The sequence below is a fragment of the Glutamicibacter sp. BW78 genome (genome assembly GCF_002332245.1).
Taxonomy (GTDB): Bacteria; Actinomycetota; Actinomycetes; order Actinomycetales; family Micrococcaceae; genus Arthrobacter_H; species Arthrobacter_H rhombi_A.
Window position 1 is genome coordinate 278,736 of sequence record NZ_NRGU01000032.1, and the last position, 46,042, is coordinate 324,777.

Below are 46,042 nucleotides of genomic sequence, written 5' to 3' on the forward strand. Positions count from 1 at the left end.
CGTGGCCTGATTCGCTGCCACGGTAGGTCTTGACCTTCCCGCGGTGCACGATCATCAGGGAGCGGTCCTCGTCCCCGGGGGAGTAGAGCAGCTCACCCCGACGGTACTTCCGCTGCCGCGCCCGGGAGGCAATCTCATGCTGTTCGTCGGGATCCAGGTGCGCGAAGATGGGGACCAGCGCCACACACTGGTCCCGATGGTCGTGACCTGTAGGTGTCGTGGTCACTAGGGGGCCACCGACCCTTGCCTTGTCATCGTGTACCGGCTCCTTCAACGAATTAGTCTGCGACGGCGTGATCGGCTGTCGGCGCTGTTGGACCCAGTCTAGGTCTCTTGAGGCGCAGAGGCAGATGCACCCGCCTGGTTCGTGGAGCCACTGCCGGGAGCAGCTAGCTGACCTTCGTGGAGAGCACCGGGTAGCCCAGCTTGGTGATCAGATCGGCGATCTTTTCGACATTGGTCTTCATGCTGTCGTACTCGACGTTGACCTTGTTCTCGGTGAAATCCACCACTGCCGAGACGATTCCGTCCTTCTCTGCCAGGCTGCTTTCAATGTCCTGGATGCACGCGGGGGTGGTGAAGGGTTGGGTACGGAAAGATGCGGTGTACATGATGGCTGCCTCCTGAAGAATGGTTCCCTCCGTGGGTCCTCCTATTCCACCCTGGATCGGCTGGGACCGCCTTGATATGTGTCAAGGCGGTCCATGGCGACCAGCCGGGGCCACCGCCATCGGGCCGTCACCGGACGGTGTGGGTGCCGGCCACGTTCTCCGGGGACAGCTCCACGCGGCGGAGCAACTGGGCGTTCAGTGCCACGATGATCGTGGACAGGGACATCAGGACGGCGCCGACCGCGGGGGAGAGGACGAACCCGATGGGTGCCAGGACACCGGCTGCCAGAGGCACGGCGATGATGTTGTAGCCTCCTGCCCACCAGAGGTTCTGCAGCATCTTGCGGTAGCTGGCCCGGGAGAGGACCAGCAGGGACACCACCGAGCGTGGGTCGTTGCCGGCCAGAACCACGCCGGCGGATTCCACCGCAATGTCGGTACCGGCCCCGATCGCGATGCCCACCTCGGCACGGGCCAGTGCCGGGGCGTCGTTGACGCCGTCGCCGACCATGGCCACGCTGAGACCGCGCTGCTGCAGTTCGGTGACCTTGGCGTCCTTGTCCCTCGGCAGGACCTCGGCGAACACCTCGTCGATGCCCAGATCCCGGGCCACGGCATCGGCCACCTGCTGGGCGTCACCGGTGATCAGGGCGACCTTCACGCCGCGTGAGCGCAGCGCCTCGACCGCCTCGCGTGACTCCTGCCGTACCCGGTCTTCCAGGGCGATGGCGCCGATGATTTCTCCGCCGCGGACCACGTGCAGGACGGAGGCTCCCCGGTCGATCCATCCGGCAACGTCCTCACGGAGCTGGCCGGTGGGTTCCAGATCCAGCTCGCGCAGCATGTTCGGCCCACCGACCTGCACCTCGACGCCGTCGACCTCTGCCTTCACCCCGCGTCCGGCAGCCGACTGGAAGCTGGTCGCTGTCAGCGGTGGTTGGTTTCCGGGCCCCTCCTCCTGGGAAGCTGCGGTGATGGCGCGGGCCACGGGATGCTCGGATTCGGACTCCGCCGCGGCAGCCCACCGGAGCAGTTCATCCGCTGAGACGTCCCCGGTGGTTGCGGTGCCGGTGACGGCATGGGCGCCCTCGGTGAGGGTGCCGGTCTTGTCGAAGAGGACGACGTCGACGGTGCGCATCTTCTCCAACGCCAGCCGGTTCTTGATCAACACCCCTGCCGTGGCGGCCCGCTCGGTGGAGATGGCGATGACCAGCGGGATCGCCAAGCCCAGGGCATGCGGGCAGGCAATGACCAGGACGGTGACGGTGCGGGTGACCGCATCGGAGGGTTGCCCGATGGCCACCCAGACGAGCGCGGTGATGATCGCGGCCCCCAGTGCGAACCAGAACAGCAACGCCGCCGCACGGTCAGCCAGGGCCTGGGCGCGGGAGCTGGACTCCTGGGCCTCCGCAACCATCCGTTGGATCCCCGAGAGGGTCGTATCCTCGCCGAGGGCCTCGACGCGCAGGCGCACGGAATTATCGGTGGCGACCGTTCCGGCAACGACGGTCTCACCCGATCCGCGGCTCACGGTGCGTGATTCGCCGGTGATCATCGACTCGTCGAAGCCGGCGCTGCCGTCGGTGATGACGCCGTCGGCCGGCACCCGGGCACCGGAGCGCACCAGGACGATATCCCCGACCGTCAGCTCCGAGATGGACACCATGACGGGGTCCCCGCCGTCCTCGGGAATCCGCTCCGCCTCGTCGGGGAGCAGTTCGGCCAGGGCATCCAGGGCCGAGGAGGCCGAGCCCAGGGCGCGCATCTCCATCCAGTGCCCCAACAGCATCACGACCACCAGCAGGGCCAATTCCCACCAGAAGTCGAGGCTGAAGCCGCCGATGCCCAGGAAAGTGATCCAGGAGGCCAGGAAGGCCACCGTGATGGCCATCGCGATCAGCAGCATCATGCCCGGTTGGCGTGAGCGGATTTCCTGGACGCCGCCCTTCAGGAACGGGGCACCACCGTAGAAGTAGATGAACGTCCCCAAGACCGGGGCGACCCACTGCGAGAGCGGAAACTCGGGGACCTGGTAACCCAGTAGCGACGCGACCAGCGGGCTGAGCCAGACCACCGGGATGGACAACACGAGGGTGACCCAGAAAGGCGTCCGGAACATGCCGGGGCCATGCCCGGCATGGCCCTCGTGACCCCCATGGTCTCCGTGCCCGGCGTGGTCCTGGTGTTCCTCGTGCGGTTCGGTCATGGTTCCACCACTACCTTTCCTGCCAGATGACAGCTTCGACGGCGGCCACTGCGTTCTGCGCATCAGCCAGACTAAAGCGTGCGCGAACGTGCGGGTCGACGAGTCCGTATTTGATCACGTCGGTGATCTTCTCCAGCGCCTCGGGGGTCCGTTGTATTCCCGCTCCACCGAGCTCCTGGGTTTCGGGTCCGCCGTCGTCGTTGACAACCAGTGCCGTGGACATCTGCATTCCTCCTGTTGGCTCATGAAAATTGATGGACCGTGTTCAGGCGCCGACCGCGCGTACCCGCGATCGGCGCCTCCCTGGCGTTGCTGCCGTGCCTAGGCGTCCACGACTTCGGAGGCCCCGCGCTTGGCCGGGGTGCGCAGCGACTTCGACATCGACGTGGCCCCTGGGGCGTTGCGCATCAAGCGCATCGCGTTGAGGATGACCACCAGCACGGACCCCTCGTGGACGAGCATGCCGAGGGACATGGTGACCCCGCCGGCGAAGACGCCGGCCACCAGCAGCACCACGGTGATCAGCGAGATCGCTATGTTCTGCTTCATCACGTTCACCGTCCGCTTGGCCAGACTGATGGATTCGGGCAGCTTGAGCAGGTTGTCACCCATCAGGGCGATATCCGCCGTCTCCACGGCCACCGCCGAACCGGCGGCGCCCATGGCCACGCCGATGTCGGCGATCGCCAAGGCCGGGGCGTCATTCACCCCGTCACCGACCATGGCCACCGTATGCCCCTCGCGCTGCAGCTTCGCCACCGCGTCGAGCTTGTCCTCGGGCAGCATGGACGCATGGATCTCGTCGATGCCGGTGGCCTGGCCGATGGATTCGGCCACCAACCGCGTGTCACCGGTGAGCATGACGACCTTCTTCACGCCGGCCGCATGCAACCGGGCAACCATCTCGGCGGAGTCCTCGCGGATCTGGTCGGCGACGGCGACGATACCGATCACCCGGCCATCGACGGCGACGATCATCGGGGTCTTGCCCGCCGCGGCGAGTTGCTCGGCCGCATCGGAGGATCCGGCGTCGTTGGTGATGCCGTATTGCTCCAGCAACGCCGGGTTGCCGATCAGTACCCGCTGGCCGTCCACGTCGGACACGATGCCCTTGCCAGGGACCGGCGTCACCTCTCCGGGGATGCCCTCGGGGCCCACGCCTTCGTCGCGGGCGGAATCCATGATGGTGCGGGCCAGCGGGTGCTCGGAACCGGCCTCGGCGGCAGCGGCCCACCGCAGCACCTCGGTGCGATCCAGCCCCGGATCCAGGACGACGACGTCGGTCAGCTGCGGACGACCCTCGGTGAGGGTACCGGTCTTGTCCACGGCAACCGCCGAGATCTTCGCGGAGGTCTCCAGATATTCGCCACCCTTGATGAGGATGCCGTTGCGGGCGGCGCGGCCGATGCCGGCGACGATCGCGACGGGGATGGAGATGACCAGGGCGCCGGGGCAGCCGATGACCAAAAGGGTCAGGGCCAGGACCACGTCGCCGCTGATGAGGCCTGCCACCAGGGCCAGGACCATGACGCCGGGGGTGTACCAGGAGGAGAAGCGGTCCATGAAGGCCTGGGTCTTGGCCTTGGCGTCCTGGGCCTCCTCCACGCGGTGGATGATGCGGGCCAGGGTGGTGTCCGCGCCGATGCCCGTGGCCAGAACCTGCAGGAATCCGCCGCGGGAGACGGTTCCGGCGAAGACATGATCCGATGTGGTCTTCTCCACCGGGAGCGATTCCCCGGTGATGGAGGCTTCGTCGATGGCACCGGTACCCGAGACGACCTGGCCGTCCACGGGGATCTTCGCGCCGTTCTTCACCAGCACGATCTCGCCCATCCGGACCTGGTGGGCGGGAACCTCCTGCTGTTCACCATCGCGCAACACGATGGCGACGTCGGGGGCGACGGCGACCAGTTCGGCCAGCGCCGAACGGGTCTTGTTCATGGTGGCCGCCTCGAGGGCGTGGCCGATGGCGAACAGGAAGGTGACGGCGGCGGCTTCCCAGAAGTTGCCGATGATGACGGCGCCGATCGCGGCGATCGAGACGAGCAGGTCGATGCCGATGAGCTTGGCGGTCAGCGCCCGGACGCCCTTGATGACGATGTTGTAGCCGGCCACCACTGCGGCGGCGAGCATGAAGGTGTCTGCCAGGGTGAAGACCTCTGCGGTGCTGGTGGCATGTTCACCGGCGTCGATCCACCATTGCGGGCTCACCGCACGATTCCACATTCCGGCGCCGAGGTACTGCAGGGCGAAGGACATGAGGATGAGGATGCCGGAGGCGACCGGGATGGACCAGCTACCGTGAAGCCATTTCTGGAACCTGTTCACCGTGGCACAACCTTTCTGCTCGAGGGGGAGTCTGGCTAGAAGGCCGAGGGGGCGGCCTGGTAGCCGGCCTTGGCGATCACGGCGACGATGTCGTCGACGCTGGTCTTGCTCTCATCGTGGTCAACCTCGATGCGGGCTGAGGCGAAGTGGACCTTCACGTTCTCCACGCCGGTGAGCTTGCCGACCTGCTTTTCGATCTTGCTGACGCAGGAGGGGCAGGAGAAGCCCTCTGCGCGGAGGAGGGTGTGGGTGGTGGTTCCGGCGGTGGTCATTTTGGTGACTCCCTTCGTCTGTGATGCGCTGGCGATCTGCCAGTGCCCGGCGCCGGTGGGGGGCGCCGAAGTCTGTGTTGATGCTTTGAGACTATCCAGCGACGGTTCGCGGTTCCTTGACGTGGGTCAATTCCGCTAAGTGGGCTTGTGAACGGGCACTTACCGTCCGCAGTCCGCAGACGTCGAGGCTGTCAACGCTGTCCAAATGGTTGGTGCTCTTGAAGAGGCCACCCCGACAGACGTGCCGGTGACGGCTGTGTTCATCAAGGCAGTACGCCAGCGATCAGAAGCGAATAGAACACCCCGGCTTGATTTAGTCGGACCGCTGTTGTGAACGTTGGGCGTTCAACTGCTGTGTCGGCAGGAGAGGCTTACCCCAACGTTCCTTATACTGCCCAAAACCGACGATGTCGGCTCCGTACTCCTTCAATACGGTTCCGATTCGACTGGTCTGGACGGGAACTTTCTGGGAGTGGCGGTCCTGCAAAATGCTGCCGATGACAGAATGCAGCTCCTGTGATCCAGCAGCGATTCTTGTTGGGGTGCGACCGTTGGCGGCGCATGTTCGCCCTCCTTCGAAATGGAAGTCTGGATGCGAGTAGAAAACCGAGGTCTCGATCCATGGACTGTCTTCTAGCTTCGACATGAAGAAATCGCGAAGCCGCATGGCCTGTTTTCGAACTTGGCGGCACGGGGCGTCAGGCTGTGGATGAGTCCGCACGGTCAGGAGAGTTCTCGCGCTGCTGTCTGGCACGATTTGCACGGCGAAGTGATCTTGGAGGTCGGATTCATCAACCAGATGCTGGAAGTGGGGGCTCACCGCGCTGGGGTGCTTATCGGCAAAAACGAGGCCTTTCCAGCGCTTGTTCTCGATGATCAGGACGAATGAGTCGGTGACAAGAACATGGTCGATTTGTGCCGCAAAGTGTTCGGTCTTGCTAGTCGCCGACGGGTCAAAGACCACGTTGGTTGCAAGGAATCCGCTGACGGACAGGGACCGGCAAATACTGACGATGGCATTTCGGGAAGCCAGGTCCCATTTCATGCCTTTTCGGAAGAACTCTCGCGCGTCATCCAGCTGTCGCTTCAGAAGTTCGTTGCTGGATTCGCTCTCGGTGATCTTGGCGTTGTGAAGCTCATTCAGCCGCATCACATCGTTCTCGTGGCTTGAGGCAAGTGACCGTTCTAGCCGATCGCGCTCAGCCGCAGACTGCTTCCGCGTTGTCTGAAGGGACTGACCCAGACGATCCCGCTCGTTCGCATGGACGAGATGTTCCTGGGTCCGTTGCGCCATGGCACTCGCCAAGTCCCGTTTATGCCGCCGAGCAGTTAAAATGAATAGGCCGACTAAGACAATGACGGCTAGGACGAGGAACCAGATCAACGTTGACAGCATGGGAACAGTACAACACGAGGACACCCACGGTTTGGCCGCTACTCCGTTCGCAGCGCGAGCCGCAGATACGGATTTAGAAGCGTCCCCCTTGAACCAGTTTCGTAACTGACCCCCGTGAGCCGTTCGAACTCCGGGGAGAGTCGGATCAACACGAAGTGGGTATCCTCACACGCCGAATTCAGTGCGGGCGTAGCGGTGTTCGGGACGCCCGGTGTTGCCATACTGCAAATGGATCTCGACTGTTCCGTCTTCCACCAGCGCGGAGAGGTACCGCTGGGCGGTGGCCCGGGATACGCCGACTTGTTGGGCCACGGCGATGGTGGAACATTGCCGGCCGGGTTCCAACGCCTCCAGCACGGCAGCCTCCGTTGCACTCCGTGCGTGGCTGGGCCCTGCTCCCATGGTGGGGCTCAAGGAACGGATGGCGCGTTCAATCGTGTCCTGATCAACACCCTGATTTCCTGTCAGGAGGCGCCGATAGCGCGCGTAGCCGCGGAGCCGTTGACTCAACTGCTCGGCGGCAAAGGGCTTGATCAAATACCCGATGGCACCGCGACGTATCGCCTGCCGCACGGAGGATGCCTCCGCTGCGGCGCTGAGGATGAAGACATCGGTGTCCAGCGTCTGTAGGAGGTCCAGGCCCAGAGCATCCGGAAGGTAGACGTCCAGCAACACGAGATCGGGATGTTGGGCGGCTACAGCCAGCCGTGCCTGATCCGCGGTTCCGACGGGGTCCAAAGCGGTGAACCCGGGAACCGTATTCACGTAGGTGGCGTGGAGCTTGGCCACATGGAAGTCATCATCGACGATGAGTACGCGCAGATCCTTGCTCATGCCATCCTTCCAACGGTGGGGTCTTCTTATGCTCCACGGTACCGGGAAGCCGAGCACAGAACACGGCTCCCGGGCCGCCCGGGCTACCCTCCTCGGCAAGCCAGACTTCTCCGCCGCGGTCGCGGGCGATCTGCCGGCATAAGGGGAGCCCGACCCCCTGCCCATGCGTCGCCAGGGGAGTGGACGCCGCCGTCGTGAAGTCCCCCTCGAAAATACGTTCTGCCTCTGCCGTGCCGTCGCCGGAGTCCGCCACCACCAAATGGAGTGTCCCGCCGTCGTCCGTCAGCTCGTCAAGGACCTCCACTTCGACCCAGCGTTCCGCGTTGCTGCCGTGCACGGCAGCATGGATGGCATTGTCGATGAGGTTGCCAATGACCGTCGTGACGTCATGGGCCGCCGTCACCCGGCCGCGCACGTTCGTCTCCGGTCCGATGCGCAGGTGAATGCCACGTTCGGCGGCTTCAACGCTTTTCGCGCCGATGAAGGCCCGCAGATATTGGTCCGTGAGCAGTTCCGCCTGTTCCATGGGGAATTTCAGCGGTCCGGTCGCGAGAATCCCGCCGACATACTCTTCCGCCTGCCGGTGTTCGCCAATGCCCAGCAGTCCGGAGACCGTGTGGAGTCGATTGGCGAATTCGTGCCGTTGTGCGCGCAGCGCCGTTGTCATGGCACTGACCGCCTGCAGCTGACGCGTGAGGGACTGCAGCTGAGTTCGGTCACGCAACATGATGACCGTCCCGAGGTCCTGGCCATGCCCCTGGCGCCGAACGGCCCGTGCGCTGAGGATCAACACCCGCGAATCGATCATTTGTTCAACGGAGGGGGACGTGGGGGCGGCTTCCTGCACCAGCCGCGAGAGAGAGCCCGGCAACCCTGCTTCGTCCAGCAGGCTGCCGACGGGATCCTCGTCGGCACCGAGCCCGAGAAGACTATGGGCCTCCGCGTTGAGTACGGTGATCCGGCCCTCCGCGGAAACACCAATGACCCCTTCGTCCACTCCCCGAAGGACCGCTTCCTGGTCCTGGACGAGGGCCGTGATTTCCTCGGGTTCCAACCCCAGCGTGAGTCGCCGCAACCGCCGTCCCAGCAGCCAGGATCCGAGGACGCCGATTCCCAGGGCGCTGATGGCCGTGAGCGCCACCGGGAGAATATCGCTGCGGAGGTTGGCCAGGATGTCGTCCATGGCGAACCCCACGCTGACTTCACCCACCACCGTGGTCTGCGAATCCGGGGCATAGATGGGGACCTTCGCGCGGGCTGATAAACCCAGGGTTCCGCGCTCTTGATTGGTGACTTCGTATCCGCTGAGCGCCTCCGTCGGATCGGTGCTGACCTTCTGTCCCAGTTGTTCGGGGTTGGGGTGGGTGAGCCGGATGCCTTCATCATCGGTGATCACCACGAACAGGGCACCGGTGCGGGCGCGGAGATCCTTCGCCAGCGGGACCAGGGGCCCGTTGGACAGCCTGCTATGTGGCACCTGGGCAATGTTGGCGGCAGTGAGCTCGGCGACTTCGGCGCGGACGTCGCTGAAGGCCGCAACGGTCCGGGCGACCGAGAGGGCCCGGTGCTCAGCTTCTTGGCCCAAATGCTGATAGGTCAGCCACCCATGCACCGAGGCGGTGACCACGACGACGAGGAAAACGACGGTGAGCTGCAGGAACAGGGTCTGGGCAGCAAAGTTCCGTCCCGGAAGGTGGACCCGCCAGGGTTTCCGCCGTGGCCGCGCAGGCTCATCCCGGAGGGGCGCGGCAGGGCGGCAGGTCTGGTCCACGGGTTCCGTGCGCGGGCTCATCGCACTCCCTCCTTGGGCTTGGATGGCGTGAACAGAATGAGCAGAAGCCATTCAACGAGCAGTATGCGCCGTATGTCGAACAAGCCTCCACAGTGATCTGGACCACTATAGCGTTGGCTTCGACACGTCAGCAGTAGTGGCTGCCGTGCCAACACATCGCACCCGCATCGAAGAGGACGAACATCATGAAGACACCGAAGAACGTCTCCAGAAAACGCCGGCTGGCCCAGTGGGGCGCACCATTCGCCGTGGGGTTGTTGGCACTGACCAGCTGCAGCGGAAACAGCGGAAGTGGTAGCGGCGAGGCTGCTGACGACTACCCCACGGAAGCCATCGAAATCATGGCCCCTGCCGACCCGGGCGGCGGCTATGACATGACGGCCCGCTCGATCGGACGGGCCCTGACCGAAGGCGGCGTGACCGACAACGGCAGCGACGTCTACAACGTCCCGGGCGGTTCAGGGACGATCGGCCTGACACAGTTCGTCGGCGAAAATGCCGGCGACCCGCACCAGCTGATGGTCATCGGCAAGATCCTGGTCGGCGCCATCGAGCAGACCGATTCGCAGGTGGACCTGGGGAACACGACGCCGATTGCCCGCCTGACGGCCGAATATGAAGCCATTGCGGTATCGGCTGATTCGAAGTATGAGACCTTTGAACAGCTGATGAAGGACTTCAAGGCCGATCCGGGCAGTATCGCTTGGGGTGGCGGCTCCGTGGGCGGTGTGGACCAGATCATGGTGGCCCAGTTGGCCGAAGCAGCCGATATCGACCCGGACAAGATCAACTACATCCCCTACTCCGGGGGCGGCGAGCTGACTCCGGCGATTCTTTCCGGAGATGTCACCGTTGCGGCCTCCGGCCTGGCCGAGTTCTCGGATCAGGTGGATGCCGGTGAAATGCGTTTGCTGGCGGTTTCCAGCGAGGAACCCATCGATGGCGTTGATGCCCCGACCGTCATCGATGCCGGGTACGACGTGTCCATCGCCAACTGGCGCGGTGTTGTTGCGCCTCCGGAAATCTCCGATGAGCAACGCGACGCCGTCGTCTCCTCCATCGAGGACATGCGGGATACCGACGAATGGCAGGAGACCCTCGAAACCAATAACTGGGAGGACTACCTGATGACCGGCGACGAATTCGGGGACTACCTTGAGCAGGAAGACCAGGACATCTCCAAGACCCTGAAGGATCTGGGGATCGTCGAGTGACCCAGGGCAGCACCGACTCCGCGCTTCTCTCGCGTGGGAAGTTCGGAACCAGGATCGCCGCCGCGGTGATAGTTATCGGCGCCTCGGTGGTCCTGGTCACGGCTTTCCAGATCGGTTCCAGAGGCGGATTCGGACCACAGAAACCAGGCTTCTTCCCCATCATCGTGGGTGTCGGTCTGGTGGTTTTCGGCTTGGCATTCCTGGTCAGGACGACGGTGAAACCAGACTATTCGCTGCGCGAGCAAGCCGACGAAGGGCACGCAGAGACGCGCTGGCGAACCCTCTGGACCGTCATCGTCTGTCTGGTCATCTACGCCGTCATCCTCAAGCCCGTGGGCTACATCCTGGCGACCGTCCTCTTCTTCTTCGCGGTTGCGTGGATTGGTGGAAGCCGCCAGTGGATCCGCGACATCATCGTCGCCGTCCTGTTTTCCGTCATCATCTACCTCGGCTTCACGGAATTGCTCGGCGTGCGGCTGCCAGCCGGACTATTGGAAGGGGTGGGCTAAGCACTCATGGATGCTTTCTCCGAACTGGCGAACGGCTTCGCCAATGCTTTTCAACTGCAGTACCTGCTCTTTGCCGCCGTCGGCGTCACCATCGGCACCCTGGTCGGTGTCCTACCGGGAATCGGCCCCGCGCTGGCCCTGTCCCTGCTGCTGCCACTGACCTATGGCTTCGACCCCACCGGCGCCCTGATCATTTTCGCGGGAATCTACTACGGGTCCCTGTATGGCGGGGCCATCACGTCCATTCTGCTCAACACCCCCGGTGAGGCAGGGTCGGTGGCGACGGCGATCGACGGATACCCGATGGCCAAGGCCGGACGTGCCGGTCCCGCCCTGGCCACGGCCGTGATGGGCTCCTTCTTCGCCGGCATCATCTCCACCCTGGGTCTGACCTTCCTGGCACCAGTGGTGGCCAACCTCGCCAAATCGTTCCAAGCCACCGACTACTTCGCCTTGATGGTGCTCGCCTTCGTCTCCGTGACCGCCCTGGTGGGAACCTCCATCATCCGGGGCATGATCAGTCTCTTCGCGGGACTTTTCGTCGGACTGATCGGGCTGGACTTCCTGACCGGGCAACAGCGATTCACCTTCGGCGCCCCGGAGCTGCTCGGGGGCGTCGACATCGTCGTCGTGGTGATTGGGCTCTTCGCGATCGGGGAGGCACTCTACGGGCTGGCGCGGCTCCAGGTGGCGAAGGAGGAAAAGGTTGAGTTCTCGGGTCGGATCTGGCTGAACAAAGCCGAACGCAAGCGGGTGTGGAAGCCCTGGATCCGCGGGGGCTTCCTCGGTTTCATCTTCGGCTCCATGCCCACTGGCGGCTCCGAGGTGCCGACCTTTCTGTCCTATAACCTGGAAAAGCGGCTCTCCAAGCACAAGGACGAGTTCGGCAAGGGCGCCATCGAAGGCATCGCCGGGCCGGAAGCAGCCAACAACGCATCCTTCTCCGGTGTTCTGGTGCCACTGCTGACGCTGGGCATCCCCACCTCGGCGACGGCAGCGATCATCCTGTCGGCCTTCCAGATCTACAACATCCAACCCGGACCACAGCTGTTCGAGACCTCGCCCGACCTGGTCTGGACGCTGATCGCCTCGTTATTCATCGGCAACATCATGCTGCTGGTCATCAACCTGCCGCTGGTCAAGGTGTGGATCAAGATCCTCGAAATACCGAAGGAACTGCTCTTCTCGGGCATCCTGGTGTTCGGCGTCCTGGGGGTGTATTCCATCTCCAGCAGCCTGATCGACGTGTTGATCGTCTGCGCGATCGGCATCGCGGGCTTCTTCATGCGGGTCTACGACTTCCCGGTGGCTCCCGCCATTCTGGGGGCCATCCTCGGCCCCATGATGGAAACCCAGATGCGACGTGCACTCTCGATCAGCCATGGTGACTTCTCGGTCTTCGCCACCCGTCCACTCACCGTCGTGCTGCTGCTGATCGCCGTCGCCGTGCTGGTCCTGCCATCAGTGCTGGCAAAAGTCCTTCCGAAGCGGAGCGACGCCGACAAGGTGGGTGCCGAGTAAGGAGGAGGGCATTGACCGATACCCACGACCGCACTGCCCACACCTGGCCAAACTCCAGATGTGGGCAGTGCGGTCCGTCGTTGAGTGCTCGCTATTTCGATGGAAGCACCGGGCAAATAGGAATGGAGGCCAGTTAGGCTCCGAGCACGCGCCGTAAATAAGGATTCAACAGCGTCCCCGTCGGGTCGGTTTCGTCCCGCACCGCAGTGAATCGTTCGAATTCCGGGTAGACACCCGAAAGATACCCGGCATCGCGGGAGTGGAGCTTCCCCCAGTGCGGCCTGCCACCGTGGGCGATGAACACCTGCTCGACGTGCTGCAGGAATTCCTGGTGCGGTTCCCGGGCGTAGCGGTGGACCGCGAAGTAGACCGACTGACGTCCGGCCGAGGTTCCCATCCAGGTGTCGTCCGCCGCCGACGTGCGCACCTCAATGGGGAAGCTGATCGGTTCCCGGTACCCTTCGATCGCCGACTTGAGCTCGGCGAAGACCTCGCCGAACGCCTCCAGCGGCAGCGAGTACTCCATCTCGCGGAACCTCACCCGTCGCGGAGTGACAAACACCTTATGGGGCACATCCGTGTAATCACGGGCCGCCAGGGTCTTCGCGGCAAGGCGGTTCAACGGCGGGACCAATGCCGGGACACGGGATCCTGCCGCGCACATCAGCCCGTAGGCCCCGTTGCCCAGTAGTTCATCGTCGAGCAGGCGGGAGATGGGGCTAACCGGGTGTCGCGGAGCGTCGACCGGCAGCCGGGTGTTGGTCTTGGCCAACGCGGTCTCGGTATGGGGGAACCAATAGAACTCGAGGTGGTCTTCGGTCGCGGAGCGTTCGAGGAAGGACTCGATCATTCCCACCAACGGTTCGGGCTTCTCGACGGCCCGCAGTTGGAATGCCGGCAGGCAACGCAGCGTGGCTGCCAGCACGACGCCGATGGCCCCGAGCCCGACCCGTGCCGCTTGGAACAGCTCGGGTCGTTCGGTCGCCGAACATTCGACGATCGACCCATCGGGCAGAGCGAGCCGCAGCCACGTCACCAGGCCGGAGAACCCGGTGAACGCCAACCCGGTGCCATGGGTCGAGGTGGCCAGCGAGCCGGCCAGCGACTGGTGGTCGATATCGCCCATATTGGGCAACGCCAAGCCATGCGGGGCGAGTAGCTCCGCGACATTGAACAGCCGGGTCCCTCCGAGCAGGGTCGCCTCGCCGGTGGCCGGGTCCACATGCTCAAGCCCTTGCATCCGGTCCAGACCGACCAGGACTCCGTTGGTCGCTGCGATGTCGGTGAACGAGTGCGCCCCTCCCACGACCTTCACCTGTCGTCCCTGGGCCGTGGCCCGGGCCAACACGGTGGCGACATCGAATTCTGTGCGGGGGAGTACGACGGCGGAGGGCTGGCTGACCGCGCTGGCTGACCAGTTCCGCCATTTCCACCGTTCAGACCGAACGTATACACCCTCTGGAAGGCCATGTTCTCTGTGGCGTAGGGGCCGTTTCGCGCGGATGGCTATTCCTTAGTCGGAAATGGAACGGACTTACTATTTGACGAAGTCGGTCCATATCTATTGCGGACTCGAAAACTCTTGTTGTCGGCGAAATCAGGAAACGTATAGTCGAGAGGAACCGAAAGCTGTGGGAAGAGCTGTTCTTGGAGATGGCACGACCGGACTATCGGGGTGATTGGACGCGCTCTGGACGAAATTGGGGAGAGCGGCAGATACTTTGAGCATGGAACAAGCTCCAGCCCCGGTCAGTGGGCACAGGTGGTCATATCCGTTATTGGGACAAACTTGGGGTGACTCCTACGATGCTGCTGGCGGCTGGGCCTACCCAGATCACGTCCGGATGATATTGAATCGTCCCTTCACAAAAGAAGGAATTGCGGCCGACGTTGAAGGAATCTTGGTTGATGAGCCCTTTAATCCTCACGACAAACACGCGGTCGCCATATTTTGCGAAGGTCTTATTGTCGGTTATTTGCCGCGTATCGTGGCGCGTGATCATGCTGAAACCGTCCGCGAGCTTAGGAGACTCGGCTGGGCCCCGACTATCTCCGTTGGTTTATGGGGTGCGCTTCGCACTGACACTGGTGACGCTCGCGGAAAGGCACTGTCGCCCTCAAGAACCGTATCGAACGTTCGAATAGGGGTTCCTGGATACGGAGAAGAAACTGTGCCGGCCAATGATCTTCCAGGGCCATGTTTACTCATTCCTGGTGGGCGCGGCCAATCGTTGGCGAAGTTCGGACGTGACGAAGTGCAACTTCGGAAATTTACAACTAAGTTTGGAAGAAGATGCACTCTATTCACCGAGTTGTTCCCCGGACTAGGAGGGCCGCTAAAGCGGGATAGGTGCCTTAGAGCCACTATTGGCGATGAGGATATAGGAATCCTGACAATACAGGCCACTAGCGAGCTTGAGCCGTATCTTGGTGAAGGAAGCCGGGTTGCAATCCAGGCACAGTTCGACGGCAGCGTCACCGGAGCAGGTGTCTATGTATCGTTCAATGGGCTGGCTTTCTCGGATGCAGAGCCCGTCAAATATGCCTCTCGATCAAGCCAATACCCACAGGAGCCGCATTTAGTGAAGAGTTTCGATGAACTGCAGCGCCCAGAGCGGTTTGTCACTTCTGGATAGCGTTCGGCAGATTAGGGGTTGCACAACTTCGCTGATGGACTCGAGCCTTGGGCCGTATTCCAAAGAGTCTCTACGAAGAACTCTGAAGGAAGGCCATTCCCTCGCAGCGGTAGGTGGGCCATTCATCGATGATCTCGCCGTTGCTGTAGACGAGGACGGAGTTAAGGCGCTCGCAGGGTTCGCCTGCCTTGGCATGGCAGAAGGAGACGGGATCGCCGACGCTCAGTCCGGCGGCTGCGGGACCGGTGAGTGGTGGCCGGACTTCGCTCGGTCCCTCGGGTGGGGCGTAGCGCAGGCCTTCGGGCCAGATGGGGACCGGCAGGCGGTCTTTACCGGGAGGTCCGGAAGCGACCCAGCCACCACCGAGAACGGTGACAGTGTCGGTGGTGGAACGGCGGACGACATCGAGGAGCAGGTGCAACGCCGGGGCCGGGCGGAAACTGCGCTAGTGCTGGAAGAGTTCGGGCCCGTAGAATCCGCTGCCCGCAGCAACCTCGGTGACCGTGGCCTCGGCGCTGGTGGATTCGATGGAGCCGGTGCCGCCACCGTTGACGAATTCCAAGTCCGCCCAGTTCGCGCAGCGCCGAGACGACTTCGCCCCGCCACTGGGCGATGTCCCGTTTCGATAGGGCCTGCAGCGCACGGACAGCGAGCCCTCGGGGTGTGCAGGCGCCGTTGGCGACCCCGGCAACTAGCCATTCATACATAGTGACTCCCACCAGGCTCACGCCTGCACGTTCGCAAGCGCGAACCATGGCGACGGTTTGTTCGACCGTGGTGATGGGAGGAGTGGGCCGGCCCGACCTTGAGCTTGGTGGATAGCGTCCCGGTGCGATGACGCACCGGGGCATAGGAGACGTCGATCTCGAGGCAGACTCGGGGCCGCGCTCTAGTTGGGATGTTGCAGGACCGAGCGACGTTGCGGAGGATCTCCAGTTGCTCGGTGGAGTCGAGCATGACCGTGACATGTTCACTGACCTCCGATCGCAGAAGTTGCCTCAGCGCTCCGCGATCAGCTGTCGGATAAGCAACGACGATGTATTGAATCCCGTTCGCGCGGCCAGCCATAGGGTTTCCGGGAGCGAGAATGCCAGAACACCGGAATACCACGGCTTGGTCAAGGCCGCCTCGAGGGCACCGGGAATACGAAGCGACTTGGATGCTATACGGATCGTCGTCCCGGCGGCACGGACAGACATTGCCGCGGCGTCGGCATGGAAATCGTCCAAGTCCAGCAGCGCTACGGTGCGGGTACCGAGCCCAGCCTCAGTGAGGGCGCGTAGGTACAGCTGAAAACGGGGCGCGCCTGCGACGCCGTTTTGGATAACATGATTTATGACGTTCTTGCCTTCATGGGTACGGTCTTGTCTGCTTGATCCGGGTCGAGGTTGTCCTGTTTGTCTTCCGGCATATGTGCCAACTAGCTCCGTGATCCGTATTCGCGAAGGTATTGGGCCCCAGTGCTACGTTTTGATTTGCCCACGAGCGGCTGCTAGATCACGACCTGTGAGGATATCTTTCGGATCGATGCCGACAGCTTTGGCCAGGCCAGTGAAGTGGGTTTCGTCGCAAGCCCGCATAAATGCCATAACGCCCTTAACCGAAGGGAGTAAGGCCATCTCCACACCGGTTGATGACGGGTCTGGTGCTGAGCGGTGAGACTGATTGTGGAGGAAGGTCTTTACTTGATTGGCTACGCCGCTGCTAATCCCGGTCGGAATACATAGTGCAAATCGACTGCCGAAGTTCGATGCCTGCGGTGCTTTGAATGCGAGGAACCCCTCTATGAGCCGCCGCGCGGCATTGCCAACCACGGGTAGGTTCTCGTCGTCGAGCCCTGCACAGGCTTCCGCAACCCTGCGGAATAGGTAAACGTATTCTGAAGGCGCGCTTAGTATCTTTTCTGGGAACGCTCTTATAGTAATTTCGTTGGAATCCGCTCCGACGATTTGAGAACTTCGGATCTCTAGGACTCGATGGGCTGGCACCGTTCCAGCGCCATCAGGTGCATCAGGTTCGTCGTTTTCATTCGAATTTTGCGCTCGTAGTTGAAGCTGGAAGAAGTCGAAACTGTGGGTGAGGAGAATTCGCTGACGCACTCCATCAAGTTGTTGATCCAACCACGCTGAAGTCGCGAAAACATTCTCTCTATCGAGGCTAGTGGAGGGGTCGTCAATTACGACAGTGGCATTTTTCCGGTCGAAGTTGTCATCGTCAAGAGTCCGAATAAAGTAAACAAGCGCCAAAATGCGCTGCTCGCCTTCGGAAAGGAACTTTGCTGGTCCATCTTCCCTGACGGCTTGATATCCCGAGCCGTCACTTGTCGGTTGAATCGTGAGGGTCGTTTTTCCAAAGATCGTATGGAGATCGTCGGTCAGCTGCGCTGCCATCTCCGAGGTATTTAGGCGGCGCGCCTCGATTGCCTTCAGCTTGCTAGCGCAAGATTCGGACTGCGCGTTCACCAGTTCCAAAGCGCTAGCGACCCTAGCCAGTCGATTCTCAGCGGCCGTCAAGTCGCTTTGATGAAAGGCTGCGGCGTGGAGGGCCAATTCATCTACAGCCTTATTTTGCACGGCCGAATAGTCCGTTCGTTCAGTTTCGTGTCGTTCGACACATGCAGCGAGTTCCGCTAGAAAGTCTTGGCTTCGCATATTTGGGCTCGCGAGTGATTCGTCATAAGACAGGTTCGTGGCCTTGGTTTCGCAAGCACTTTGGATTTCCCTGAGAGACGCCGTTGTTTCCACAACGAAGGCTTTCGCCGAGTCGACAGCCGATGCCCATTTCTCACTTTCAGCAGCAATGATGCCGGAGGGGGCTGAAAGCTCTCTTATCCATTGATCGAGCGCATGGCTGGCGTCAGCGCAACTGCTGGCCAGCGCTTCGGCATCAGCCCGGATCTGTGCGTTGCCATTCTTGAAGTAGGTAGTTAATCGAACCAGCAATGATTCAGGCATGTCGGAACCGCAGAATTTGCAATCGTCGTTGTTTTCGTGGTGTGCAATTCCACTTTGGACCCATGCAGCCAACGCTAGATCGCCGTCGAGTTCAGGGAACTCGCTTTCGCTCTGCCTACGGGCAATGATCAGGCGGGCTCGATTTGTGAAGTCACGGACATCCACGAGCGGCATGCTTGGAGGCGAGATGGCCTCCAGCGCGGCCTGTGAGAGCGTTCTCATATGTTGACGGGCTGTCTCTCTCGAGAGACGGACCGCCCGTGGGTTGTCCAAAAGGGCGCGTGCCTTAGTCGTTGTAAAACTGTTCGAATTGAATCTTGCGCCGTCGTAGGTGCCTAGAAATTCGATAACGAGCTCTTTGGTAGCGCTTATGGCCTTTTTGCGATTGGCGATACCGGCGAGTTGATCGCTTTCTAGCCCCGCTTTCCAGATGTCGTTTCGTGCCACCAATTTGGCAAGGAGCCGGCTCTCTGCTTCATCGTCGACCGCAACTTTGCCGAGTTTGATGATCGGGGCTGTCGGGCCGCTGCCCGAGACGAACTCTCGAAGATTCTCGTGAACAAAATCAGAATTGAAAACCCAAACACGGTGACTCTCAAAAGGCGCTCCTTGAGTCAACCTTTGCGTGTCGGTATCCGTTACCAATGTTGTTTTTGAAGGGGCTCCAACAGTTCCAAGCTGTCGAAGCAATTCGGAAATAGTGGACTTTCCAGATCCATTCGCACCGAATATGAGCGTATAGGCGCCGAAATACGATTGGTCGCCTCCTACATGCGGAGATTGGGCGAGAGTCCGAAAATTCTCGACATGGGCTATGTGTTGGATCACTGATTTTCCCCTTCGATGAATTCCGTGCAGTGCAGGCTCTGAGTCTCCATTTGTTCAATGACGAGCTTTATCGCTTCGGGTTGCTTATCCGGTGGGTAACCGTTGATCACGAGGAGCCGCTTGATCGAGGAGCGGAGCTTGGCCCGCACATCCTCGCGGACGGTCCAGTCCGTGCGCACATCGCGGCGCATGATCGCCACCAGCTGGCGGGCGATCTCCGCCAGGACTCCTTCGCCCTGGATTTCGACGGCTGATTCATTGAGTGCCACGGCGTCGTAGAACGCCAGTTCGTCTTCGTTCAGAGGGGGAGTGAAACGCTGACCGCGCTGGGATTCCTGGGCAACTTCCTTCGCCAGTTCGACCAGCTCGGCGATGACTTCGGCCGACGTCAATTGCTGGTTGGTGTACTTATTCATCAGTTCGGTGATCCGCTCCGAGAACGCCCGCTGCCGGATGGTGTTGTGCTTGGTCGATTTCGCCGACTCGTCGGCCACGAGTTTGCGCAATGCCTCGATGGCCAGCTGCGGGTTGCGGGCCTTCTGTGTCTTGGCGATGAACTCCGGGGTGAGATCACTCAGCGATGGCTTGGACATGCCGGCCGCTTCATAGATGTCCAGCACCTCCCCGGTGGCGTCCGTCGCGGAGGCGATGAGTTGCCCGAGCATCCGCTGGATCTCCTCGGGTACCGGTTCGCCGCGGGACTGGCGGTCCTGGGCGTCATACTTGCCCATCCAGACGCGAATCTCCTCATACACCTGAATGTCAGCGCGAAGGTCCTCCAACCTGCCTGAGCCCGTGCACAGGGCCCATGCGCGGGCGAGTTGGCCGGCCGTTTGCCGGTACAACACCGCCAGCGTCGGGGCGTCGTCCGCGGGGGAGTTGCCCTCGGTCGTCGGGTCGCGGAGGTAGTTCACGGCCCCGGTGATGGCGTTCAGGAAGGACTTCGGCCCCGGCTTGGCCAGCACCGCCCGCCAGTCATAGCCAGCAAGAAGCGTCTTGATCTGCTCCACCAGCTCGACGGCAAGGCCGGCGGCCTCGTCCACGTTCTTCCCGACCGGCTTCGCCTCCTGGTCGGTGCTGGAGTATTCGGCCAGGGACTTGGCCAGGTTCTCGGCCAGCGGGGCGTAGGCGACGAGCAGGCCGTCCTCCTTGCCGCGGAAGGTCCGGTTGACCCGGGCGAGGGTCTGCATCAGCAGGGCCCCCTTGAGTGGACGGTCCAGATAGAGGGTGTGCAGCGGCGGGGCATCGAAGCCGGTGAGCATCATGTCCTTGACGATCACCAGTTCCAGCTCGTCGTCCGGATCCTTGAGCCGTTCCTTGATGGTGTTGTTCAACGAGTCTCGCCGCACGTGGTTGGAGACCGGGGGGACATCGGAGGCGTTGCCGGAGTACACGACCTTGATCCGGCCCTTTTCGAGTTCGTCGGAGTGCCAGTCGGGGCGCAGCTTGATGATCTGGTCGTACAGATTCGCGCAGATTTCGCGAGTCCCGCCCACGATCATGGCCTTGCCATGCGTCGGCGAGCCGCCGGTGTCGGCGATGAACGGGGCCATGGTGTCCCGGCGGGTCCCCCAGTGCGTGACCAGATCCCGGGCAAGCTCCTCGAGCCGTTCGGGAGCCCCGTAGACGGCATTGACCACGGCCACGGACTGTTCAATCCGCGCCCGTTCGGTGTCGTCCAGCCCGGTGGTCGCCTCGTCGGCGGCCGAGTCCAGGTCATCCTGGGTCAGATCGGCGGCCAGCTGCACCTTGATCAACCGCGGTTCGAAGTAGACCGGGACGGTGGCGCCGTCCTCCACTGCCCTCGAGAGATCGTAGACGTCGATGTATTCGCCGAACACGTCCCGGGTGTTGCGGTCCTCGAAGGAGATCGGGGTGCCGGTGAAGGCGATCAGCGTGGCGTTGGGCAAGGCATCGCGCAGGTGCCGGGCGTAGCCATCGAGGTCGTCGTAGTGGCTACGGTGGGCCTCGTCGACGATGACGATGATGTTCTTCCGGTCCGAGAGCAGTGGGTGCACCGTCCCGGATTCCTTTTCCTCGGTGGTGCGGCTGAACTTCTGCAAGGTGGTGAAGTAGATGCCGCCGGTGACCCGGCCGGAGAGCTCGGTGCGTAATTCGGTACGACGGCGGATCTGCTTCGGCGTATCGGGTAGCAGCTGGGAGCGGGCGAACCCGGAGAAGAGCTGCCCGTCGAGTTCGTTGCGGTCGGTGATCACCACGACGGTGGGGTTCTTCAATGTCGGGTGGCGCATCACCCGGTTGGTGTAGAGCTCCATCTCCATGGACTTTCCCGAGCCCTGGGTGTGCCAGACGACGCCAGCCTTGCCATTGGTGCGGACCGCGTCGATGGTGGAGCCCACCGCTTTGGTGACGGCGAAGTACTGGTGCGGTTTGGCGATGCGCTTGAGCAGCCCCTCGGCGCCGCCGTCGAAGGCGGTGAAGGAGTGCAGCAGCTGCAGGAAACGGGTGGGGTTGTAGAGTCCGGCCAGCGCGGTTTCGATGGGAAGCACCGCATCCCCGTCCACGGTGTGTCCGGGCGGGATTGGCTCGCCGTCGTCGTCCACGTTCCAGGGGGAGAAGTGGTTCAGCGGGGTGAACGGGGTCCCGTATTTGGCGTCGATCCCGTCGGAGGCGAACGTGAAGACGCAGAATCTGAACGCGAGCGGGAACTCACGTAGGTAGGTTTGCAGCTGGGCATGCGCGGCGGCGACGTCTGCGGCTCGGGAGCCGGCTTTCTTCAGTTCCAGAATGCTTACAGGCATCCCATTGCAATACAGTACGACGTCGAAGCGTCGCCGGTAGTCGCCTTGGACCAGGGTGACCTGGTTGACGGCGAGCCAGTCGTTGTCGGTCTCTTCGGTGCCCAGGATCCGCAGGGTCGGGTTCTGCTCGGTGCCGTCCGGATCCAGGTAGGAGATCCGGTGGCCCTCGACGAACATCCTGTGCATCCGGTGGTTTTCGGTGATCGCGTCCTGCGAGGTCGGGGCGGCGATCGCGGCGAGAGCCTGCTGCAGGTACTGCTCCGGGACGCCGGGGTTCAGCCGGCGCAAAGCGGCAAGCAGACGAGGCCGTATCAGCAGGTCGTCCCAGGTTTCCCTTTCGCCCGAGCCGGGGGCGATCTGGTCCCCGTGGGTGGGCCGCCAGTTCTGGTCGCCGAGTTGCTCGAGGACGAGGTCTTCCCAATCCGCCTCGGTGAAGCTGATTTGCAGTGTCATCCCGTTTGCCCCCGGAGACTAGATGTTGGTGTTGTTGGACTCGATGCCGTCTTCGTCGGCGTATGGCTGGACGCCGTCTTGCTTGACCGCTAGCAGGGTACCGATGTCGCCAGCCAGAAAGTTACTTTTCGTCTGACCGCCAGAGCTGTGGGTCAGTCCTGTGCCTTCCAGTCATTTACTGTATCTATCCGGCGCCGGGTACGCGCCAAGTACAGGTCATACCACTGATGCGACCATAGTCTCAGAGTCCGTGACTTTGAGACTGCCCGACATCAATTGAGGAAGCAACGTGTCGCGGATGGTGGCGAGCGTCAGTCTCTCTCGTTCGACGTTGAGGGATGCTTGCCAGAGTGTCTCCATTAGGGGAGAAATTTCTTGGCGTAAGAGGTTACCGGGCACCAGCACCGGCTCATCAAGGTGCTTGCGCTGAATGTGACCCATTGTCGTGGCCTTATCTGCCGCGATTAATTTGAAATCCTCAATTTTGTTGCGCAGAAGCTCGTAGACCAGCCAGTGAGGGTACCCATCGCGAGGAATCACTTTGAAAATGTGCTGATTCACGATGGCATCGTCGCGGAACCAGCGATGAAGTGTCAGCGAACCGGACCAGGCGAATAAGATGTCTCCCGGGCTGGCCACATGTTTATTCTCGACTTCAGCATCGCTAAAGACCGTTGAACCGCCAAGACCCGAATTTAGCTCAGCAATCCTGACAACCACTCGGCCAGTACCACTTGCGCCCTTAGTGAATGCTTTGCCGTTTACGAACTCGGCACAATCGGAGAGTGGCTGCAAATGTGCATCCGCAAGCGTGGCACGGAACTGTGCTTGCACCAAAGCGTCAATCGTGGCTAGCAGTTTCGTGTTGGTGGCGATCTTGTCGTCGAGGGAACCGAGGACTTCGGCCATCGCCATTTGCTGTGGTAAAGGAGGCAAGCGAATCCGCATGTTCTTCGCTGAACCAACGTTGAAGTGCTGCTGGACTGCTCCGACTAGCTGCGCGTCGACGAAGTTGGAACCTGCACTGTTCATGTAATAACTGAACCATCGAGCGTCGAGCTTGGGACCTGGCCGCGTGATCACGAGGTCCGAACAATTGGCTATCGGTAGGTCTTCTGGAATCACGCTCGTTGTCCCTGGCTTTCCAGTTCTGACCGTCACCACGTCACCGGGCATCAGCATGGATTTCTTTAGCTTGGCATGGAACTCGGCAGATATGTACTTGACGTTCTCAAGGTCAAGGGTATGGGCATCAACGTTAAGCGATCGAAGAAACGGGATACCCTCCTCTCTGTAGTGTTGCGCCATTGGCCCGACGTGACCGACGGTAACTTCTGTGGCCAGATCTTGGAGGGAGACCTCCTTCCAATCATTCACGAAACCCTCCCCAACTGCTCGCGCACGACCTGGGCCAACCGCTCGGACTCATCGAACTGTTCGAACAGCTCTTTCTTCAGCCGGGCGATCTTCTCTTCACTTGGTTCGCCGTCGTCCTCAATCTCCGCGGCGCCCACGTAACGACCCGGCGTGAGCGCATAGTCCGCGGTCTTGATCTCTTCCAGGGTGGCCGAATAGCAGAAGCCAGCTTCGTCGTTGAACTCGGTGCCAGCGGCGGAAGTCGAGCCGCGCCAGGCGTGGAAGGTGCCGGCGATCTTGGCGATGTCTTCGTCGGAGAGTGCGCGCTCAGCGCGGTCGACCATGTGCCCGAGCTGCCGGGCATCGATGAAGAGCACCTGCCCACTGCGGTCCACCGAACCGTGCTCGCCGGCAGCCTTGTCCTTGGAAAAGAACCACGTACACACCGGGATCCCGGTGGAACGGAACAGCTGGGTGGGCAAGGCGACCATGCAGGAGACGAGATCGGACTCGACCAGCTGGGCGCGGATCTGTCCCTCCCCGCCCGAGTTTGAGGACATGGAACCGTTCGCCATGACCACTCCGGCTGAGCCGCCCGGGGCCAATTTGGAGATGATGTGCTGGATCCACGCATAGTTGGCGTTGTTCACCGGGGGGACGCCGTAGCGCCAGCGCGGGTCAGATTCGTTGCGGGCCCAGTCCTTGATGTTGAACGGCGGGTTCGCCATCACGAAGTCGGCCTGCATCTCCGGATGCTGGTCTCTTGCGAACGTGTCGCCCCAGCGTGGGGCCAGGTTGGCGTTGAGCCCGTGGATGGCCAGGTTCATCTTCGCCATCCGCCAGGTGCGCTCGTTCAGCTCTTGCCCGTAGACCGAGATCGCGGTGCGGTCCTCGTTGTGCGCGTCGAGGAACTTCTCGGTTTGGACGAACATGCCACCGGAGCCACAGCAGGGATCGTAGACCCGCCCGTGGGTCGGTTGCAGGAGTTCGACTAGCACACGGACCACGCCGGCAGGGGTATAGAACTCACCACCGCGCTTACCCTCGGCCCGGGCGAACTTCTCCAGGAAGTACTCATACACTTCCCCGAGCAGATCGCGGGCCCGGCCGGCCCCTTGGCCGGTGAAGCGGGCGGAATTGAACAGGTCGATCAGTTCGCCCAGCCGACGCTGGTCGACGCTGTCCCGGTTGAAGATCTTCGGCAGGGTTGCCGCCAATGAGGGGTTCGCGGCCATGACCGCATCCATCGCCGCGTCGATGAGTTCGCCGATGTTCCGTGGCGGAGCCCCGTCGACGGCCGGCAGGCCCTTGGCGTTCTCGGCCAGGTATTCCCAGCGTGCATTGGCCGGAACCCAGAAAACGCCGTTGCCGGTGTATTCGTCGGTGTCGTCGATCAGCTGGGCGATCTGGCCCTCACTCATCCCGTCGGCGGCCAGCTCCTCGGCGAGCTGGGCGCGCCGTTCGGAGAAGGCATCGGATACGTACTTCAGGAACACCAGCCCCAGGATCACGTCCTTGTACTGCGAGGCATCCATGGAACCACGCAGTTTGTCGGCGGCCTTCCAGAGAGTGTCCTTGAGTTCCTTCATGGTGGACGGTGCCGTGGTGGCCTGTTTCTTCTTCGGGGGCACTACGGCCTTCCTTCCCTGGTGGGTGGTTCTTCATCAAGAGTAGCTATCACGCCGGCGGCGGCGCCGTCGAGCAGGAGAGCGGTCAGGTCATCGACCCGTTGCAGCCGGTCCAGTAGTTCGTCCCGTGTGGCCTCGACCCGGGCCAGCACGGCACCCAGCCCGGAAGCCGCCTCCGGGGTCAAGCTTCGCACAGGCCACTGACGCCAGGGGCCTCCCGGTGCGGCGTTGATGTCCGCCGCAAGGACGTCGGGGACGAGTGTCTGCTGACCGTCGCTTACCCGCAGGATCCGCGCCGGATACCGTACGACGGCGGAGCCGACGCGGTCGACCACCGCCCGCGGTCTTGGGCCGGTGCGGAAGATGATGTCGCCGGGTTCGGTCAGGGTGGCTCGCGGATATTCCGCGGCGAGGACCATTGCGTTGATGTGGCGGCCGTCGGGTCGGCTGGTGGCGGGTTCCAGATGGTCGACGCCCCAAACGAGGAAGCCTTCACGGCCAAAGGATTCCGGGTCGATGCGGGTGCCGGGAAGGTAGCAGAGCTGGTTCTTCGCCAGCAGCGTGCCGAGGCTCTGCTGGGTGCGCGTTTTGCATTGCGGCAGAGATGAATTGCCCGTTTTCGGCGCCACGTCGAAGGTAATGCCAGCGATGGCAGAGGGAAGCGGCGTCGACTCGATGGCGTCCATCGCTGACTCGAGGCGGACCATATGGTCAACGGCGGACGGTTCCGCTCCCGCCGGCGACGGCGCAGCCGGTGGAGTCGACGAAAGCGGCAAGGCCGACCCGGAGGCCAACAGCGTGGGGGTCGGGACCAGGCGGGCGAACCGGAAGGCGTGGGCCGAAATCTCCCGCCGGGTCCCCAAGGAGGCAGAGAGGTCACTGATGAGGTCCTGTCGGGCGGCGGTGTCCAAGGTCGTGGCCGAGAGATCCGCGATCATGGTCCACCGATCGGCAATGGGCACGTTCGCATGTGCCGGGCCCATGACCCAGAGTGCCATGGCCCGCCGCGGGCTGGCGGGCAGTAGCTTCTCGGGGAGTCGGACTGAGGCGCGAATGCGTCCGGTGCGCAGGATGCGCGAACGGGCGCCCTCGCCGGCGGCGCGCAGTTCGTCGGTCAACGCTTCGGCGGGGGCGAGGATGACGGCGCTGTCCCAGGTACCGAGGTGCTGGACGAAGTCCTCCAGCCTGGTGAGTACGTCCACGGCTGTGGGGGAGGGGCTGCCCGGCGCCGGGAACTGGGCGACGTGGACGATTGGGCCGCCGGTGAGGCCGGGGCCCGCCGGCCCATGGCTTCCGCCGCTGCGCAGGTGGACTTTGAGTCGACGCTCGGCCAGTCGGGTGAGTGCTGCCCCGGTGCTCTCCAGGATTGCGGCGGAGTACGCCAGCCCGAATCGACCCGGCAGGGATTCGCCAAGTTCCCGCAGGATGGCCAGCGGGATATCGCTGCCGCCAACTGAGGCATCGAGGAAGGTCGGCACGACGTCGCGGCCTTCGCCCAGTCGCAGGGCCAGCTCCACCGCAGTCCCCGCCACCAGGGCCACGGCCCCGGGTGCGAGGCGCGTCTGGGACAGCCCCAGGAATCTGCCCTGCATCGCCTGCACGATGGCTTCCATGGCGGCCTCCGGGCTGAAGGCGGCATCAATGAGGTCACCGGCCAGCTCGGACAACCCTCGCAGTTTCTCTCCCAGTGCCTCGACCTCTGAGTAGAGGTAGGTGTCGTCCGGGTCCTTCTCGTCCGCGGCATCGACGATGTCCGCCTCGTTCAGCGTCGACAGGCTCTGGCCCGCGAGGCCCTGGAGCGCGATCAGTGCCGTCGCTGACAGTGGATCGTCAATCGTCGAGATCGCGTGGATGGCCACGTCCAGCGCCGCTTCGGGATTATTGCCGCGGCCCGTCTCTGTCAGCCACCGGGCAATGTCGCCGGCGTCGAACAGCTCTTGCGCGCCGCGCGTCGATGCGGCAGCGGGAAAGTGGTGGCCCGTGGGGCTCGCACGTTTGCGCCACATGCTCACGACCGGGCGGCGGACCTGCGCTAGGTGGGCGACATCGGTGAGGGTGAGCAGTTGTTGCCGGCCCATGATGCCTCCCTGATCCCGATGTTGACGATGTCGAGTCTTGAGTCTAAGCGTCATTTGTCTCGAAGTCCCCTTGACGCTGATAAGCCCACTTATCAGCATAAATCTGTCTCGGATCGTTGCTTTTTTCTAATGTCAGTGTTGTTCCGCCGGGCTTCTGGCGGAACCGGCGGGAGTCCTCAAAGGCAATTGGGGGTGGGGCTCCCGCCACCTCTCGCACCTCGACGTAAGGCAGTCCAGCATGGAACACCCAACCGGAACCCGCGATCCCTGGCAGCAGCCCGGTTCGCCCGCCCACCTATCCGAGCCGGTTCGACCGGGGCCGTCGATCGGCAAGCCCTGGGCATTCGGCATCATGGGGTTTCGGTAGTAACGGCGTGAAATTGCGCGCCAAGACACGCGGTGCATGGTTTCGCCGCTGCTGGGTAGGGTGTAACGCATGCCGGTGGATTTCTTGAGTGATGAGCAGGCCGCCAGGTTCGGGCGGTTTAGCGGGGACCCCTTGCAAACCGACTTGGAGCGGTTCTTTTACCTTGATGATGCCGACCGGGAGCTGATCGCCAAACGGCGCGGAGACCACAATCGGCTGGGGTTCGCCGTGCAGGTTGGTACCGTCCGCTTCTTGGGGTCGTTCCTCACGGACCCGCTTGATGTTCCGTGGACCGTGGTCGACTATCTGGCTGCCCAGCTCGGGATTTCGGACCCCTCTGCGGTGAAGCGATACACCGTACGCGTAGAGACAGCCAACACCCATGCCCGTGAGATCCGCACCGCATACGGGTATCGCGAGTGCATCGGGGCGGTGCCCGGGGAGTTGGCGGAGTTTGTGTACTCACGTGCTTGGACCCATGGCGAGGGGCCGACCGTGTTGTTCGAGCACGCGACGGCGTGGCTTCGCCGTGAGCGGGTACTGCTGCCCGGGGTGACGACGCTCGTACGGGTGGTGCAGTCTTCACGCGAGGCAGCACAGGGGCGGATGCACTCGATGCTCGCGGCGGCGGCGCAGCAAGTCGACGCCGGGCTCCCGGCCACGTTGCTCGGTCTGCTCAAGAAGGACCATGGCCAACAGGTTTCAAGGCTGGAGGCGTTGCGGGCGGGCCCGACGCGGGTCTCGGGTCCCGAGCTGGAGAAGGCGTTGCACCGGGTCGAGGCGGTCCGAACGCTCGGGGCCGGGGCAGTTGATATGTCGGAGGTACCTGCAGCACGGGTGCGGGAGCTGGCACGGTACGGGCTGGGTGCAAAGGCACAGTCGTTGCGGAGGCTGGCCGAGCCTCGTCGTTCGGCGACGCTGGTGGCAACGGTAGCGGCATTGGAAGCCGCAGCGGTCGATGATGCGCTGGACCTGTTCGATCTGCTGATGACCACGAAGGTGCTCGGCCCCTCGCGCCGAGCGGCGGCCGCGGAACGATTGGCGAAGATGCCCGAGCTGGAGCAGGCCTCGAGCATCCTGGCCCGGGTCGGGCAGACGCTGTTGCGTGTTCTTGGGGAATCCGGCGAACAGGTCGATGTCGTGGCAGCGTGGGCGGCGCTGGAACAAGTCGCCGCCCGTGACCGGATTGCCGATGCGGTGGCGAAGGTGGGGGAACTCGTCCCGGACCAGAGGGGTGCTGCCGGGGCGATGCGTGAGCAGATGGCGCGTCGGTTCCGCACGGTGGCTCCGTTCCTGCGCCTGTTGTCCACGACAATTCCGTGGGGTGCCATCCCGGTCGGGCAGCAAGTCCTGGACGCATTGTCCGGACTGGACGGATTGCGGGGTCGGCGCAGGGTGCGACGCGAGGAAGTCGATGAAGCGCTGGTGCCACCGGCCTGGCATGGCGTGGTGTTCGAAGCCGCGGGCGAGTCCGAAGTGAATCGGGATGCATGGGTGGTGTGCGTTCTGGAACAGCTCCGTGCGAGCCTGCGCCGCCGGGACGTGTTCGCCCTGACCTCGACCCGGTGGAGCGATCCGCGCGCCCAGCTGCTCACCGGATCCGCCTGGGACACGGCGCGGGAGCAGGCCTTGCGGTCCTTGAGCCTGGAAGGCCCGGTGAGTGAGCACCTTGCCGGGAAGGTCGAGGTGCTGGATGCCGCGTGGCGGGGCCTGTCCGACTCAATTGGTCAGGCCGGCCCCGAGGCGAGCCTTCGCCTGGTCGAGGACGGCAACGGGCGGGTGAAACTCTCGGTGACTCCCCTGGACGCATTGGTCATCCCCGAGTCGCTGACAAACCTGCGGGCGCAGGTTGCCGGCATGCTGCCACGGGTGGACCTTCCCGAGATCCTCCTGGAGGTTCACTCCTGGACAGGATTCCTTCACTCCTACACCCACGCGTCCGGCGCCGGTGCCAGAATGGGTGATCTGCCGCTGTCGGTCGCCGCGGTACTGACCGCTCAGGCCTGCAATGTCGGGCTCACACCCGTCGTCGCCGAGGGGCACCCGGCTCTGACTCGGGACAGGTTGGGGCATGTGGAGGCGAACTACGTGCGCGCCGAGACCCACACGCTCGCCAACGGGCGGCTGATCGAGGCGCAGTCCGGCGTGCCAATCATCGCGTCGTGGGGTGGCGGATTGCTGGCCTCGGTCGACGGGTTGCGGTTCGTGGTCCCGGTCCGGACGATCAACGCCGCCCCGAACCCGAAGTACTTTGGACGTGGGCGGGGGCTGACGTGGTTCAACGCCGTCAACGACCAAGTCTCAGGCATTGGTGCCGTGGTCGTGCCGGGCACGGCGCGGGACTCGCTGTACGTGCTGGACACCATGCTCAATCTCGATGGCGGACCCAAACCCGAGATGGTTGCCTCCGACACCGCTTCCTACTCCGACATGGTCTTCGGGATTTTCACCCTGCTCGGCTACAAGTTCTCACCCCGGATCGCCGATCTCTCCGACCAGCGACTGTGGCGCGCCACAGCCCCCGGACAGGACCCGGGCGACTATGGGGTATTGAATGACATTGCCAGGCACAAGATTCGCCTGGACAAGATCAGCGCCCATTGGGATGACATGACCCGGGTGGCGGCATCGCTGGCGACCGGGACGGTTCGCGCCTATGACGTGCTGCGTACGCTCACCCGCGACAATGGGTCCCCCTCCCCGCTGGGTTCCGCGATCCTCGAGTACGGGCGCATGGCCAAGACCCTTCATCTGCTGGCTCTGGTCGATCCGTCGGATGAGACCTACCGGCGGGCCATCAACACCCAGCTCACCGTCCAGGAATCACGCCACCGCCTGGCCCGGGCGATCTTCCACGGGCGGCGCGGCCAGGTCTACCAGCGCTACCGCGAGGGGCAAGAAGACCAGCTCGGAGCGCTCGGCCTGGTGCTCAACGCCGTCGTGCTGTGGAACACCCGTTATACGGACGCCGCCATTGCCGCCCTGCGCGAAGCCGGAGCAGAGATCTCCGAAAACGACATCGCCCGCTTGTCACCGCTGGGAAATCAGCACATCAACACGCTCGGCCGTTACGCTTTCACCGCACCAACGCCCGACGGGCTGCGCCCACTGAGAAAACAGCTCCAGCCGGAGGGCTGACTCTTCTGAGCGTGTCGGGGACTGATCCTTACGGAAATTCACGCTCAGGACAGACAGGTCTTGATTTCCTGCGTCGATGTCGTCGGGCAGGTGTCGTTCATAAGCCGGCAGCACTGCGTCGGGACATCAGGGATCAGCGGCTCTTGCTGGATCTGGCCTCTGCACCGAGGTGACGGTAGAGCGTCGCGCGACTCCACCCGACCAAACGTGCCGCTTCTTCGGCGGTGCGTCCCTTCGCGCGGGCGTCCTTCGCAATCGCGAGCTTGTCCGCGATCACCGTCGGGTCCGAGAGCGGCCGGCCGAACCGGGTGCCCGATTGACGCGCCGCGGCGATTCCGGCATTGACCCGCTCCACGATTAGCTCGCGCTCGTATTCGGCCAGGGAGGCCAGCAGGTTCAGCATCATCCGCCCGGTGGATGTCGCGGGGTCGATCCCGTCCGAAACGGAGCGGACCTGCACGCCATGTTCGCGCAGCAGGTTCACGGTGTTCAGGACATCGACCAGGGATCGGCCGAGCCGGTCGACCCGCCAGACCACCACGGTGTCTCCGGCCTCGGCGTACTCAAGCAGCTTCTTCATCCCGGGCCGCTCGATCGCGGTCCTGCTGCCGGAGGTGACATCGGCGAACACGTCCCGTTTCTGCACCCCGTCCTTGACCAGCGCGCCAAGCTGCAACTGCGCATCCTGGCTCGAGGTGCTCACCCGCGTGTATCCCAAAAGTCTCACTCCGCCATTGTGGCTCAAAAACCCCTTGAACCCAAGCGGACGAGACGCTTTACGGTAAGACGACTTTCTGGAACAAAATGCCTCCCGGGACTGCGCCGCGACCGGTGGTCAAAATTGGCGCGGGTCCGGTGTCTCGAAAAGCTTTAGATTTATGAGACAGACGTGCGGGGCGTGACCGAGATGCGAACGCCCCGGAACGCAACTCCCGGCAAGTTCGGGGCCAACCCGAGCAGCCGCCGGGGTGGACTCCAGCGACCAGCCTTCATGCCATTGATCAGCAATTTGGGATATCATCAGTAAATGCTGATCAATCAAGATGCTCCGGTGGACGCGTGCGGGCTGGACCCCGCGGCCGCCTTGTTCCGTTCCCTCGGCGACCCGGTCCGGCTGAAAATCGTCAAGCGGATGGCCAGCGGCGAGGTACGGGTCGGCGACCTCACCCGCGAGCTGGGCCTGGCCCAATCCACGGCCTCGATGCACGTGGCCTGCCTGCGCGACTGCGGCCTGGTCGAGGGACGCTCCCAGGGCCGCAGCGTGTACTACTCGCTGTCCCGCCCGGAGCTGATGGACATGCTCGCCCAGGCCGAGGTCCTGCTGGCCGCCACCGGCAACGCGGTCAGCCTGTGCCCGAACTACGGCCCGGACAGCACCACCGCCCCGATGATTGAAAAGGAGAACGCCCGATGAGCGACGCCTGCGGATGCAGCGACGAGACAACCGAACCCGGTGAAGCCGAAGAGGCCACGGGGTTCTGGCAAGTAACCGAGGTCCGTGCGGCCGCCGTGGCCGGTGTGCTGCTGCTGGCGGCGTGGATCACCTCGCTGGCAGCAGGCCCCCGGTTCGTGACGCTTCCGCTGGAACTCGGTGCGCTGTTGGTTGCTGCCTGGACGTTCGTTCCCTCCACGCTCCGGCGTCTTCTCAAGGGAAAGATCGGCGTCGGTACGCTGATGACGATCGCCGCCGTCGGTGCCGTGGCACTGGGCCAGTTCGAGGAAGCGGCCATGCTGGCCTTCCTCTATGCGATTTCCGAGGGATTGGAAGAATACTCCCTGGCAAAAACCCGGCGCGGCCTGCGGGCACTGCTGGACCTGGTTCCGGCCGAGGCCCGGATCCTGCGCAACGGCATCGAAACCACGGTATCCCCCTCCGTCTTGGTCCCCGGGGACCGCATGGTCGTCCGGCCCGGGGAACGCCTGGCCACCGACGGACGGATCCTCACCGGCCGCACCTCCCTGGACACCTCGGCGCTCACCGGCGAATCCGTCCCCGTCGAGGTCGGCCCCGGCTCCGAGGTCTACGCCGGTTCCATCAACGGCACCGGCCCGCTGGAGGTCGAAGTCACCAGCACCGCGGAGAACAACTCGCTGGCCAAGATCGTGCACATCGTGGAAGCCGAGCAATCCCGCAAGGGCCCGGGCCAACGGCTGGCCGACTCCATTGCCAAGAAACTGGTCCCCGGCATCCTGATCGCCGCCGCCCTGATCATCATCTTCGGCTTCATCGTCGGGGAACCGGCCTTGTGGTTCGAACGCGCCCTGGTCGTCCTGGTGGCGGCCTCGCCCTGCGCGCTGGCCATCTCCGTGCCCGTGACCGTCGTGGCCTCCGTCGGTGCCGCCAGCCGCATCGGGGTGCTCATCAAGGGTGGCGGCGCGTTGGAAACCCTGGGCAAGATCCGCACCATCGCCCTGGACAAGACCGGAACATTGACCCGGAACAAGCCTTCGGTGATCGAGGTCGTGGGTACCGGATCCGCGACCCGGGAACGAGTCCTTGCCCTCGCGGCGGGACTGGAATCCCGCAGCGAACACCCGCTGGCCCGCGCTATCCTCGCCTCGACCACCGGCCGGGCTTCGGTCACCGACGTTGACACGATTCCCGGGGCGGGCCTGGAGGGGCGGATCGAGGGCAGGCGTGTCCGGCTTGGTCGCCCGGGCTGGATCGATGCCGGTGCCTTGGCCCCGGACATCGAGCGTATGCAGCACGCGGGTGCCACCTCGGTGCTCATCGAGGAGGACGGGCAGGTCATCGGTGCCATCGGCGTCCGCGACGAGCTGCGCCCCGAGGCCCGCGAGGTCATCGCAAGGCTCACCGCGGCCGGATACACCACGGCCATGCTCACCGGGGACAACGTCATCACCGCAACGGCCCTGGGCAAGGCCGCGGGCATTACCGAAGTCCATGCCGATCTGCGCCCGGAGGACAAGGCGGAGATCATCCGCACCCTCCAATCCCGGCAGCCCACCGCGATGGTCGGGGACGGAGTCAACGACGCGCCCGCCCTGGCCACGGCCGATAGCGGAATCGCGATGGGTGCCATGGGCACCGACGTGGCCATCGAAACCGCGGACATCGCCCTGATGGGCGAGGACCTAAACCACCTGCCCCAGGTACTGGACCACGCGCGCAACACCCGGCGCATCATGCTCCAGAACGTGGGCCTGTCCCTGCTGCTGATTGCCGCACTGATCCCCCTGGCCCTCTTCGGGGTCCTCGGGTTGGCCGCGGTGGTCCTCATCCACGAGCTGGCAGAAATCGTCGTGATCGCCAACGGAGTCCGGGCCGGCCGGATCAGCGGCAAGGCCGCACTGAAAAGCACGCAGCCGGTCCCGTCCCTGGAGCCTGCGGCATGATCCCCCAGGCCCCGGAGACAGCCGCCCCTCGGAAGCGGGGAACGCGTATGGTCAGGACCGCGATGCTTCTTGGCGCGGCCGCGCTGGCAGCCGTCGATCTGGCCCTCAAGGCATTGGCCGAAACCTTGCTTTCCAACGGTGCTACCACCGACCTGGGGCTGGTGAATATCCGCTTGCTCTATAACCCGGGCGTAGCGTTCAGCTTTGGCGCGGACCTCCCCTCCTGGGTCATCGTGGTGGTAACAGGGCTGATCATCGCCGCACTGACCTGGTATGCGGTTTCCTCCGCACCAGCCATGGGCCGGATGTCCCGAACGGGCGCGACCCTGCTGCTCGGTGGTGCCGTCGGCAACTTCATTGACCGGCTCGACGGGCGCGGCGTGGTGGACTACCTGCACACCGGGTGGTTCCCCACCTTCAACCTGGCAGATGTGTTTGTCACCGCGGGAGTTGTTCTGTATGCCCTCGGCACGCTTCGTGCCGCCCCTTCCCGGGACCACGACTGACCACTCGGGTCGCGCGAGGGCTTTCCATTTGCTGAACGAGGGCACCCGGAAACCCGAGTGGGATCACCCGTTGGTCCCGGCAAAGTCCAAGAAACTGTAAAAAGATCGTCCCAGCGCTTTGCCGGGACGGCTTGCCGCACGATTCATGAGCGTTCGCTCCCGGAGCAGCAAAACAATAACGACACCGGCTGGCATTCCTTTGCACCCGCCAGCCAAGGAACGGAACACCGCATGAACAGCACCACCCCGCAATCCACCCGCTCCCCGAAGAAATCCAAGATCATCGTCTGGACCCTGCTGGCCGCCATCGTTGTCGCTGCCATCGTCGGTTACGTTCTCGCCCAGGGAAACGCCAAAACCGCAGCCACCGGCGCCACCGCAACGGAAGGGCAGGTCGTTCGGGAGAACAGCCGGGTGCTCTCCCAGGCGCCGAACGAAAAGGCGGTCCTGGTGGAGTTCCTGGACTTCGAGTGCGAGTCCTGCGGCGCGTTCTACCCGGTCATCGAGGAGCTGCGCGGCGAATACGCGGAGAACATCACCTTCGTCCAGCGGTACTTCCCGCTGCCCGGGCACCTGAACTCCATGAACGCCGCCTTGGCCGTGGAGTCCGCGGCCCTGCAGGGTGCCTACGAACCGATGTACAAGAAGATGTTCGAGACCCAAGCCCAGTGGGGCGAGTCGGCGGACAACAAGAGCGCCCTGTTCCGCACCTACGCCGAGGACCTCGGCCTGGACTTGGCCGCGTACGATGCCTCCGTCGCCGACCCTGCCACCCAGGACCGCATCAAGCTGGACATCGCCGACGGCAAGGCCCTGGGCGTCAGCGGAACCCCGACGTTCTTCCTCGAGGGAAAGATGCTCACGGTCCAGAGCCTGGAACAGTTCGTGGCCGCCATCGAAGAAGCCGCCGCCAACTAGTCCGCCGTCCCGAGCCTGGAGAAGACGCCATGAGCACACCAGACACCGGCCCTGTCGTAGCCGGCCCCCAAGGACTCGAGCCCCGGGTTCCCCGCTTTGCCCGCCCACGGGCGTTCGGGTTCCTGCTATTGGCGACGGGGGTCGTGGGCTGGGTCGCCTCGGCCGTCCTCGTCCTGGAACGACTGGCCCTGTACAAGGACCCTGGCCACGTCACCAGCTGCGACGTGAACCCGTGGGTCTCCTGCGGGCGGGTCATGGGCACCTGGCAGTCGGAATTGTTCGGCTTCCCCAACCCGCTGATCGGCATCGTCGCGTTCGCCGTCGTCCTGGCCACCGCCATGGCGGTCCTCTCCGGGGCCGCCCCGGGGCGCTGGTACTGGGCCGGCTTGCAGGCCGGGGTGACCCTGGGGACGGTGTTCGTCATCTGGCTCTGGAGCCAGGCCCTCTTTGAGATCTACATTCTGTGCCTGTACTGCATGGTGGTGTGGGCGGCCATGATCCCCCTGTTCATCCTGCTCACGGTCCGCAACCTCGTCCACGGGGTCATCCCCGCGCCGCGGGCCGTGGTCCGGTTCGCTGCCGACTGGGCCGGCACGCTCGTGGCCATCGCCTATGTCGCGGTCGCCGGATCCGTGTTCCTTCGCTTCTTCCCGGCCTTCACCGGCGGATAACCGCCGCTCCCGGGGTACTCCCCGGGACCGGCGCGGCGGGCTTCGTTCCCTGCGGGTGCATTTTGCCGCGGTCGAAGGCAGCCCTGTTCAACAGCCGCCAGGCACCGTTGGAATCAGGCCATTTGGCGTTGATCTCCACGGTCCCGGTTGCCGTTCCGCTTGCGGACGCGAAACCGCAGTGCAGAGGACTTCTGACTGTGCAGGCGAAAATGACACCCGGAGTCCTCTGCACGAAGCGGCATCCGGCCTGATGCCGCCTGCACCGACCTGCCTTCTAGGCGCGCGCCCCGTTTGCCGAAACGATGGGCCAGGCACGTGCACCCCCCGGTTCCCGGCGTGTGGGCGTCACGGTGCGCAGCAGTCGTTTCGCGTGTCCGAACCCGGATCCGCGCAGGTTGCATCCGACAGCATCGAGGCCGCGATGGCGGCGCCGGCCCGGTGTGCCGCCTCGATGTCCAGGACTTCGCCGTCGGGGTGGGCGTCCAGCCACGGACCGGCGTCCTCGCGGGAGGCGAAGTAATGGATCTGGTTGCAGAACGAGGACCGCACCGGCCCCGTGCCCCGCGGGCTGATGAGGGACACGACGGCGGTGGCCGGCTGCACGGAGGTCACCGTGCCGTCCGCGCCGGTCGCCACCCGGATGAGGGTCCCGCTGCCCGGGGAGGTCGACTCAATGGTTGCGGCCTTCCCGATCAGGGCCGGGAAGAAGAGGGTGTCCAGGGCGCACCAGGTGTAGAGCTGTTCCCCGGCGACGGTAAAGCGGTGCGGGGTGGGTCGCATCGTCAGGGCGAGGCCGATGACGCGGCCCTCGTCGTCGTACTCGGTGTCCGGGACGGCGGCCAGTCCCTGCCGGACCGTGTCTTCGCTCCGGCCGCTGGCGGTGGCCAGTTCGGCGATCGTTACGGGCTCGCCCTCGGCCAGGAGCCGCAGCAGCGGCACGAACAATTTCGGGTCGATTCCGGAGCGCGCGGGGGACAACAGGTAGGTGAGGGCCTGGTGGTCGATGGTGGTCATGGAATTCCTTTGCTTCAGATGGGTTGCACTCAGGCGCAGCAGGAGAGCTTGGCGACGTCGGTGGTGAAGGCCTTGCAGGCGATCCTGATGCCCTCGGCCATCGTCAGGTAGGGGCTCCAGGCGGCGGCGACCTGCGCGGTGGTCATTCCCGCTTCGAGGATGTAGACGCCGGCGGCGGCGATTTCCCCGGCGTCCTTGGCCACCGCGGAAATGCCCAGGATCCGTCCGGTGCCGAGCTCGGCGACAACCTTGATGAAGCCGCGGGTGTCGCGGTTGACCACGGCTCGCGGCACGTACTCCAGGGGCAGGACCCGGCACTCGCAACGGATCCCGGCAGCGACGGCTTCCTTTTCCGTCATGCCGACCGACCCGATGGCGGGACTGGTGAAGGTGACCCGCGGCAGGTGCCGGTAGTCGACCTCGGCCAGGGCGTCGGTGAACGCATTGTCCACGGCCATCGCGCCGTGGGCCGCGGCAACGTAAACGAACTCCCGATGTCCGGTCACGTCCCCGGCGGCCCAGATGCGCGGGTTGGACGTGGCCAGACGGGAATCGACCAGAATCTCGCCTGTGGCGCCGGTCTTCACGCCGACGGCATCAAGGTCCAGCCCCTCGGTCACTGGGCGGCGGCCAAGTGCCACGAGGATGTGGGAAGCGCGGAACACTTCTTCGCCCCCGGCCACGCTTGCCGTCACCGAGATCCCGTCCGGGCCGGAGGCCACGGAGTCGGCCATGGCCCGCCGGACCACCCGGATGCCCTCGTCGGCAAACACCCCCGCAAGGGCCTTGGATGCCTCCGGTTCCTCCTGCGAGGCCAGCCGGGAACGGACCAGCATGGTCACCCGGGAGCCCAGCCGGGAGAAAAGCTGCGCCATTTCCAGGGCAACATAGCCCCCGCCCAGGACCAGCAATGATTCGGGAACCTCGTCCAGTTCCATCGCCGTGGTCGAGGTCAGGTACCCGGCCTCGGCCAGTCCGGGGACGGACGGCACCCAGGGTGCGGCGCCGGTGGCCACGAGGTAGTGCCCGGCCTCGATCGTTCTCACCGTACCGTCCGGGGAGGCGACCCGGAGCAGTGGTGCGTTCTGGGTCCCGGTGAACGATGCGTCCCCCGAGATCATCGTCCAGCCGTAGTCCGCGGCCAGATCGACGTACTTCTCCGACCGCATGCTTTCAACCAGCGCGGCTTTGCCCTGGATCAGGGCCGGCATGTCCACCGGGCCCGCCGAGGTCGCCACCCCGGGGAAGCGGGCCGAGTCCAACGCCACGTGGCGGGCCTCCGCGGCGGCCAGAAGCGCCTTTGAGGGCACGCATCCGGTGTTCACGCATGTCCCGCCCACGGTGCCGCGCTCCACCATCACGACCCGCTTGCCCAATCCGGTGGCTCGGATCGCGGCCGCAAACGCGCCGCCCCCGGAACCAATGATCGCCAAGTCGAACTGTTCGTTTGTCATTCCAGCTACCTCTTCCCTGTGGTGCAAAACGTCCTATGAACCATCATGAACCTTCCAGTACAATGGAAGGTCAAGTTGGGTGGCCACCGAAGGAGGAATCGGGGAACATGAGGATCGGACAGCTCGCGGAAGCAACTGGCACGACGACCAAGACCCTGCGGTTCTACGAGGAGTCGGGGCTACTCCCTCCCGCCGAGCGCCTGGCATCCGGCTATCGGGACTACGCCGAGGATGCCGTGGGGAAGGTCGCATTCATCCACCGCGGCCAGGCCGCCGGGCTCACCCTCGCCCAGATCCGCCAGATCCTGAAGATCCGCGAGCACGGCCAGACACCGTGCTCGCACGTCCAGGGCCTGCTCGGGCAGCGCCTCGGGGAACTCGATGCCCAGATCGCCGAACTCCTGGCCCTCCGGGAAACCATTTTCCAGCTCCACGAAAAGGCAAGCAAGCCGGAGCCGGATTCCTGCTCCTCCGACCAGGTCTGCCGCTACATCTGATCGATGTCCCACCCCGCTGATTGCGTGCCGCGCGGACGGGAATACCTGCCAGGCGGTAAGGGTGGGCGCCCATGGACCGCGCATCCCCACGAGGGCTTGGGCGGCTTCATGGTCGCCCGTTGGACTGGCACCGTGGCGGGCCGAAGCACCTTCCGAGGCTTGTGGCTACGACATTTAGCGTTGAAAACCACACGCTTCATCAGGCTTACGTCTGTTTGGGGTTTACCCTAACAAGTCATTTGAGGCCTAGCGCGCAATTTCACGTCGTTACTACCGAAACCCCATCATCGGCCTGGTCGTCGGGGTGGCGGTCGGCGCCATCGCCGGACAACTCTCAGCCGGCTCTCCTGCGGTGCCGGCCGAGGCCCAACCGGCCGCGTCCACTCAGCTCATCACCGAGGCCGTGGCCGACTGTGGCGTTGAGGACTCCTTGGGCGTCAGCGTCATGGACGAGGGAGCCAGCCTGCAACTGTCCACCACGGGGAAGGAATCCAGCGGCGCCAGCTACATCGAGGTGGTCTGCGTGTTGAAGGACCTCGATGTGCCCGACAGCGTCGTCGCCCGCTTCGGAACCACCCGGGCCCTCGACGGCCAACAAACCGCCGCATGGGATGGCTTCACGGCCTCTTGGGGATACCACCCGGATACCGGCCTGGACATCGTCGTCGAACCCCGGCCGCAGGACTAGCCACTATGCCTATTGGAGGAACCATGGAACAAGTGACAGAGCATCCCGAGGCGACGCCCCACAGCAAGGCTCCCCGCCCCTCGCGGAAATGGATTGCGGGAGTAGGTGCCGCAGTCGTCCTGCTGGCGGCCGGCGCCTGGGCAGGCAGCGCGGTCACCGATCCCACGACTAGCGAACAATACGCTTCGCTGAAGAGCGAACTCACCACGACGGCTGCCGAACGCGATTCCGTCCAGGCGCAGCTCGACGAAACCACCTCCGACTACGAGACCCTTTCGGGCGAAATCGACGACCGTGAACTGGCCGCCGACGAGAAAGAGGCAGCGCTCGACCAGCGCTCCGAGGAACTCGATGAGCAACAGAGCGCTGTGACGAAGCGTGAGAAGGCCGTCGGCACCGCCGAAAAGGAAAAAGCCGCCAACACGGTCACCGGGGGGACCTGGACCGTCGGCCTGGACATCGCCGCCGGCACCTACCGCGCCGACGAGCCAGTGGATTCCGACTGCTATTGGGCCATCATGCGCACCGGCAGCAACGGCGACCTCATCGAAAACGACATCCCCGGGGGAGGACGCCCGAGCGTCACCCTCTCCAAGGGCCAGGACTTCAACACCAGCCGCTGCGGCAGTTGGACCAAACAGTAAAACAATGCACGACGGCGGTGCCTCCTCCCCCGCGGATGGGAGCCGCCGCCAACCCCACCACCAACAGGAGAATCATTATGAGCACCACCATCCATCCCTCCGAATCCACCACCGACATAGCTCCCACCATCGGCCAGAAATCGTTCGTCGTGACCTGGCTTCTCTCCCTCTTCCTGGGAATCTTCGGCATCGACCGGTTCTACCTTGGCAAGATCGGCACCGGCATCCTCAAGCTGGTCACGTTCGGCGGTGTCGGCGTCTGGGCCCTCGTGGATCTGATCATCATCCTGGCCGGCGGCATGCGGGACAAACGCGGATTGGCCCTGCGCGGATACGCGGAACGCAAGGTCATCGCCTGGATCGTCACCGGTGCCCTCATTGTGATCAGCGCCGTGACGGGCGGGAACACCGCCTCGCAAGCCGGCCAATCGGCGGCGGACGTGCCGGCGACCGCGCCGACCAGTGAAGCGTCCGCAGCCCCGGCGGAGAAAACGGCCGAGGCCGCACAGGAGGCGTCCACGAAGCCGGCGCCCGCCAAGGAAGCGGCCGGCACCTGGACCCAGGTGGCCACCCTGAAGGGCAAGGCCGACTCCGCCAGCTCGACCTTCGAACTCACCGGGGCCGAAGCCCGCATGACCTACAACTTCGAAGGCTCCGGCGACATGGTCCTCGGCAGCATCTACCTGCTGACCGAAGGTACAGACCTCATGAAAGACGGCGGAGTCCCCGAGGTCATGATCGACGAAGGCGGCAAGGGCTCGACGGCACTTCACAAGTCGCCGGGAACCTACTTCCTGGACGTGAACAGCGCCGGCTTCACGGGCTGGACCGTCACGATCGAAGAGAAGAAGTAGGACCAACCCACACTTTGAGTGCCACTCGCGCCGATGGGGGAGCGGAAGAAACCCCATCGGCGCGAGTGGCAGCCCAATCCGCACACCGCGGAGAACGGAAGCGAAACCATGCGTGTCCCGACCTACTTTTCGAATGATCCGAACGACCCCGAAATCCACCACGTCCATAGCGATTGCCTGGTCGGGAAACGCATCCCATTCCCCAACCGACGATCCGGGACGAACGGTGCCCCGTTGTGCACGGAATGTGCGTCCCATCATTATTTGCGTGATTGGCCGAAGTTGTGGTTCTAGACTGTTGTTCGTTTCTCGGCGCGACAAGGAACTTCTAAAATAGGCCGACGAAATGGAAAACCATGTGAGGAATTCCAGGTCCAGGGTGTCGTGATCACTATGGTGCCGGTCGAGTTGGAAGCAGAGTTTCTCCAATGGGCGACGCGGTGGCCATGATGGAGACGTCTTGAGTCTGAACCCGTGCCATTCCACCAGGGGGGGGCAACAAAGCAGATGTTCAATGAATTGCACGTCGGACGCGGCTCCGCTCTTGGGCCGCTAACGATTTTTCCCTTATGGACTGAGGCGACGGCCGTCGCAGATTATGCCTTGGCGGACTCATTAGGATCGCAATACCGAGTGGTCGACATGCCAACGACCCACATCATGATTGTGCAGAACATTTGCGGCAAGCCTCTTCTGCTTTTAGAGGGACAGCTGATGGCCGAGACTACTCCGAGCAGGATTGTCCGGCAGAGCGTCCTGATCGGTGCACAGCAGTCCGCTTCGATTGAGGTCGCTTACGCGGGCATGGAACGGTGGGGGTTCGACGGGCTTCCAATCGGCCGCCACTTTTCCGCGCGGATCTTCGCAGCAGAGTGGCTGGAAGGGGGTGCGAGGGGTTCGAGCGTTTATGAAGGATTCGCAAGGCACATCTCTTTCATCGGGCCTGCTGTTGATTCTGTACGCGTGTTTCCGGGACAAGTGGGTGTGGTCATCGGAATCGATGGGCACCCCGCCATGGCAGAAGTATTCGATCGCCCGGAGGCGCTGACTCATCGTCTGCATGCGATTCTGGCTGCCGTACTGTATGACGTCTTGACATTCGGCCCGCCGTCCGGGCAATCCACACCGTCGGTGAGGAGCCGACGCTTTCTCAGCAGTGCAGCAGAGGTGCCCATGCGGAAACAAGCTGCCATCGGTATGGAGGAAACTATTAGCGGGCGATCGAGATTGTTATCCATTGAAGGCATCCGGTGGCGCGGCACCGGAATTCACGCTGTTGCGACCAACAATAGACATGCACGCAATCAGTTGCTCTGAAGTTTCAGTTCCCCTGCGCAGTGTCGAGCAACCTTGGCATTAACGGACCCTACTTTCGTCGAATTGGCGGAGCGTACTGGTAGAACTGTTAAATCGAATGATCATTGGCACCACACCGCAATCGGGAACCAGCCACCCCTCAACCAGTAACCAACGTCGAGGGTCAGTACAGTCTGGATGACTGTGAGCGAAATTCGGCGCAAGTCCTGTCGATCTCATTTAGAGTACTGAAATGGGACACAAAGAACCGATGACGATCGCCAGCGCGTTGCGGCAGATCCAGGACCGAAAACTCATACTCCCTGCGATTCAGCGCGAGTATGTGTGGAAACCCTCTCAGATTATCCGCGTATTTGACTCTGTCATGCGTGGGTACCCCGTCGGCAGTTTCTTATCATGGAAAGTGTTGCCCGAGACGATCGACAAGTTCAAGTTCTATGGATTCATGATGGATTACAGCGCCTTCGACAACCGGCACAACCCGGTGATCGATATTCCCACTGACCGTGAGGTGGTCGCCATCCTTGATGGTCAGCAGCGATTGACTTCGCTCAATATCGGGCTCCGCGGGACCTACGCTTACAAGAACCACGGCGGTTGGGCGAATAAGTCGTGGTCTTATCCGGAACGCCGTCTGCATCTGAACCTGGCCAGCGAGGCCCCGGAAAACGAGCTCGGTCTCAAGTACCACTTTCAGTTTCTAACGAAGCACGACGTCGACGCGTCGGCGGGCGACGAGACCAAGAAATGGATGCCTGTTTCCGAGGTCTTCGACGCATCGGACACAGCGACGTTGATACAGCTGTTGGCCAGACACGAAGTCGGGAATGACCCGGAAGCTTCAGCGTTGGTCAGCAAGCTCTGGGAGGCGGTTCACAAGACCGCCAGTCTTCAGTTCTACGAAGAAGAAGACCAGGACATCGAGCGGGTGCTGGACATCTTTGTGCGTGTCAACTCCGGTGGAACCGTCCTTTCGTACAGCGATCTGCTTCTATCTATTGCCACCGCGCAGTGGAAGGGGGATGCTCGAGCCGCCGTTCACGGGTTGGTAGATGGCCTCAACCAGACCGGGAACGGATTCAACTTCTCCAGAGATACAATTCTGAAGTCCGGGCTGATGATGGCTGACGTTCGTGATATCGGATTCAAAGTCAAGAACTTCACCACTACAAACATGACGAAGCTCGAGACTGGCTGGGACGACATGAGCAAATCTCTCCAGGTCGCGGTCGGTCTCCTCAGCGATTTCGGTTTATCGGGTGGATCGCTCACCGTGGATAGCGTGTTGATCCCGGTCGCTTACTACGTTCACCACCGCGGGCTCGAGCACTCCTACCGTGAATCGCCGAAGTCTCGGGAAGACCGGGACTCGCTTCGCTCTTGGGTTCTGAGATCGTTGATCGTCCGTGGGGTGTGGGGCTCCGGCTTGGACACCCTACTCCGTGACCTTCGCGAGGTTATCCAGACGCAGGGCGCTTCCGCATTCCCGGTCGCTGCGATCGAGCGGGCGATGTCTCGGCGTGGCAAGCCGCTCACCGTTACCGATGCCCTCGTAGACGACGTCTTGAGCCTGTCGTACGGCAAGGCCCGGACGTTTGCCGTACTCGCAGCGCTGTTCCCACATGTCGACACGCGCAACCAGTTCCACGTAGACCATGTCTTCCCCTCGGCGTTGCTCGACCGGAAGGCGCTGCGAAGCCAGATAAATGAGGACGGTACGGCGCGCTTTACTCCCGACGAGATCGACGACCTACTTGATCTGAGAGACCGCCTGCCAAATTTGGAACTCCTCCCGGGGCTTGAGAACATCGGCAAATCCGACAAGATACCGGAGCTCTGGCTGGCGGCGGAATACCCGTCATCAAACGAGCGCAGTGCCTTCTTGGAACGCAACGCGTTGCCTCAGTCGCTCCCCCTTTCGGTAGACGAGTTCAAAGAATTCTGTGACGAGCGAGGCGCGAACCTGACGGCCCGTATCCACAGTCTGCTCGAGACTCAAATCCCAGACCCATCAAATACAAATGTGACAGTACTCGTTGACCTTGATGAGGAGCTTTCTGAAGGTGATGATTCCGACTGATGGCCGTCATTGCGGCATCAAAGACCATCTCATTTAAGATAGGCGTCAGGGGTGTGGGATGAACGAATCAGCCACGATGCCAGCCGAGACTGTCGGCGGCGCGGGCCTCTCGGCTGACCTAAAACCGTCGTATTTTGTGCATGTGAAGCGCTAATGGACCCGCCGGTCTCTACTAGTAGCACTCCGCAGATCTTGCGGACAATGCTGATGGTCATGACCCAGTTCGGTGGTTCTTTGAACAGGACGCGGCTGGCGACCGCGGTGAGGGCGACGCCGAGGGCGGCCCAGATCCGGTAGGCGGCGCCGAACCCCATGCCGGCTTGCAGGGTGAGTGCCAGACTGATGAAGGTGACGAGGTAGCCAACCGCGACGGGGAGGTGCCAGCGTTTGCTGCCATGGGTGGCCACGTGCAACGAAAGGATTCTGCCGACCTCGCTCACGATGGCGGCGATGGGCGGGAAACACACCATGAATCGGCCGCCTGCGCCAGGGAGCTGCGCGACGGGAGCCGCGTTCGACGGCGAGGACGTTGGTGATGGGGACGATGACGCTGGCCACCTTCGTTGCGATGGCTAGCATCTCGGCGAAGACAGCGGCCGAGGGTCGTTGATGTCATGCACTCGCCAGCGGCAGAAAGTCGGGTCGCTGATCGAGACCGACAGATTCGCTCGATCCGGGACACCGTCTGAGCCCTATTTTGGGTGAGCGATTGGAGGCTCCTCGGTTCGCCGTCGTGCACGTACAGCACTGGCGGCGTGCTATCCGCCCCAACGTTCCTCATCTGCTCGGTGCATTGGCTGCCAACTGGCTTTCGTCCACCTGCCGTTTCCGTTTGCCGTTGGCCATGACTTCCATGGCCGCACCCACAGCGGAGCCCTTACTCGCGGGATGGTGTCCCTTTGAAATGGTTGGCGCTTTGAATCCCGCCGTCCACCTTGGTTGCCCAACCCTGGCTTGGGGCCGTCCTCGGAGACACTTCCGCTGCCCCAGGCTCCGATTCCGACCCAGTGGTCGCCGCAGTTGAAGTTGATGCGGCGAGATCGAAACGAGAATCTATGCGCCACTGGTGTTGGAACGATCCGTGCGCTATGGTACTTGATACAGCAACGCGGTTGCTTTTGCAGCAACAAACAAACAGCGAGAGTGGAGAGAGCAATGA

General features: G+C 63.3%; 36 protein-coding genes (1 of these 36 running past the window's edge). 16 read left to right on the plus strand and 20 right to left on the minus strand.

The genetic code is table 11. The features are described from left to right. From CIK75_RS09990 to CIK75_RS10030, 9 genes are all read right to left on the minus strand, one after another. On the minus strand, positions 1-226 hold the beginning of the coding sequence (locus tag CIK75_RS09990) for a Crp/Fnr family transcriptional regulator (protein WP_143413315.1). Its footprint begins 458 nt before the window's first position; only the first 226 of its 684 coding nucleotides appear in the window; the start codon lies at positions 224-226; its stop codon lies beyond the left edge, outside the window. A gap of 163 nt (positions 227-389) precedes the next feature. Beyond that, positions 390-611: a heavy metal-associated domain-containing protein gene (locus CIK75_RS09995; RefSeq protein WP_096224022.1), complete on the minus strand. Its 222-nt coding sequence runs from the start codon at positions 609-611 to the stop codon at positions 390-392. Positions 612-738: 127 nt separating this feature from the next. After that, positions 739-2,817: a heavy metal translocating P-type ATPase gene (locus tag CIK75_RS10000; protein WP_096224024.1), complete on the minus strand. Its 2,079-nt coding sequence runs from the start codon at positions 2,815-2,817 to the stop codon at positions 739-741. Positions 2,818-2,827: 10 nt separating this feature from the next. Continuing rightward, a complete protein-coding gene (locus CIK75_RS10005; protein ID WP_096224026.1) occupies positions 2,828-3,040 on the minus strand; it encodes a hypothetical protein in 213 nt (70 codons plus the stop codon). Between the two features lie 98 nt (positions 3,041-3,138). Further along, a complete protein-coding gene (locus tag CIK75_RS10010) occupies positions 3,139-5,145 on the minus strand; it encodes a cation-translocating P-type ATPase (RefSeq protein ID WP_086996139.1) in 2,007 nt (668 codons plus the stop codon). Positions 5,146-5,180: 35 nt separating this feature from the next. Next, positions 5,181-5,417: a heavy metal-associated domain-containing protein gene (locus tag CIK75_RS10015; RefSeq protein ID WP_086996142.1), complete on the minus strand. Its 237-nt coding sequence runs from the start codon at positions 5,415-5,417 to the stop codon at positions 5,181-5,183. Between the two features lie 313 nt (positions 5,418-5,730). Continuing rightward, positions 5,731-6,711, minus strand: coding sequence for a nuclease-related domain-containing protein (locus CIK75_RS10020; RefSeq protein ID WP_158225937.1), 981 nt, complete (start codon positions 6,709-6,711; stop codon positions 5,731-5,733). Between the two features lie 267 nt (positions 6,712-6,978). Beyond that, on the minus strand, positions 6,979-7,647 hold the full coding sequence (locus CIK75_RS10025; RefSeq protein WP_086996147.1) for a response regulator: 669 nt from the start codon (positions 7,645-7,647) through the stop codon (positions 6,979-6,981). Then, positions 7,613-9,439 (minus strand): sensor histidine kinase, encoded by a 1,827-nt coding sequence (locus CIK75_RS10030; RefSeq protein ID WP_086996151.1) that lies wholly within the window; start codon positions 9,437-9,439, stop codon positions 7,613-7,615. Before CIK75_RS10030 ends, CIK75_RS10025 begins: the two co-directional genes overlap by 35 nt. Before the next feature lie 185 nt (positions 9,440-9,624). Between CIK75_RS10030 and CIK75_RS10035 the strand changes: the two genes are divergently transcribed. The 3 genes from CIK75_RS10035 to CIK75_RS10045 are packed head-to-tail and all read left to right on the plus strand — an operon-like array spanning position 9,625 to position 12,683. After that, positions 9,625-10,653: a tripartite tricarboxylate transporter substrate-binding protein gene (locus CIK75_RS10035; protein ID WP_086996154.1), complete on the plus strand. Its 1,029-nt coding sequence runs from the start codon at positions 9,625-9,627 to the stop codon at positions 10,651-10,653. After that, positions 10,650-11,162 carry a tripartite tricarboxylate transporter TctB family protein gene (locus CIK75_RS10040; protein WP_086996157.1) on the plus strand — a complete coding sequence of 171 codons (513 nt, stop codon included), beginning with the start codon at positions 10,650-10,652 and terminating at the stop codon, positions 11,160-11,162. The genes CIK75_RS10035 and CIK75_RS10040 overlap by 4 nt, the downstream gene beginning before the upstream one ends. Before the next feature lie 6 nt (positions 11,163-11,168). After that, positions 11,169-12,683, plus strand: a complete 1,515-nt coding sequence (locus CIK75_RS10045; protein WP_086996160.1) for a tripartite tricarboxylate transporter permease — start codon at positions 11,169-11,171, stop codon at positions 12,681-12,683. A 133-nt stretch (positions 12,684-12,816) separates the two neighbouring features. On the opposite strand, the gene CIK75_RS10050 is transcribed toward CIK75_RS10045, so the two are convergent. Further along, positions 12,817-14,193, minus strand: coding sequence for a D-arabinono-1,4-lactone oxidase (locus CIK75_RS10050; RefSeq protein WP_342744362.1), 1,377 nt, complete (start codon positions 14,191-14,193; stop codon positions 12,817-12,819). 217 nt (positions 14,194-14,410) lie between these two features. Between CIK75_RS10050 and CIK75_RS16050 the strand changes: the two genes are divergently transcribed. Then, positions 14,411-15,319, plus strand: a complete 909-nt coding sequence (locus CIK75_RS16050; protein WP_143269208.1) for an HIRAN domain-containing protein — start codon at positions 14,411-14,413, stop codon at positions 15,317-15,319. A gap of 70 nt (positions 15,320-15,389) precedes the next feature. On the opposite strand, the gene CIK75_RS16335 is transcribed toward CIK75_RS16050, so the two are convergent. The 6 genes from CIK75_RS16335 to CIK75_RS10085 all read right to left on the minus strand — a co-directional run bounded on the left by CIK75_RS16335 (position 15,390) and on the right by CIK75_RS10085 (position 27,378). Then, a complete protein-coding gene (locus CIK75_RS16335) occupies positions 15,390-15,740 on the minus strand; it encodes a hypothetical protein (protein ID WP_198962425.1) in 351 nt (116 codons plus the stop codon). Between the two features lie 1,042 nt (positions 15,741-16,782). After that, positions 16,783-19,101, minus strand: a complete 2,319-nt coding sequence (locus tag CIK75_RS10065; RefSeq protein ID WP_158225938.1) for an AAA family ATPase — start codon at positions 19,099-19,101, stop codon at positions 16,783-16,785. Next, positions 19,098-22,316 (minus strand): type I restriction endonuclease subunit R, encoded by a 3,219-nt coding sequence (locus CIK75_RS10070; RefSeq protein WP_086996172.1) that lies wholly within the window; start codon positions 22,314-22,316, stop codon positions 19,098-19,100. Before CIK75_RS10070 ends, CIK75_RS10065 begins: the two co-directional genes overlap by 4 nt. 216 nt (positions 22,317-22,532) lie before the next feature. After that, a complete protein-coding gene (locus tag CIK75_RS10075) occupies positions 22,533-23,693 on the minus strand; it encodes a restriction endonuclease subunit S (RefSeq protein ID WP_086996176.1) in 1,161 nt (386 codons plus the stop codon). Beyond that, on the minus strand, positions 23,690-25,303 hold the full coding sequence (locus CIK75_RS10080) for a class I SAM-dependent DNA methyltransferase (RefSeq protein WP_086996180.1): 1,614 nt from the start codon (positions 25,301-25,303) through the stop codon (positions 23,690-23,692). Before CIK75_RS10080 ends, CIK75_RS10075 begins: the two co-directional genes overlap by 4 nt. Next, on the minus strand, positions 25,303-27,378 hold the full coding sequence (locus tag CIK75_RS10085; RefSeq protein WP_086996183.1) for a hypothetical protein: 2,076 nt from the start codon (positions 27,376-27,378) through the stop codon (positions 25,303-25,305). The genes CIK75_RS10080 and CIK75_RS10085 overlap by 1 nt, the downstream gene beginning before the upstream one ends. A gap of 436 nt (positions 27,379-27,814) precedes the next feature. On the opposite strand from CIK75_RS10085, the gene CIK75_RS10090 reads away from it, so the two are divergent. Further along, positions 27,815-30,883 (plus strand): Tn3 family transposase, encoded by a 3,069-nt coding sequence (locus CIK75_RS10090; protein ID WP_086996186.1) that lies wholly within the window; start codon positions 27,815-27,817, stop codon positions 30,881-30,883. Positions 30,884-31,016: 133 nt separating this feature from the next. On the opposite strand, the gene CIK75_RS10095 is transcribed toward CIK75_RS10090, so the two are convergent. After that, on the minus strand, positions 31,017-31,610 hold the full coding sequence (locus CIK75_RS10095) for a recombinase family protein (RefSeq protein WP_086996189.1): 594 nt from the start codon (positions 31,608-31,610) through the stop codon (positions 31,017-31,019). 300 nt (positions 31,611-31,910) lie between these two features. Between CIK75_RS10095 and CIK75_RS10100 the strand changes: the two genes are divergently transcribed. The 5 genes from CIK75_RS10100 to CIK75_RS10120 all read left to right on the plus strand — a co-directional run bounded on the left by CIK75_RS10100 (position 31,911) and on the right by CIK75_RS10120 (position 36,335). Continuing rightward, a complete protein-coding gene (locus CIK75_RS10100; protein ID WP_086996191.1) occupies positions 31,911-32,297 on the plus strand; it encodes a metalloregulator ArsR/SmtB family transcription factor in 387 nt (128 codons plus the stop codon). Next, complete coding sequence (locus CIK75_RS10105) at positions 32,294-34,240, plus strand: cation-translocating P-type ATPase (RefSeq protein WP_086996194.1); 1,947 nt, start codon at positions 32,294-32,296, stop codon at positions 34,238-34,240. The genes CIK75_RS10100 and CIK75_RS10105 overlap by 4 nt, the downstream gene beginning before the upstream one ends. Before the next feature lie 47 nt (positions 34,241-34,287). Continuing rightward, the gene (gene lspA / locus CIK75_RS10110; RefSeq protein ID WP_241895392.1) at positions 34,288-34,746 is read left to right on the plus strand and encodes a signal peptidase II; all 459 of its coding nucleotides are present in this window, start codon (positions 34,288-34,290) and stop codon (positions 34,744-34,746) included. A 231-nt stretch (positions 34,747-34,977) separates the two neighbouring features. Then, the gene (locus tag CIK75_RS10115) at positions 34,978-35,664 is read left to right on the plus strand and encodes a thioredoxin domain-containing protein (protein ID WP_086996200.1); all 687 of its coding nucleotides are present in this window, start codon (positions 34,978-34,980) and stop codon (positions 35,662-35,664) included. A gap of 29 nt (positions 35,665-35,693) precedes the next feature. Beyond that, positions 35,694-36,335, plus strand: a complete 642-nt coding sequence (locus tag CIK75_RS10120) for a vitamin K epoxide reductase family protein (RefSeq protein ID WP_086996203.1) — start codon at positions 35,694-35,696, stop codon at positions 36,333-36,335. A 345-nt stretch (positions 36,336-36,680) separates the two neighbouring features. Here the strand turns inward: CIK75_RS10120 and merB are convergent, their stop codons facing one another. Both merB and merA read right to left on the minus strand, forming a co-directional pair. Then, positions 36,681-37,349, minus strand: coding sequence for an organomercurial lyase MerB (gene merB, locus CIK75_RS10125; RefSeq protein ID WP_086996206.1), 669 nt, complete (start codon positions 37,347-37,349; stop codon positions 36,681-36,683). A 29-nt stretch (positions 37,350-37,378) separates the two neighbouring features. Then, a complete protein-coding gene (gene merA, locus CIK75_RS10130; RefSeq protein ID WP_086996208.1) occupies positions 37,379-38,803 on the minus strand; it encodes a mercury(II) reductase in 1,425 nt (474 codons plus the stop codon). Between the two features lie 107 nt (positions 38,804-38,910). On the opposite strand from merA, the gene CIK75_RS10135 reads away from it, so the two are divergent. The 6 genes from CIK75_RS10135 (at position 38,911) to CIK75_RS10165 (ending at position 44,883) form a co-directional block, all read left to right on the plus strand. Next, positions 38,911-39,300, plus strand: coding sequence for a heavy metal-responsive transcriptional regulator (locus CIK75_RS10135; RefSeq protein ID WP_096224027.1), 390 nt, complete (start codon positions 38,911-38,913; stop codon positions 39,298-39,300). Between the two features lie 304 nt (positions 39,301-39,604). After that, a complete protein-coding gene (locus CIK75_RS10140) occupies positions 39,605-39,988 on the plus strand; it encodes a hypothetical protein (protein ID WP_086996214.1) in 384 nt (127 codons plus the stop codon). 23 nt (positions 39,989-40,011) lie between these two features. Then, a complete protein-coding gene (locus CIK75_RS10145) occupies positions 40,012-40,632 on the plus strand; it encodes a hypothetical protein (protein WP_086996218.1) in 621 nt (206 codons plus the stop codon). A gap of 77 nt (positions 40,633-40,709) precedes the next feature. Further along, positions 40,710-41,486: a TM2 domain-containing protein gene (locus CIK75_RS16340; RefSeq protein ID WP_241895393.1), complete on the plus strand. Its 777-nt coding sequence runs from the start codon at positions 40,710-40,712 to the stop codon at positions 41,484-41,486. Between the two features lie 507 nt (positions 41,487-41,993). After that, on the plus strand, positions 41,994-42,803 hold the full coding sequence (locus tag CIK75_RS10160) for a DUF6569 family protein (RefSeq protein WP_143269210.1): 810 nt from the start codon (positions 41,994-41,996) through the stop codon (positions 42,801-42,803). Positions 42,804-43,035: 232 nt separating this feature from the next. Beyond that, positions 43,036-44,883 carry a DUF262 domain-containing protein gene (locus CIK75_RS10165; protein WP_086996224.1) on the plus strand — a complete coding sequence of 616 codons (1,848 nt, stop codon included), beginning with the start codon at positions 43,036-43,038 and terminating at the stop codon, positions 44,881-44,883. Between the two features lie 29 nt (positions 44,884-44,912). On the opposite strand, the gene CIK75_RS10170 is transcribed toward CIK75_RS10165, so the two are convergent. After that, positions 44,913-45,353, minus strand: a complete 441-nt coding sequence (locus CIK75_RS10170) for an SMR family transporter (protein ID WP_086996226.1) — start codon at positions 45,351-45,353, stop codon at positions 44,913-44,915. Between the last annotated feature and the right edge of the window lie 689 nt (positions 45,354-46,042).

Bases quoted from the DNA above. Each gene is read 5' to 3' on its own strand.
- CIK75_RS16340 (WP_241895393.1), top strand. From the start codon at position 40,710: ATGAGCACCACCATCCATCCCTCCGAATCCACCACCGACATAGCTCCC.
- CIK75_RS10025 (WP_086996147.1), bottom strand. From the start codon at position 7,647: ATGAGCAAGGATCTGCGCGTACTCATCGTCGATGATGACTTCCATGTG.
- CIK75_RS10170 (WP_086996226.1), bottom strand. From the start codon at position 45,353: ATGGTGTGTTTCCCGCCCATCGCCGCCATCGTGAGCGAGGTCGGCAGA.
- CIK75_RS10005 (WP_096224026.1), bottom strand. From the start codon at position 3,040: ATGTCCACGGCACTGGTTGTCAACGACGACGGCGGACCCGAAACCCAG.
- CIK75_RS10120 (WP_086996203.1), top strand. From the start codon at position 35,694: ATGAGCACACCAGACACCGGCCCTGTCGTAGCCGGCCCCCAAGGACTC.
- CIK75_RS10045 (WP_086996160.1), top strand. From the start codon at position 11,169: ATGGATGCTTTCTCCGAACTGGCGAACGGCTTCGCCAATGCTTTTCAA.
- merA (WP_086996208.1), bottom strand. From the start codon at position 38,803: ATGACAAACGAACAGTTCGACTTGGCGATCATTGGTTCCGGGGGCGGC.
- CIK75_RS09995 (WP_096224022.1), bottom strand. From the start codon at position 611: ATGTACACCGCATCTTTCCGTACCCAACCCTTCACCACCCCCGCGTGC.
- CIK75_RS10105 (WP_086996194.1), top strand. From the start codon at position 32,294: ATGAGCGACGCCTGCGGATGCAGCGACGAGACAACCGAACCCGGTGAA.
- CIK75_RS10165 (WP_086996224.1), top strand. From the start codon at position 43,036: ATGGGACACAAAGAACCGATGACGATCGCCAGCGCGTTGCGGCAGATC.
- CIK75_RS10000 (WP_096224024.1), bottom strand. From the start codon at position 2,817: ATGACCGAACCGCACGAGGAACACCAGGACCACGCCGGGCACGGAGAC.
- CIK75_RS10145 (WP_086996218.1), top strand. From the start codon at position 40,012: ATGGAACAAGTGACAGAGCATCCCGAGGCGACGCCCCACAGCAAGGCT.
- CIK75_RS10100 (WP_086996191.1), top strand. From the start codon at position 31,911: ATGCTGATCAATCAAGATGCTCCGGTGGACGCGTGCGGGCTGGACCCC.
- CIK75_RS10020 (WP_158225937.1), bottom strand. From the start codon at position 6,711: ATGGCGCAACGGACCCAGGAACATCTCGTCCATGCGAACGAGCGGGAT.
- CIK75_RS16050 (WP_143269208.1), top strand. From the start codon at position 14,411: ATGGAACAAGCTCCAGCCCCGGTCAGTGGGCACAGGTGGTCATATCCG.
- CIK75_RS10035 (WP_086996154.1), top strand. From the start codon at position 9,625: ATGAAGACACCGAAGAACGTCTCCAGAAAACGCCGGCTGGCCCAGTGG.
- lspA (WP_241895392.1), top strand. From the start codon at position 34,288: ATGGTCAGGACCGCGATGCTTCTTGGCGCGGCCGCGCTGGCAGCCGTC.
- CIK75_RS10070 (WP_086996172.1), bottom strand. From the start codon at position 22,316: ATGACACTGCAAATCAGCTTCACCGAGGCGGATTGGGAAGACCTCGTC.
- CIK75_RS10135 (WP_096224027.1), top strand. From the start codon at position 38,911: ATGAGGATCGGACAGCTCGCGGAAGCAACTGGCACGACGACCAAGACC.
- CIK75_RS10085 (WP_086996183.1), bottom strand. From the start codon at position 27,378: ATGGGCCGGCAACAACTGCTCACCCTCACCGATGTCGCCCACCTAGCG.
- CIK75_RS10030 (WP_086996151.1), bottom strand. From the start codon at position 9,439: ATGAGCCCGCGCACGGAACCCGTGGACCAGACCTGCCGCCCTGCCGCG.
- CIK75_RS10015 (WP_086996142.1), bottom strand. From the start codon at position 5,417: ATGACCACCGCCGGAACCACCACCCACACCCTCCTCCGCGCAGAGGGC.
- CIK75_RS10115 (WP_086996200.1), top strand. From the start codon at position 34,978: ATGAACAGCACCACCCCGCAATCCACCCGCTCCCCGAAGAAATCCAAG.
- CIK75_RS10160 (WP_143269210.1), top strand. From the start codon at position 41,994: ATGTTCAATGAATTGCACGTCGGACGCGGCTCCGCTCTTGGGCCGCTA.
- CIK75_RS10090 (WP_086996186.1), top strand. From the start codon at position 27,815: ATGCCGGTGGATTTCTTGAGTGATGAGCAGGCCGCCAGGTTCGGGCGG.
- merB (WP_086996206.1), bottom strand. From the start codon at position 37,349: ATGACCACCATCGACCACCAGGCCCTCACCTACCTGTTGTCCCCCGCG.